This window comes from Agrobacterium larrymoorei, from assembly GCF_037722385.1.
GTDB lineage: Bacteria > Pseudomonadota > Alphaproteobacteria > Rhizobiales > Rhizobiaceae > Agrobacterium > Agrobacterium larrymoorei_C.
This window is the reverse complement of the sequence record NZ_JBBKAQ010000001.1, coordinates 690,928-748,598: the sequence shown is the minus strand read 5'-3', so window position 1 is coordinate 748,598 and position 57,671 is coordinate 690,928. Positions and strand designations below refer to the sequence as shown.

Annotated in this window: 51 protein-coding genes and 3 pseudogenes (2 of these 54 only partly in view); 24 read left to right on the top strand and 30 right to left on the bottom strand. The window is 54.9% G+C overall.

Translation table 11 applies throughout. The features are described 5' to 3' along the window. The 12 genes from WKI41_RS03310 to WKI41_RS03255 all read right to left on the bottom strand — a co-directional run. Positions 1–1,760, bottom strand: the 5' portion of a protein-coding gene (locus WKI41_RS03310) for an ABC transporter transmembrane domain-containing protein (RefSeq protein WP_144622093.1). 19 nt of this gene lie to the left of the window's left edge; only the first 1,760 of its 1,779 coding nucleotides appear in the window; its start codon is at positions 1,758–1,760; its stop codon lies off the left edge, out of view. A gap of 282 nt (positions 1,761–2,042) precedes the next feature. Then, positions 2,043–2,819, bottom strand: a complete 777-nt coding sequence (locus tag WKI41_RS03305; RefSeq protein WP_340192070.1) for an efflux RND transporter periplasmic adaptor subunit — start codon at positions 2,817–2,819, stop codon at positions 2,043–2,045. A gap of 148 nt (positions 2,820–2,967) precedes the next feature. After that, a complete protein-coding gene (locus WKI41_RS03300; RefSeq protein WP_340192069.1) occupies positions 2,968–3,681 on the bottom strand; it encodes an ABC transporter ATP-binding protein in 714 nt (237 codons plus the stop codon). A gap of 3 nt (positions 3,682–3,684) precedes the next feature. Then, on the bottom strand, positions 3,685–4,821 hold the full coding sequence (locus WKI41_RS03295) for an ABC transporter permease (RefSeq protein WP_340192068.1): 1,137 nt from the start codon (positions 4,819–4,821) through the stop codon (positions 3,685–3,687). Beyond that, the gene (locus WKI41_RS03290; protein WP_340192067.1) at positions 4,818–6,227 is read right to left on the bottom strand and encodes a TolC family protein; all 1,410 of its coding nucleotides are present in this window, start codon (positions 6,225–6,227) and stop codon (positions 4,818–4,820) included. The genes WKI41_RS03295 and WKI41_RS03290 overlap by 4 nt, the downstream gene beginning before the upstream one ends. Positions 6,228–6,417: 190 nt before the next feature. Beyond that, positions 6,418–6,816, bottom strand: a complete 399-nt coding sequence (locus WKI41_RS03285) for an EamA family transporter (protein ID WP_340192066.1) — start codon at positions 6,814–6,816, stop codon at positions 6,418–6,420. After that, on the bottom strand, positions 6,813–7,976 hold the full coding sequence (locus WKI41_RS03280) for a GNAT family N-acetyltransferase (protein ID WP_340192065.1): 1,164 nt from the start codon (positions 7,974–7,976) through the stop codon (positions 6,813–6,815). The genes WKI41_RS03285 and WKI41_RS03280 overlap by 4 nt, the downstream gene beginning before the upstream one ends. Beyond that, the gene (locus WKI41_RS03275) at positions 7,954–8,769 is read right to left on the bottom strand and encodes an alpha/beta hydrolase (RefSeq protein ID WP_340192064.1); all 816 of its coding nucleotides are present in this window, start codon (positions 8,767–8,769) and stop codon (positions 7,954–7,956) included. The genes WKI41_RS03280 and WKI41_RS03275 overlap by 23 nt, the downstream gene beginning before the upstream one ends. An 86-nt stretch (positions 8,770–8,855) precedes the next feature. Next, positions 8,856–9,206, bottom strand: a complete 351-nt coding sequence (locus WKI41_RS03270) for a permease (protein WP_340192063.1) — start codon at positions 9,204–9,206, stop codon at positions 8,856–8,858. Beyond that, positions 9,203–10,153: an arginase family protein gene (locus tag WKI41_RS03265; RefSeq protein WP_340192062.1), complete on the bottom strand. Its 951-nt coding sequence runs from the start codon at positions 10,151–10,153 to the stop codon at positions 9,203–9,205. The genes WKI41_RS03270 and WKI41_RS03265 overlap by 4 nt, the downstream gene beginning before the upstream one ends. A 4-nt stretch (positions 10,154–10,157) precedes the next feature. Then, complete coding sequence (locus tag WKI41_RS03260) at positions 10,158–11,570, bottom strand: aspartate aminotransferase family protein (protein ID WP_340192061.1); 1,413 nt, start codon at positions 11,568–11,570, stop codon at positions 10,158–10,160. Positions 11,571–11,584: 14 nt separating this feature from the next. Continuing rightward, entirely contained in the window at positions 11,585–12,481 is an 897-nt protein-coding gene (locus tag WKI41_RS03255; RefSeq protein WP_340192060.1) for an MtnX-like HAD-IB family phosphatase, read from the bottom strand. 165 nt (positions 12,482–12,646) lie between these two features. Between WKI41_RS03255 and WKI41_RS03250 the strand changes: the two genes are divergently transcribed. The 3 genes from WKI41_RS03250 to WKI41_RS03240 all read left to right on the top strand — a co-directional run bounded on the left by WKI41_RS03250 (position 12,647) and on the right by WKI41_RS03240 (position 15,078). Next, the gene (locus WKI41_RS03250; protein ID WP_113325919.1) at positions 12,647–13,336 is read left to right on the top strand and encodes a response regulator; all 690 of its coding nucleotides are present in this window, start codon (positions 12,647–12,649) and stop codon (positions 13,334–13,336) included. After that, on the top strand, positions 13,326–14,402 hold the full coding sequence (locus tag WKI41_RS03245) for an ATP-binding protein (RefSeq protein ID WP_340192059.1): 1,077 nt from the start codon (positions 13,326–13,328) through the stop codon (positions 14,400–14,402). Before WKI41_RS03250 ends, WKI41_RS03245 begins: the two co-directional genes overlap by 11 nt. A gap of 223 nt (positions 14,403–14,625) precedes the next feature. Next, complete coding sequence (locus tag WKI41_RS03240; RefSeq protein ID WP_116494846.1) at positions 14,626–15,078, top strand: SH3 domain-containing protein; 453 nt, start codon at positions 14,626–14,628, stop codon at positions 15,076–15,078. Between the two features lie 1,034 nt (positions 15,079–16,112). On the opposite strand, the gene WKI41_RS03235 is transcribed toward WKI41_RS03240, so the two are convergent. Both WKI41_RS03235 and WKI41_RS03230 read right to left on the bottom strand, forming a co-directional pair. Next, positions 16,113–16,685 (bottom strand): cytochrome b, encoded by a 573-nt coding sequence (locus WKI41_RS03235; protein ID WP_340192058.1) that lies wholly within the window; start codon positions 16,683–16,685, stop codon positions 16,113–16,115. Between the two features lie 105 nt (positions 16,686–16,790). Then, positions 16,791–18,329 carry an MFS transporter gene (locus WKI41_RS03230; RefSeq protein ID WP_340192057.1) on the bottom strand — a complete coding sequence of 513 codons (1,539 nt, stop codon included), beginning with the start codon at positions 18,327–18,329 and terminating at the stop codon, positions 16,791–16,793. A gap of 356 nt (positions 18,330–18,685) precedes the next feature. On the opposite strand from WKI41_RS03230, the gene WKI41_RS03225 reads away from it, so the two are divergent. Both WKI41_RS03225 and WKI41_RS03220 read left to right on the top strand, forming a co-directional pair. Further along, entirely contained in the window at positions 18,686–19,846 is a 1,161-nt protein-coding gene (locus tag WKI41_RS03225; RefSeq protein WP_340192056.1) for an efflux RND transporter periplasmic adaptor subunit, read from the top strand. A gap of 14 nt (positions 19,847–19,860) precedes the next feature. Then, complete coding sequence (locus WKI41_RS03220) at positions 19,861–22,950, top strand: multidrug efflux RND transporter permease subunit (protein WP_340192055.1); 3,090 nt, start codon at positions 19,861–19,863, stop codon at positions 22,948–22,950. Between the two features lie 187 nt (positions 22,951–23,137). Here the strand turns inward: WKI41_RS03220 and WKI41_RS03215 are convergent, their stop codons facing one another. Next, positions 23,138–23,284, bottom strand: a complete 147-nt coding sequence (locus WKI41_RS03215; protein WP_340192309.1) for an RES domain-containing protein — start codon at positions 23,282–23,284, stop codon at positions 23,138–23,140. A 303-nt stretch (positions 23,285–23,587) separates the two neighbouring features. Beyond that, positions 23,588–24,331, bottom strand: a complete 744-nt coding sequence (locus WKI41_RS03210; protein ID WP_340192054.1) for an alpha/beta hydrolase family protein — start codon at positions 24,329–24,331, stop codon at positions 23,588–23,590. Between the two features lie 1,036 nt (positions 24,332–25,367). On the opposite strand from WKI41_RS03210, the gene WKI41_RS21715 reads away from it, so the two are divergent. Continuing rightward, a complete protein-coding gene (locus tag WKI41_RS21715; RefSeq protein WP_425340986.1) occupies positions 25,368–25,877 on the top strand; it encodes a hypothetical protein in 510 nt (169 codons plus the stop codon). Here WKI41_RS21715 and WKI41_RS03200 read toward each other — a convergent pair. From WKI41_RS03200 to WKI41_RS03190, 3 genes are all read right to left on the bottom strand, one after another. Beyond that, positions 25,874–26,503, bottom strand: coding sequence for a response regulator (locus WKI41_RS03200; protein ID WP_340192052.1), 630 nt, complete (start codon positions 26,501–26,503; stop codon positions 25,874–25,876). The genes WKI41_RS21715 and WKI41_RS03200 overlap by 4 nt on opposite strands. Beyond that, on the bottom strand, positions 26,500–27,822 hold the full coding sequence (locus WKI41_RS03195) for a sensor histidine kinase (RefSeq protein ID WP_340192308.1): 1,323 nt from the start codon (positions 27,820–27,822) through the stop codon (positions 26,500–26,502). The genes WKI41_RS03200 and WKI41_RS03195 overlap by 4 nt, the downstream gene beginning before the upstream one ends. A 227-nt stretch (positions 27,823–28,049) precedes the next feature. After that, positions 28,050–28,445: a DUF1236 domain-containing protein gene (locus WKI41_RS03190; protein WP_340192051.1), complete on the bottom strand. Its 396-nt coding sequence runs from the start codon at positions 28,443–28,445 to the stop codon at positions 28,050–28,052. Between the two features lie 233 nt (positions 28,446–28,678). On the opposite strand from WKI41_RS03190, the gene WKI41_RS03185 reads away from it, so the two are divergent. From WKI41_RS03185 to WKI41_RS03175, 3 genes are all read left to right on the top strand, one after another. Continuing rightward, a complete protein-coding gene (locus WKI41_RS03185; RefSeq protein ID WP_340192050.1) occupies positions 28,679–28,984 on the top strand; it encodes a DUF1236 domain-containing protein in 306 nt (101 codons plus the stop codon). Between the two features lie 126 nt (positions 28,985–29,110). Beyond that, the gene (locus WKI41_RS03180; protein ID WP_340192049.1) at positions 29,111–29,734 is read left to right on the top strand and encodes a BA14K family protein; all 624 of its coding nucleotides are present in this window, start codon (positions 29,111–29,113) and stop codon (positions 29,732–29,734) included. Between the two features lie 121 nt (positions 29,735–29,855). Next, positions 29,856–30,053 carry a hypothetical protein gene (locus WKI41_RS03175; protein WP_425340971.1) on the top strand — a complete coding sequence of 66 codons (198 nt, stop codon included), beginning with the start codon at positions 29,856–29,858 and terminating at the stop codon, positions 30,051–30,053. 388 nt (positions 30,054–30,441) lie between these two features. Here the strand turns inward: WKI41_RS03175 and WKI41_RS03170 are convergent, their stop codons facing one another. Then, positions 30,442–30,837 (bottom strand): hypothetical protein, encoded by a 396-nt coding sequence (locus tag WKI41_RS03170; protein WP_340192048.1) that lies wholly within the window; start codon positions 30,835–30,837, stop codon positions 30,442–30,444. A 218-nt stretch (positions 30,838–31,055) separates the two neighbouring features. Between WKI41_RS03170 and WKI41_RS03165 the strand changes: the two genes are divergently transcribed. Both WKI41_RS03165 and WKI41_RS03160 read left to right on the top strand, forming a co-directional pair. After that, positions 31,056–33,071, top strand: a complete 2,016-nt coding sequence (locus tag WKI41_RS03165) for an ATP-binding protein (RefSeq protein ID WP_340192047.1) — start codon at positions 31,056–31,058, stop codon at positions 33,069–33,071. A 57-nt stretch (positions 33,072–33,128) separates the two neighbouring features. Next, positions 33,129–33,290 (top strand): annotated as a pseudogene (locus tag WKI41_RS03160) (transposase domain-containing protein); the annotation flags it as partial. A 115-nt stretch (positions 33,291–33,405) separates the two neighbouring features. Here the strand turns inward: WKI41_RS03160 and WKI41_RS21710 are convergent. Together WKI41_RS21710 and WKI41_RS03155 are read right to left on the bottom strand one after the other, a co-directional pair. Continuing rightward, positions 33,406–33,774 (bottom strand): hypothetical protein, encoded by a 369-nt coding sequence (locus tag WKI41_RS21710; RefSeq protein WP_425340985.1) that lies wholly within the window; start codon positions 33,772–33,774, stop codon positions 33,406–33,408. Between the two features lie 4 nt (positions 33,775–33,778). Further along, positions 33,779–34,051, bottom strand: coding sequence for an LPXTG cell wall anchor domain-containing protein (locus tag WKI41_RS03155; RefSeq protein ID WP_340192046.1), 273 nt, complete (start codon positions 34,049–34,051; stop codon positions 33,779–33,781). A 1,364-nt stretch (positions 34,052–35,415) separates the two neighbouring features. Here WKI41_RS03155 and WKI41_RS03150 point away from each other — a divergent pair. Together WKI41_RS03150 and WKI41_RS03145 are read left to right on the top strand one after the other, a co-directional pair. Continuing rightward, complete coding sequence (locus WKI41_RS03150; protein ID WP_340192045.1) at positions 35,416–37,020, top strand: peptidase domain-containing ABC transporter; 1,605 nt, start codon at positions 35,416–35,418, stop codon at positions 37,018–37,020. A 3-nt stretch (positions 37,021–37,023) separates the two neighbouring features. After that, the gene (locus WKI41_RS03145) at positions 37,024–38,316 is read left to right on the top strand and encodes an HlyD family type I secretion periplasmic adaptor subunit (protein ID WP_340192044.1); all 1,293 of its coding nucleotides are present in this window, start codon (positions 37,024–37,026) and stop codon (positions 38,314–38,316) included. 10 nt (positions 38,317–38,326) lie between these two features. Here the strand turns inward: WKI41_RS03145 and WKI41_RS03140 are convergent, their stop codons facing one another. Next, positions 38,327–38,764 (bottom strand): toxin-activating lysine-acyltransferase, encoded by a 438-nt coding sequence (locus tag WKI41_RS03140; protein WP_116494802.1) that lies wholly within the window; start codon positions 38,762–38,764, stop codon positions 38,327–38,329. Positions 38,765–39,211: 447 nt separating this feature from the next. On the opposite strand from WKI41_RS03140, the gene WKI41_RS03135 reads away from it, so the two are divergent. Both WKI41_RS03135 and WKI41_RS03130 read left to right on the top strand, forming a co-directional pair. After that, positions 39,212–39,487, top strand: a complete 276-nt coding sequence (locus WKI41_RS03135; RefSeq protein ID WP_340192043.1) for a hypothetical protein — start codon at positions 39,212–39,214, stop codon at positions 39,485–39,487. A gap of 279 nt (positions 39,488–39,766) precedes the next feature. After that, complete coding sequence (locus WKI41_RS03130) at positions 39,767–40,429, top strand: CPBP family intramembrane glutamic endopeptidase (protein ID WP_340192042.1); 663 nt, start codon at positions 39,767–39,769, stop codon at positions 40,427–40,429. A gap of 269 nt (positions 40,430–40,698) precedes the next feature. Here the strand turns inward: WKI41_RS03130 and WKI41_RS03125 are convergent, their stop codons facing one another. Then, complete coding sequence (locus WKI41_RS03125) at positions 40,699–41,664, bottom strand: magnesium and cobalt transport protein CorA (RefSeq protein ID WP_340192041.1); 966 nt, start codon at positions 41,662–41,664, stop codon at positions 40,699–40,701. 380 nt (positions 41,665–42,044) lie between these two features. Further along, positions 42,045–42,614: pseudogene (locus WKI41_RS03120) on the bottom strand (hypothetical protein); the annotation flags it as partial. On the opposite strand from WKI41_RS03120, the gene WKI41_RS03115 reads away from it, so the two are divergent. Beyond that, entirely contained in the window at positions 42,563–43,057 is a 495-nt protein-coding gene (locus tag WKI41_RS03115) for an SH3 domain-containing protein (RefSeq protein WP_340192040.1), read from the top strand. The pseudogene WKI41_RS03120 and the gene WKI41_RS03115 overlap by 52 nt on opposite strands. Positions 43,058–43,176: 119 nt before the next feature. Here WKI41_RS03115 and traA read toward each other — a convergent pair whose 3' ends face one another. Then, positions 43,177–46,389 (bottom strand): Ti-type conjugative transfer relaxase TraA, encoded by a 3,213-nt coding sequence (gene traA / locus WKI41_RS03110; protein WP_340192039.1) that lies wholly within the window; start codon positions 46,387–46,389, stop codon positions 43,177–43,179. Positions 46,390–46,626: 237 nt separating this feature from the next. Between traA and WKI41_RS03105 the strand changes: the two genes are divergently transcribed. Both WKI41_RS03105 and WKI41_RS03100 read left to right on the top strand, forming a co-directional pair. Then, the gene (locus WKI41_RS03105) at positions 46,627–47,034 is read left to right on the top strand and encodes a mobilization protein (protein WP_340192038.1); all 408 of its coding nucleotides are present in this window, start codon (positions 46,627–46,629) and stop codon (positions 47,032–47,034) included. Next, positions 47,031–48,683, top strand: a complete 1,653-nt coding sequence (locus WKI41_RS03100; RefSeq protein WP_340192037.1) for a type IV secretory system conjugative DNA transfer family protein — start codon at positions 47,031–47,033, stop codon at positions 48,681–48,683. The genes WKI41_RS03105 and WKI41_RS03100 overlap by 4 nt, the downstream gene beginning before the upstream one ends. A gap of 303 nt (positions 48,684–48,986) precedes the next feature. Here the strand turns inward: WKI41_RS03100 and WKI41_RS03095 are convergent, their stop codons facing one another. Then, positions 48,987–49,166 carry a DUF3606 domain-containing protein gene (locus tag WKI41_RS03095; RefSeq protein ID WP_340192036.1) on the bottom strand — a complete coding sequence of 60 codons (180 nt, stop codon included), beginning with the start codon at positions 49,164–49,166 and terminating at the stop codon, positions 48,987–48,989. Between the two features lie 337 nt (positions 49,167–49,503). Between WKI41_RS03095 and WKI41_RS03090 the strand changes: the two genes are divergently transcribed. Continuing rightward, a complete protein-coding gene (locus WKI41_RS03090) occupies positions 49,504–50,442 on the top strand; it encodes a nucleotidyltransferase and HEPN domain-containing protein (RefSeq protein WP_340192035.1) in 939 nt (312 codons plus the stop codon). A 161-nt stretch (positions 50,443–50,603) separates the two neighbouring features. Here the strand turns inward: WKI41_RS03090 and WKI41_RS03085 are convergent. Next, positions 50,604–50,845 (bottom strand): annotated as a pseudogene (locus WKI41_RS03085) (cupin domain-containing protein); the annotation flags it as partial. A 228-nt stretch (positions 50,846–51,073) separates the two neighbouring features. On the opposite strand from WKI41_RS03085, the gene WKI41_RS03080 reads away from it, so the two are divergent. After that, entirely contained in the window at positions 51,074–51,409 is a 336-nt protein-coding gene (locus tag WKI41_RS03080) for a helix-turn-helix domain-containing protein (protein WP_340192034.1), read from the top strand. Continuing rightward, positions 51,402–52,649, top strand: a complete 1,248-nt coding sequence (locus WKI41_RS03075) for a type II toxin-antitoxin system HipA family toxin (protein WP_340192033.1) — start codon at positions 51,402–51,404, stop codon at positions 52,647–52,649. The genes WKI41_RS03080 and WKI41_RS03075 overlap by 8 nt, the downstream gene beginning before the upstream one ends. Before the next feature lie 933 nt (positions 52,650–53,582). Here the strand turns inward: WKI41_RS03075 and WKI41_RS03070 are convergent. Beyond that, positions 53,583–53,951, bottom strand: coding sequence for a transcriptional regulator (locus WKI41_RS03070; protein ID WP_340192032.1), 369 nt, complete (start codon positions 53,949–53,951; stop codon positions 53,583–53,585). Between the two features lie 19 nt (positions 53,952–53,970). After that, a complete protein-coding gene (locus WKI41_RS03065) occupies positions 53,971–54,159 on the bottom strand; it encodes a toxin-antitoxin system TumE family protein (protein ID WP_340192031.1) in 189 nt (62 codons plus the stop codon). Between the two features lie 1,274 nt (positions 54,160–55,433). Here WKI41_RS03065 and WKI41_RS03055 point away from each other — a divergent pair. The 3 genes from WKI41_RS03055 to WKI41_RS03045 all read left to right on the top strand — a co-directional run. Further along, entirely contained in the window at positions 55,434–55,802 is a 369-nt protein-coding gene (locus WKI41_RS03055; RefSeq protein ID WP_340192029.1) for a transcriptional regulator, read from the top strand. 314 nt (positions 55,803–56,116) lie between these two features. Then, complete coding sequence (locus WKI41_RS03050) at positions 56,117–56,902, top strand: SDR family NAD(P)-dependent oxidoreductase (RefSeq protein WP_340192028.1); 786 nt, start codon at positions 56,117–56,119, stop codon at positions 56,900–56,902. Between the two features lie 258 nt (positions 56,903–57,160). Next, a protein-coding gene (locus tag WKI41_RS03045; protein ID WP_340192027.1) for an alpha/beta hydrolase crosses the window boundary here: on the top strand, positions 57,161–57,671 show its 5' portion. 44 nt of this gene lie beyond the right edge of the window; 511 of the gene's 555 nt are visible here — the first part of the coding sequence; its start codon is at positions 57,161–57,163; the stop codon falls past the right edge of the window.

Here is a 57,671-nt window from a genome sequence, read left to right as displayed (position 1 = left end):
TTGCGGTAGCGGCCACCCGCTTTTAGCAGCTGATCGTGGGTGCCAGTTTCTACAATGCGACCTTCTTCAAGCACGACGATCTGGTCGGCGTGACGGACGGTCGACAGACGATGAGCGATCGAAACTACGGTCCGATCCCGGCTGGCCGCCAGTGCGGCGGACAATGCGTTTTCGGTTTCCGGATCAAGCGCGCTGGTCGCCTCGTCAAGTAGAAGCACCCTTGGGTTGCGAAGGATGGTGCGGGCGAGCGACAGCCTCTGCCGCTCACCGCCGGAAAACTGGTAACCGCGTTCACCTACCTCAGTGAGTATGCCCTTCGGAAGCTGTGAGACTTTTTCGCTCAACTGCGCCAACGCCAAGGCCTGTTCTATTTCATTAAAGGATGCATCGGCCTTGGCGAAGCGAAGGTTCTCTTCAATGCTGGCATTAAGCAGAAATGGATCCTGCGTAACAACACCTAGTATATGCGAGAGTGATTCAAAGCTGAAGTCCTTGAGATCGATGTCATCGAGCGTCACTCGACCGCTGTCCGGATCGTACAGGCGTGCGAGAAGATAGCCCAATGTGCTTTTTCCTGATCCAGTCGAACCAACGATGGCTGTATGCTTACCGGCGTCGATGCGTAAATTTATGCGATCAAGCGTTGGTCGGCCTGTCGCAGGGTAGGAGAAGGAGACGTTATCGAAGACGATCTCACCGCGAATACTGGTGAGATCGACAATGGCTGGCTTCGCAGGTTCGACCAGTGTGGGTTTTGTATCGAGATAACCAAAGACGCGGGTTAACAGCGCTCTAGCCTTACGCAACTCGACACGCGCTTCGAACAATTCGAGCATTGGCCACAGCAACTGCTCCTGCAGCGCAATCAGTGCGACCAACGTTCCGATCGAAACGCCGAAACCTTGAGCGAGCATCAGTCCGCCTATCAGAAAGGTCACGGCGGGCAGAATGTCGAGCGCGAACATGATGATGGCGACTTCCCACTGGCCGGCGGTATGGGATTTGAGCTCCAGACGCGCGACATCGGATGAGGTTTCGCGAAAAAGTCGAACGAGATGCCGCGCCCGACCCATTGTGCGAGCAAGGATAAAGCCTCCGGCGGAAAGGGACTCCGTGACCGTCGCAGACATATCGGCAATTCGCTCTTGCTGCTCGAAAGTCAGTCGTTCGCGCAGCGCTGCCACGCGATTGTTCAGCCATAACAGCACAGGCATGAATGCAAGCGAGGCAAGTGCAAGACGCCAGTCAAGCAGGACCATGGCGACGATAGTTGTGAGCACGACGCTCACATTCCGAGCGACATCAGTCGCTGTCGTCGTAAACAGGGATTGCAAGCCCGCAATATCGCTCGACATGCGCGACTGCACTTCTCCCGTCCGTGCTGTCGCAAAGAAGGCGAGCGATAGTGACTGAAGATGTTCATAAAGAGTGACACGGAGCTCATGCATGAGCTGCTGGCCGATGTGCGTCGATACATAAGCCTGAAGGACACCGGTGATGGCGGCGAGAACCGCAACGCCTATCAGGCCTACGCAGAGCCAGATGAGGAGTGTGGCATCGCGAGCAGGGAGCGCATTGTCGATGATGGCGCGCATCATGAAGGGAGTTGTTGCGCCTGCGATACCTGCAATTGCAATTAGCCCCAGAACAATCAGGAGGGCCCCACGGTGCGGGCGAAACAGCGCAATCACCCGCCTCCATGGGGTGTGCAACTGCGCCGACGTTTCATAGTCTGCAAAATCGTGGTCTGGCTCGCGCATGATCTTGTCCCATAGTAAAAGGATCGCCGGCACGGGGGCGCCCGTTGCCTGCGTAAAGCGTTGAATAGTTGTACGTGAGCGTGTCACGCATAACGGCAGGCGACGAACGTCAACATGCCCCAGCCGCTGCCGCCCCAGACATCACAGCTATGTTGAGGTATCGTGCAGAAAGCGTGCAGACCCAGCCGGAATGCGTGTGAGGTCTCACTGCTTGTCGTTAGTTGGGGGCGCAGCCAGGCGGGAAATAAGCGTACCGACCGCTCAACTTTCGAGGAATACAAGTCACTTATAAACGCGTATAATCACCCTTTGACCAACCCGGAAAGGAGCATCGCGACTTACCAATATGGTAGAGCTTGCGGTACGGATGTCGTTGCGTTCCCCAGGCATTCCGTTCGACTGCATCAACACCGGAGAGATACGGCTGATACGGCCTTCATATGATTGACCTGATCTGTCTTCGGCAAGGACTTCAACCGGCAGTCCCGGTTTTACGCTGTCGAGAAACTGTTCGGGAATCTCCGCCCTTATGATCTTTTGACCTTCCGGCAAGATTGTAAACATCTCTGTCGCCCCGTTTGCAGCGGCAAACTCGCCAACTTTAACGCCTTGCCGAATAATGAAGCCGTCGACGGGAGCCCTAATTGTCCTGATCTCGACTTCGCGGATCGCCATATCGCGCCGCATTTGCGAAGCCGCGAGAATGGACGCCGCGACTTTGAGTTCAGAGCCGAGGCTGTCTCGCGCCGATATCGCATCATCGAGAGCTTGGTCTGAGACAGCATTGCCGGCAGCAGCGCGTTTAACCCGATCCGCCTGGCGTGACAGGTTCTTCATCTTCATTTGCAGCAGCTTGTACTGCTCCTGCGCCTGCACCGCCTCTTCCGCGGCGATCTTGGCTGATAGTGACTCCTGTTCGGAGTCCAGTGTCGCCAGGATGTCACCCGCCTTGACCTGATCGCCTTCGTGCACCAAGAGGGACGCAACCGACCCATCTCTGGGGGAAGTGACCCTTAATAGGCCTCCGGGAATATCCACCACACCCCGTGCGGCAGCCATGATGGGTGGTCCCACAAGCTCTGGCCTGTCAGCATCTTCCTCAGCGCTCGGAGAGAGCGCGGTGAAATAGAGAAGCGCACCACCAATCAAGCCAGCGGAAATTGTTGTCACGGTGGGACGTTTAACGCGGGGTAGAAACTTCATATCCTCAAGATCCTGTGGTGCTTTTGCCGGAGACCGGACGTACATCTCTTAGCAATCGTCCGTCCTCCATCTGGAGAACCCGATCAGCCTGTTTTACCAGACGCATATCGTGAGAAACGCACAGCACGGCCGAGCCAGACTCTTTCGCGATATCCTGAAGTATCGCGACTATATTGCGACCATTTTCACTATCCAGAGCGCTTGTCGGTTCATCGGCGAACAAGATTGCGGGCCTTTTGACGATAGCTCTGGCAATCGCTACGCGCTGCTTTTCGCCGCCGGACATCTCCGCTGGTCGAAGATGGCTTTTCTTCGATAGCCCCACGCTGGCTAACGCCTCAACCGCGCGCTCGCGAGCCACCGGTGAAGGCACCGACATATAGTCCAAGGGGACTTGCACCTGCTCGACAGCGCTCAGCCCTGGAAAAAGGTTGAAGCCCTGAAAGACAAATCCGCAATTCTTCAAGCGAAACTCGTCTCGTTCTTTGTCGCTCAATGAGGAAAGCGTGAGGGTGCCAGAGCTTACCGAGCCGGCATCCGCTTTCGTCATTCCGCTGAGGATCGAAAGAAGAGTACTCTTGCCGCAGCCAGAGGGGCCGATCATCAGCGTAAACTCGCTGGCGAAAATATCCACCGAGACATCTGACAGCGCCTGCATGCGGATATTGTGGATGGTGAAAGACTTGCAAAGATGGCGTGCGCTAAGGACAGGCAGCATGGCTCACCTCAAAAGCACGGCGGGATCTGTATCCCGAAGGCGGTGTATCGCCAGTAGACAGGCGACTGCTGCAACAAGAAGCACAACCGTCGAGGCTGCGGCTACAATGCTGAATCGCAATTCGAACGGGACACGGTAGATCGCTGCCGCCAAGGCGATTGCGGCGCTCAGATTAAGGCTGATGATGAAGCCGAAGAACGCGACCCACCCGGCCTGCTCGACGACGATGATCCTCAACCGGTCGAAAGGTACCCCGAGCGCTCTCAGCGTCGCGTATTGCGGAACAGTTCCTGCTACCGCTCCCATCAAGGTCTGGCTTGTAATAACAGCACCGATCATCACGGCGATCAATGTTGCAAAGATGAAGGCGATGCCCGCGCCTGAATCAAGCAGCATATACATCGTTGTCATTGAGGCGAGCTCTTGCGCGGACCATACCTCGAAGCGACGGATATCGGTTGCACTGTTCAAACGTGCCTGAACGGCAGGGCCGTTCGCGCCTGTTTTGAGGTCGTAGAGGAAGTAAGTTGCGCCGCCGTCACTAGGGAGGCTATGATCAAGATTGCGCGCCGTTTCCTGAGACGTAACAACGTTGACACCTCCGAGGCCTCGCAGCCCATCGATATAACCGACGATGCGGACTGCACGCCCGTTAACTTCCGCGACGCCGCCCTTTTTTGTCGACAGTTTTGATGCGTCTGCAATGTCGACGAGAACGGTACCTGGTTCGTTCAATTCGTTGCGAAGCGTCTGCGGAATAATGCGCGCGAGCGCTTCGCTATTATTTGCCGTTTCGATACCGAGGACAGTGACGCTCACACCGCCACCGCCGTTGATCCCTCTCCAGTCACCGGACCCAAAAAGGACCGGCTCGACATGCGAAATTGCAGGCTGGGCGTAGAGACTTGTCGCGACGCTTGCAGGGATCGCTCGTCCAAGGTCAACGCTCTGCGTACCGGGAAAGCCTACCCAGTACGCCGCCGTGGATTGCGTGACGTAAAGGCCATTGGCGCCGACGATGCCCAGCAACAACGCACCCTGAACCGTCATCAGAACCCCTGAAAATGCAATCGCGATCGTCGCGGGCAGAAACCGGCGCCACTCGTGAAGCAACGTCTTACGAGCGATGGATATCGTCATGACCGGCTCTTTCGTTGCGGATCAGAGTTGTTCGTCGCGCCCTGGGCGGCTGAGGTCAGATGTCCTCCCGTGGCTCGCGCAAGTGCGACCAACGCTTCAGCCTCATCTTTGATCGCCTCGATCAGGAGGCGTCTGGTCTCCGCGGCGTGGATTTGGCGCGCCGCAAGAACTGATTGATCCGACAAACCCTTGCGAGCCAGAAGCTCAGCGGCGGCAACAGACTTCTTGGCAGTGGCGTACGCAGCGTTCGCACGAAGCGTTTCCTGTCGCGCAACGGAAAGGGCGCGCAAGGCGGATGAGGCTTCGCCGTGAGCGACCAGAATTGCCTGGTGGTATGCTGAAATCGCTTCTCGCATTTGCGCTCTTCTTGCCTCGACGATGTCGTGCCTCTTGCCGTAGTCGAAAATGGGTATCTGCAACGAGGGTCCGCCAATGACGCCAAAAAGAGACCCGGAAACCGGTGATCCAAACCCAATCATCCCAGAGAGGTGAAGCTTTGGATAAAGATCGGCAGTCGCTAGCCCCACGTCAGCTCCTGCCTTCAATACGTTCCATTCGGCTCGTCGAACGTCAGGTCGTTGTCGAAGCACTTCAGCGGGAACTCGTGCGACGAAAGTTCTGGTGGGAAGGGGTTGAGACGCTTTTGCAGCGAGAGCGCCATCGCCATCTGGCAAACCCTGAAGGATAGCAATCCGCTGTATTTCCCCGGCTATTGCGTTGTCGAGGACATGTTTCTGTTGTTCGATCGCTCTGCTTTCGTCAGTAGCGACCTGCGTCTCGAGACTGGTTCCTAGCCCACTCTTTGAGCGGACGGCCGCGACATTTTTAGATTTCGCGTAGGCCGAGGAGAGACCATCGAGATTGCCGCGTTGCTGTTGCAGTGCCCGCAATCGAACATAGCTGATTGCGGCCTCCGCCGTGACAGACAGCTTTGCGGCCTCGACATCTTCCGCGGCCATGTTGCCTTCCAAGGAAGCAGCTTTCTGGGTCAATTCGTTCTGACCAAAAAGAGCAATTTCCCATCCAGTCTCTAAATTGATCTGGGCGGGGCGGCGGGAGATGTCGTCAATCTTGATCTTGCCGGTCGATCCGGTTGCAGACCCTGAGAGCGCGAGATTGGGTAGGTAAGCGGAAGATGCGCTGCGCTCCATTGCCGAGGCAGCGACTCTGCGCTCACGTGCTTGGGCGAGAGTTAAATTCGATTGCTGAACGCGCGACACGATCGCGTCGAGTTGCTTGTCGTTCAGTGCTTTCCACCATTCCGGTTTCCTTGGTTCCGCAATCCACACTGCAGGGCTTTGGGGTTGCGCCGGCAATGCCGTCGGAGCGATGTCTGACAGGTTCAGCGATCCTTGATGACAGGACGAAAGAAGCAGAGCGACGAGGATCCAGTGCTGCGATTTCATCATAAAACCGCAGGCCGTGGGCGCTTGCTTGAAGGGTGCGAACTGCATCCTACTCATCTCTGAACCATGAGGCATACGAAACCCAATACAATTGCCGTCACCCCTATTTTTGGCGAAGTCGTTCTTCCGATTGATGCGTTGGAAAGCATTCCGGCTTTCAAAATCATCGCCGGCATAAGATTTCGCGCAGTCACTGTGCAGATTTGGTCGAGGGCGCCGATGCGCCACGTTCCGCCGGCGCCGTCGATACGCACCAGGCTCCAAGGATAATCAAGCCACTACCGCTCAATTGGAGGGTGGAGATCGGCTCGGCGTAGAACAACCATGCGCTTGCAAGCACAAAAACATAGCTGATGGCGGAGAGAGTAAATGCCTTCGACAAGTCGGTCGTTGCAAGCACGCGCATCCACAAAATAAAACAGGCAATCTCGGCGGTGATGGCGAGGATGAACCAGGGTGAAGAGCCGAGCGACATGATCCAGTGGATACCAAAGTCGTCTGACAGACCATCAGCGCTCTGCTTGAGAAAAATTTGCTGCAACGTGTTCAACAGCGGGATTGATAGCCACAGCGTATGAAAATCCTTCATTGCTTTTCCAGTCCGCTGTCGCCGAAGAACGGCGCACTCCAGCTCAATAGCGTATGCAGAGCTCGATTTTGGTGCTTGAAGAACATCGAGTTCATGGTGAGTTTGCTGCCAAGCCGCAGCTTGTTCTGGTAGTATGCCTGACCGCTTTGATATATTTTCAGTCCGTGCGTAAGGCAGAAGCGCAGGTTCTCGAACCAGCTGAGATAATAGAGGTTGTAATGCCTGCCTCGCTCGGCATCCATGCAGAAGAACTTGTCGATCAGCCGATTACCGTCGTGTAGAAGCAGGTTGAAGGCGAGGATGTCGTCCCCAACACGATAGACTGTGCAGAACGCATTTTCCGGCAAGCGCGACAGGACACCAGCGAAGTATGCGGAGGTCAGTTCTTCGAACTGCCACTCGCTTCGGTTGCGGGTATCGTGATAAAGCTCGAGAAAGCGAGGCAGCATGTCGCCCAGATCCGTGACCTTTTCGACAGACACCTCGGTTGCCGAACGGCATTTGCGGCGCATGTCTTTGCGCGTCGAGTTGGACAGCCTCGACAGGTAGGTCTCGATATCAGGAAAATCGATGGCCAGCCACGCTGTCGGCAAACTCGACATGGCAACGAAACCTTGCGACTGAATTGTTTCAAACATCTCGGGCTCAAGAGGCATTGGCACGTCTTTGAGTGCAAACAATCCGTACCCGGATTTCTGCGCCCACCGTTCCGAGCAACGGAGTAACAGCGATATGAGATCAGCCTCGCTATAACCAGGTACAGCGGGATGGATGCCGATGATAGCGCATTCCGTGCAGGGAGAGCCGATACAGGCAAGTTTGAGAGACAAGAATGGCGCAAACTTCGTCCGGATGCTTTCAATCAACGAAGTAAGCCTGCCTCGTTCCAGCGTTGTCTCCAGATGGTAATCACATAGGAAAACCGGCGCGGCGGCGACGATCACTCCACAGTAGGTAACCGTCGCATACCTCCATTCAAAACCGGCAAGTCCCGATTGCTCAACCGCCAGCAAATAATCGTATCGCTCTATGTCAGACTGAAAGCAGGCATCCCACGCGCCTCTGTTTATGGTAGCAAGCGTCTTATGCATCTCGAATTTGAGATTTTGCGCATTGAACCTCGGGCCCTGGTCGATATCAAATCGCGTTTCTAGAAGCATGGTTCATCTCGAAAAATCTGGTGGAAAGATCGACTACTTTGCGATGCTCTTTGTCCACGTGGATCATGTGATAGCTGTCGTTCAACCAATGCAGCGCTTTCGGTCCGCCTAGTCGTGCGGCGATGTAACGAGCGTGGTCTGGACCGCTAAGATCATCCTCCGTCGAATGGATGATGAGCGAAGGCGTAACAATGTTGGACAATTGCTTTTTGAGGTGATGGCCGAGCCGATCCATTTCCACCAAGCCGCGGCCCGGAAAATGGCTAAGAATGCCTTCACTCTCCATTCCGGAAATCATGCGCCGCATTCGTTCATCTTTGATGCCAAGCGAAGGCGTTTCGCTGAATTTAAGGCGATCAACGAAGGGTATCAGCCTGATCCACCTGATATGCGGCGACAGGATCGCGTAGTAGCGCGGGACGTTCCACCCGTCGTAATGAAAGCAGGGCGAGTAAAGCGCGACCGACGTAATCGGCGACGATTTCATATGCGACGCGAGTAGTGTCAGCTTACCGCCAACACAGATGCCGGCACCGAAGACCGTATCGCTTCGGGTCGAAAGCCAGTCGGCTGCAACTGCAACGCTTTCCAGCCAGTCTTCGAAGCGTGAACCACGCAGCGCCTTCTCGCCGCGTCCGTGTCCAGCGAGCAAGGGGGCAAGCACGGAGTAGCCCATGCGATTGAATTGCCTTGCGACCAGTCTCATCTCGGCAGGGGCGCCGCTCATCCCATGGACAAGAAGAATTGCCTTGCCGTTCTTGCCCTCTTCAAAAAACGAAAGCTTGTCGTTCAAAGGGTTAAAAGTCTGAGCTTTTCCTTCGCTGGTTAAGCGTGCGATCGGTCGGGACAACTGTGTTTGTGGGGCAGTGAATGAAAATGTCATAGGCCTGATACTCCCACGCAAATGACGCCGCCGGAGACGAGGGCAACGCCTATAGAATGCCGCAGGCCAATCTTTTCCTTGAAGAGATAGGCGCTGACGACGCTGACAACCGCGTAACTTGAGGCCATCAGCGGGAAAGCAATGGAGAGCGGGACGTGGGCAAGGACATATGTCCACGCCACCAGTTCCATGCCCCAGAATACGATCCCGGTTAACGTCCAAGGGTGCAGGTACGGATTGTGATCGCCTCTGGCGGAAGCAAGTTTGAAGCAGACTTCCCGGCCAGCCTCTGTCATCACACAAAACAGGATCAGAGCGAGCATCGTGTTATTGAGCCCGTCCATCATTTCATCATCTCCGAAAGAGACCTTAGAAGTGTGAGATTGGTGACAGTGTTGCGGTCCCGCGTCATTGCTGCGTCGGGAGCGCACAGTGGCTGGTCAATCAAGATCTCACCGTGTTTCAACAACCGCGTGACGAGGGAACCGGAGTAGATCGGTGTCGAGTAATCACCGATTACATCCGCTCCGATGATGCGGTGCCGTTCGGCGATGTCGTTCAAGAGCCTGAGGAGAGTTGAGAGACGCAGCTTGCCTTGATCCCAATTCGTGATTGCGTCATCCAGGGCGAGAGAGTCTTTGTCTATTGTGATGTAAACGTTGGAGGTGAAAATCCTGGAGAGCAGGTATTCGTTGAACGCCGTTGAGCCCATCTTCTTCATTGTAGACCAGACGAGGCGATTGCCCGACTGGGTATAGCTTGCGCAATCGCCATAGCTGCGTTTCACGCGGCTCGGTGGATGATCAAAGGGATAGAGTTCGACCTTCCCGTTGACCAAATTATTGAGATTTGCGCCCTTGCGCTCGGGCGATTGCAAATCGTCGCTGCAGACACCGAGCGTGATGACCTTTTGAACACTCGCTTCTTTCGCGAGCTCGTTGATCCAGGAGCCGCAATGAACACCATTGTGAAAGTTCACCCAATCCGGATGGTTGTCGATATGGATGACGGTCAAAGGTCCGTCGAAAGTTTCTGCTGCCTCGGCGATCAATAACGCCGAGACGTGGTGAAAGTCGCCCGATCCAAGAAAACACAGTCTAGGGCACGAACGCAGGCGGGCGGAGCGTACGATGCTGGGTTTCAGAAGATCGAGCGACTCTCTCCTGCTCCAAAGCCGAACGGCGCTTCCACAACGTCGCTCGTCAACCTCGTGCGCGCCCACCGAAAGTGCGGCATCCACGAAGGTCGGTTGCAGATGTAAGGCGTCGTCGAGATGAAGCAGAAGAGTTCCCACGGGATTACCTCCGTTCAGCGCGCGTCAAAAGCTGATCGAGCAGCTCAATCGCAAGATTGATCTCTTCGAAGGAGATGTTGAGACTCGGAGCAAACGTAATGACGTTCTTGTGGTAACCGCCGACATCGAGCACCAGCCCATATTTGCGTCCGTTAACGATCATATCGCCCTTCATGCCCTCATCGGACATCCAGTCGAGTGTCGCCTTGTCGGGGGTAAAGCTGTCGTCGCGGCAAATCTCCATCCGCAATGCAAGACCGAGGCCATCCACTTCGCCGACGATGGCATGCTTTTTTTGCAGCTGACGTAAGCCATCCAGGAAGGCCGCGCCTTTCAACTTGACGCTCGCGGCGAAATTCTCTTCTTCAGCCATCTTCAGAGTTTCGAGGGCGACAGCCGTCCCCATTGGATTGCTGGCGAAGGTCGAGTGCGTGGAGCCGGGAGGGAAGATCGTCGGGTTGATCATCTCTTCGCGTGCCCAAATGCCAGAAAGCGGGTTGAGACCGTTGGTTATCGCCTTGCCGAATACCAGAACATCGGGGGACACCCCAAAATGCTCGATCGACCAGAGCTTGCCCGTCCGGTATACGCCCATCTGAATTTCATCGACGACGAGAAGAATGCCGTGCTCATCCAGCACCTTCTTCAGCTCTACGAAGAAGTTCATCGGCGGGATGACGTACCCACCGGTTCCCTGAATGGGTTCGATGTAGAACGCCGCGTATTCTGACTTACCGGCCTTGGGATCCCACACGCCATTGTACTCGCTCTCGAACAGACGAGCAAACTTCTGGACGCAATAGTGACCATATTCTTCTTTCGACATGCCCTTGGGGCCGCGGAAGTGATAAGGAAACTCGATGAACTGTGCGCGCTCACCGAAATGTCCGTAACGGCGGCGGTAACGATAAGACGAAGTGATGGACGTAGCGCCGAGCGTACGGCCGTGATAGCCGCCCTCAAAGGCGAACATTAGGCTTTTCCCTCCGGAGTAGTTGCGAACGAGCTTCAGCGAATCTTCGACAGCTTGCGCACCGCCGACGTTGAAGTGCACACGACCCTTCTGGCCAAATTTTCTTTCTGCATCCTGGGCAATCATCGTCGCCAGCTCGACCTTTTCACGGTGGAGATACTGCGACGCGACTTGAGGGAGCGTATCCAACTGCCGGTGGGCTGCTGCGTTGAGGCGCGGGTTACGGTAGCCGAAATTGACTGCTGAGTACCACATTTGGAGATCAAGGAATGCGGTGCCAGCTTCATCATACATGAAAGACCCATCACAACCCGAGAAAAACTTGGGGTGATCGGTGTAATGAACGGTGTCGCCGTGAGAGCAATAGGTTTGCTCTAGCACGCGAAGATCGTTTTCGGATCCGATATTTGCTTGGCCGTGAGCCGGCTTGGCGAGAGAATGCATACTTATTTTCCTGATTAGGCAGTTTGAGAGAGGAGGAGGCCTGCGTCATGAAAAGTGACGAGGTTTTGGAGTTGAGCGGCTGCTAGGTTCTGAACATCTTTGAATGTCGTGTAGGGAACGAACGGGATGAAATTTCTCGTGCAATGCACAGCCAGCGAGTGCTTGGCGAAAAGAAGGTCCACTTTCGAGGACACGCAAAAGTCGCTGCGCCCGTCGCCCACGTAGATCTGCCTGGCATCGGATTGCACAACGGCGCATTTGCACACGCCCGAGCCGGCCCCGCAGGTGGATCTGGAGAATGGTGCATCCAAACTGAAGTTGAAGCGGCCTCCGGTGTCTTCGACACGAAGCCGATTAGCGATAATGTCGAGGTGATCGAGACCGTGATTGGCCAGTATGCGGCGGATAAAGCGATCAACTCCATCGCTGACCACGGTAACCGGGATCATGTTGGTCGCGCACCAATTAACGAATTCTGGGAAACCGGGGTCGATCTTTACGCTATCTAGAAATGCGTCAATTTCGTTCATCGATGCGCGTATGAGTGCCACTTGTGCGCTCATACATTGACGGGCGTTGATATGCCCTTCTTCCCATGCTCGCTCGATATGACGCCATTCGGCACTCGCAAACCGCTCAAGGACAGCGTCTGTCACGTCGATCTCAGCAATGGTGCCATCGAAGTCGCAGTAGGCGTGCATTAGCATACCGCCTTGAGGCACAGCGGGCTTTGCTCTCTGTTGAAGTTGGGATTTTTCATCTGCGAAAGGCTCTCCGTGAACGCCAGCTCGACCGGCAAAGCGGTACATGACGCCGGTGCGTGGCTGGCAGAGAAGCAACTGCGCTCGGTTTGTTGAGAAAGCGTCGAGAAAATATTCGCGTTGAGTGGAGCGTGGGCCGACAGCCAACATCAGCGGTTGACGTTCTTCGGTAAGTCAGTCCAACTGACGGTCGAACGACGAAGCTCGCAAGTCATTGCGCAGCTCTCATCGCGGGAGGCGCATCGTAGAGCGGTGGGATATCTGCGAGGTGCCCAAGATCCCGGCTTTTAGACCTTTTGTATCGAGAGATCAGTTATGAACAATGCCCTCATCCTCGTCATAGAAGACGATCCGGAAATATCAGACATCATCGAAACCTATTTTGCGCGTGAGGGATTCAGAGTGATTACTGCCGGTGACGGTGCTGTTGGTTTGAGCCATCACCAGCGTTTGCGGCCTGATCTGGTCGTGCTTGACATAAAATTACCGCGTCAAGATGGGTATGAGGTGCTCGCTGCCATACGCCGGGGTTCTGATACGCCTGTCATCATGGTGACGGCACTTGCAGATGATCTGGACAAGCTGCAAGCTCTGCGCATTGGCGCAGATGACTATGTCGTAAAGCCCTTCAATCCCCTTGAGGTTGTCGCACGCGCCAAAGCAGTGCTACGTCGCGTGGCGGGTCGCAGTCCAGATCACGTCTTACGCGTCGGACCTCTCAGCGTAGATCCTCAAGCGCACCGTGCGGTTGTCAATTCCGGCTCGGAACCAATCACCCTTGATCTTACACGTACCGAGTTTCGGATTCTCGCTCATATGGCAGCTTCGCCGAACCGGGTGTTCGAGCGGTCCGAACTCGTCGACGCGTGTCTTCCAGAGGGTGAGGCGCTGGATCGGACCGTTGACAGTCATGTCAGCAATCTTAGACGCAAGCTGACCGCTGCTGGGGCAGGGGGCGTCCTGACGGGTGTTCGAGGCGTCGGATATCGAATTGATGACATCTAAACGCGTTAATCTGAATGCAGGCTTGATACGGGCAATGGTGTTGCTCACGCTGCTGGCATTCGTCGTCGTTTATGCCGGTCTGGTGGCCTATTTTTTCTTCATTTACGACTGGCTATATCCTGAAGCGGATTACGAGAGCGCATGGCAGCTCGGCGACACCATAACGTTGGGATTGTTGCTTGCAGTCGGGATATTGACCGCATCCTTCGTGGGTTGGCGCCTCGCGCGCTATGTTACCGAGCCGCTGAAATCGGTCGCAAGCGCAGCAAGAACGATCGCTCACGGCGATTTTTCCGCACGTGCGGTGCTTCCTCGCCGCAGCTTTGGTGAAGCTGGCGAACTCGTCGCCGACTTCAATCTAATGGCGGAGCGGCTGGAACGAGCTGAGACAGAGTTGAAATACTCCAATTCGGCCATCGCTCACGAATTGCGGACGCCGTTGACGATTTTGAGAGGTAGATTGCAGGGACTGCTGGACGGCGCGTTCGAGCCGAGCCCAGAGCTGTATTCCCGTCTTATCGCTCATGTCGAAGACCTTGGCGGCATTGTCGAAGAGTTGCGCACCCTGGCTCTCAGCAATGCGGGACAACTCGACTTGCAATATTCTCAGATCGATCTCGCCGCCGAGGTTGATGCTGCTGCAACATCGATGGATGATCAGCTCTCCGGCGCAGGCAGCCTCGTGGTCCGACGGTTGGATCAGGCTGTGACCGTTGCGGACAAGTCCAAGCTGCGGCAGGCAATCGTCGCGATTCTTGACAATTGCCGCCGTTATGCTCCGAACTCCACGATCTACCTTGAGACTTGGCAAGACAAGGATCATGTCTATTTCCGATGCACGGATACGGGACCAGGTGTAGAAGACGAGAACCGCAGCCGCGCCTTCGAGAGATTTTGGAGAGCCGACATGTCTCGGAACCGCGTGTCTGGGGGATCAGGCCTTGGCCTGTCTATCGTGAAGGCGATCATGCAGGCTCATCAAGGGGACGCGATCATCCTTCCCAAAAAAGACAAGGGTTTCAGCATCGAACTGCAACTCCCGTGCCGGGATCACGCCCACGGGTAGAGTTTTCCGCACGGCGTTCTCATGTTGTCTGCACGACAACTCATTACTCTCTTTCGCTGGGGCTTTATGATAGAATACTTCGCCTACAAATAAACCGCCGCCATCGTTTATCTACGTTTTCTCCACGAAATCTGGATTTGGACTTGCTTAGTCATACTCAAGAGCATTTTCCGCTCTCAGCGGCCGGGCTTCCTACCGGTTGAGTTAATTAAACGAGGTTTCGATGCGAAACGCGCTCATTCTCGCTGCGGCCATTGCTGGCGCAGCAACCTTTACCAATAACGCTGCGCACGCTGGCTCTTATGCCGCTGCCGAAATCAACATGCGAGCGGGTCCAAGCACGCGCTATCCTTCAATCGGTATTCTTCCCCAAGGTATACCTCTGAACGTGTTGGGCTGCACAAACGGTTACCGTTGGTGCGATGTCGAAGTCTCCGGCCGCCGGGGCTGGGTATCGGGCGCTTATGTTGAAATAGAGCACGACTCCCAAAGGCTTCGCGCGCCAGCCTATGTCCGTGTTGTGCGTGAGCCCGCGGTGCCGACGGTTTCCTTCAGTATCAATAGCTATTGGTCCGATCACTATGAGGATCGGGACTTCTATCACGAGATCGATGCGTGGGACGATGTCAACTGGGAAGCCGACGAGCCTCCACCCGGCTGGGATCCGAGCTGGTGATACGGCACCCGTTTCGTCGCAGTGCTGTGCGAAACCCGCTTACGACTCTTCGCGGCAAACGCTACATGAACGAGAAAACACTGCTTCTTGCCTGTATTGCCTTCTCTATACTCGAACTGGCTCTTGCGTGGCATACGACCGGTCCGCAAATAAACGATCGCTTACGAGCGACTGTAGAGCAAGTCGCGACCGAATAAGGGCACGCGAGGCCAGATGCCGTCGAGGTTATCGAAGAGAGGGCGGATGAGTCTACTTTCGCTCGCCCGTAACGAATGCCAAGAACTGCTCGACGCGTTGAATAAAGGTCCGCGGCAGGAAATCACGATTGCCCACATCGATGACAGGAGAAGCCATATGCTGGACCCTCCATGCTAGCCAATCTGCGTCTGTATGCCGCTTAAGGTGAGCATCTGCCATAGTTCAAGAAGGCATTTTAGCGCGCCCTATCCGGCGCGCTCGCCAATGAACTGGAAACTGCCAGAGAAAGGATCCCTAGGAAGAGGACATAGAGCGTTCGTTTCAGACCGAAGGTTCGCTTGTCTTTCGCGTTCTCGTCGATAAGGAGTGGGTCGGAGGTGCCATCGTGACAATAGACGATGTTTTACATGAGAATGAGCATGCCTTTTTTAGTCGATTCCGGCGAGCATGCCCGAGGCATCGTAAATGAACGACACACAAACCGTCTGTTGAAAAGCGTTACATTCATTTTTACGTCAACGAACGCAGGTTTAAATCGTCGGAGACTACAATAGGCGGCATCTGGGCCCGCATGGTCATGACGAAAACGGTACCGATATTGATGAGAGAGGCATGTTCAGGTTCGAGGAGATGACCCGCTTGACCACCTGAACGATCTGGAGCTTTCCCAAGCCCCGACCGCAGCACAGGATCGTTGGGGGGAGGAATCCGCACCGCCGGACCCACCCTTTGCCCGTTTGATATCGTGAAACTGCCTGTGCTTCAGACTTGGAAGCGACCTCGTACCTCACGTCTGCATCAGAGCGTATAACGGGTGGAGCAATCCACCTGATGGGTCAGATCATGCGGGCAAGCACATCTTTCGGGCCGCCTTTGTCCATGAGCCTGTGCTTGAGGGCGCCCAAAACGTGCAGCCCGATCAACACCAGAATCGTGTAGGCGCCGTACCGATGCAATGTTTGAAAGACCACGAAAGCACTATCGTTCTTGGGAAGCAGTTCCGGAAGATGCGGTATCATGAAGAAGGGCACACCGTCGCTCTGGGAGAAGCTGCTGGAGAGCGAATAGCCTAGCATTGGAACGAGAAGAGTAAGAAGGATGAGAAGCTTGTGAACCGCGTACGAAAGAATTCTCTCCCATGAAGTCAGCGCTGATGGCGCAGACGGCATCATCTTAGCGTAACGCCAGCGAAGTGTCAGGTGAACGATCGCAAGCAACCACACGAGAAGGCCAAACTGCTTGTGATTGGGGTAGAGGATCGAGGCGGTCGCCATGTCGCTCTCGGTCAGGCGCGTCATATACCAGCCAGATACGATCAGCCCCATGATAAGCACGGCCCTTGCCCAGTGTAGGCAGCGGATGGGCAGAGGGTATTTGATACTGTCATTTTCAGCTTCAACGGACGACATCGCGATATCCTTATTTTGTCTGCATGGTCCGAAGACCCAAATCGATTTCAGAAAAGCTTGATGCGGAGTTCAAGAGGTCGGATGGCCGAAGGACGCGACTGCGCTCTAATGACCAGCCTCGACATTTTTGAGGGCAAAGAAAACGGCGCCTGCTAAGACGCCAATGAGCGTACCCGCTGCCGTCAGCAGCACCGCATGCGCGGTAGAAAAGGCATTTTTGCCCGCTGCTACGAGTGCTATTGCGAGTTCGTCCGGCAGCGTCTCGGCCAAGACGAAGGTATCGCCTATGGAGCGGCGTGCGGCATCGACGATCTCCGCGGGGATGCCAGCAGGCACCGCCATCGCGCCCATGTAGATTGCAGAAAGAGCAACGCCGAAGAAGGTAATGCCGAGGCCAGCGCCAAGCTCGTACCCTGTCGCCTCCAGAGACCCTGCCGCGCCCGCCTTGTCGGCTTCGACCGCGCCCATGATCGCGATCGATGATGCAGTCAGGCCGATGCTGAGCGATAAGCCAAGCATGGTGAGGCAGGCCGTAACGACAAGGCCTTGATGGTGGAAATTGGACTTTGCCAACGTAACGAGGCAGGCCGCTGCGACGGCAAGCGAGGTGGTGGCGACGACGCGAAGACCAAGCTTGGCTGACAAGAAGCCCGCGAGCGGCCCCCCGGTGGCCGCGGCCACCATGATGGGCAGCATGAACAGGCCAGCCTGGAGCGGTGATTTGCCGAGCACAAATTGCAGCTCCTGAGCGATGGTAAGCTCGACGCCAGCCAGCGCGCCAGCCGTGACGATCGCCATGCCGACACCGGTGACGATCGCCGGGCGTGAAAAGAGTGTCACATCAAGTATTGGATTTGCGGCAGAACGCTGGATGCGCACGAAGATCACAAGGGCAGCGAAGCCGATCAGGGCGGCTATAGCCACGACCACCAGCGATTGCTTCCCCGCAAAGCCGCTTTTGATGGCAAACACCAAGCCGATGATCCCCACGATCAGCAACAGCGCCTGGCTTATCTGCCACCCGCCTGATGATACCAATTCCCTTTTCGGCAAGATGAGGGCGATGATCGGCATGATGACCAGGACCACTGGAACATTGATGAGAAAGACCGACCCCCACCAGAAATGCTCCAGCAGTGCGCCGCCAACCAGCGGGCCGATAGCGGCGCCAGCAGCACCGACAGTGCCCCATAGGCCAAGCGCAATGGCACGCTCACCGGCGTCCTCAAAGGTTCGACGAATGATCCCCAGCACGCAGGGCATGATCATTGCAGCGCCGCAGGCAAGCAGGACGCGTCCACCTATCAGCATCCATGGGCCGGTCGAAAATGCTGCCACAAATGACGCCATGCCAAAGACAACCAGCCCGGTGAGCAGAATCTTTCTGTGGCCGATCCTGTCGGCCAGCGTTCCCATAGGAACGAGCAGCCCCGCCATGAGCAGCGAGTAGATATCGATGATCCACAGGACCTGCGTGGTGGATGCCTGCAGCGCGAGCGTCAAGGACGGCACGGCGATGTGCAGGATTGTCATATCGAGCACGACAGGTAGAAACGCCAACATAACCGCGATGAGAATGCTCCATCGCCGCGCATGAACAGGGCTGGAGTGCGTTAGGTTCTTCCGGTCCGCTGGGGGCGTCATTATTTTCACCATCAGATTCAATCGAGCGCCGCGACCTGCTGCTATGCGTTCAAGGACGTCTCAAGCGCTAACGCTAGCGGCGGGGTTTGATGGTCTCGTGGAGAAATTGTGGAGACTTCATGGAGACGAAGAAAGCCGAGTAGCTGTGCTGAGCACTGGTTTGTGCGCTCGCCAAAGCGATGTGCAATTTAACACGGAGTTTCGAGACGCTGATCTTCGATCCGCCCCGCCTGGCAAGTTGGTCGAGTCTTCGGGCCTCCACGAAATCTCGACAAAGCCTGCACATCTCACCGATTTTGAAATTCTAGACGGTCGCCAGTCAAAAAGGTTGTCATAGAATTGGATGGTGGACACTCATGCTGTGCGGATCACTCTTCTGGAGAATAGGCGTCCTATGCCTGCCGATCATTCTCCTGTCATGCAGCGACAAGAGCAAGAATGAGGACAATGCCGAGGTAGCAGCGCCTGCCCGGGTCAGTGTCATGAAAGTCCAGCCGGAAACGGTGACGGTCTACGATGAACTGCCGGGCCGTGTATCTGCCTATCGTACGGCGGAAATCCGCGCGCAGGTTAGCGGCATCATTCAGAAAAAGCTCTACACCGAGGGCGTGTTCGTTGAGGCTAATACCCCACTCTTCCAGATCGACCCTGCGCCATTCTCCGCTGACGTGGATGCAGCAACAGCGGTGCTTGCGCGTGCGGAGGCTGAGTTATTGAACGCGCAGATCAAGTATGATCGGGCAAAATCGCTGTCGGCCCGAGAGATCACCAGCGCAGAGTCCTTCAACAACGCCACTGCGGCGCTTGCTCAGGCCAAGGCGAATGTGGCGGAAGCCAAAGCCATTCTCGCCCGTCGTAAGCTCGAACTCTCCTACGCAACCATCCGTAGCCCCATCAGCGGGGTCATTGGTCAATCCTTTATGAGCGAGGGCGGACTTGCGTCGTCCTCTGCCACGTCACCACTTGCCGTGATCCAGCAGATCGACAAGGTTTATGTCGATGTCCGTCAGTCGGCTATGAGCCTGGAGGTGCTGCGCGACACCGCTGCCGAGGCGGGTTCGCAGAATCCAGACGAACTACCGGTCAAGATCATGACCATTGCCGGCAAACCCTACAGCCACGATGGGAAAATTCAGTTCTCCGACATTTCTGTAGATAGCACCACAGGCAGCCTCGGCATTCGTATTCTTGTCAGTAATCCGGATGAACAGATGCTTCCGGGCATGTACATCCGAGCGTTGGTCCCGCGCGCCGTTTACAGCGAGGCGATCCGCGTTCCTCAGGAGGCGGTGATCCGCGACCTGGCTGGCCGGTCGCAGATAATCGTCCTTGGCGCGGATGGGACTGGCGCGCGTCGAACGGTTGAGCTTGGACCGATCGTCGACGGCCAATACCTCGTCGTAGGTGGCCTCGCCGCAGGAGAGACTGTGGTCGTTCTAGGACAGGATCGTGTCCAGAGCGGACAGAGGCTTGAAACCTCCCCCTATTCATCTGCCGCACCAGAGAAAAAACGCTAAGGAGCGGACGCACCATGCCCCAGTTTTTCATCAACAGGCCGGTTTTCGCCTGGGTTATCGCTATTTTAATCGTCATCGCAGGGGTTGTTTCAATACCCCAACTTCCGGTTTCGAGGTTTCCTGTCATCGCTCCGCCGAGCGTGTCGATCTACGCCACCTATTCCGGGGCGACGCCGCAAACCATCAACGACAGCGTCACAAGCTTGATCGAGCGCGAGCTTTCAAGCGCGAAGAACATTCTTTATTTCGATTCCTCGGCGGACTCCTCAGGCTCCACGACCATCACCGTCACGTTCAAGCCGGGCACCAACCCGGAACTTGCGCAGGTGGACGTTCAGAACCGCCTGAAAGCAGTGGAGTCGCGCCTGCCGGAGCAGGTTCGTCGCGCGGGCTTGACGGTGGAATCCGCTTCATCGGGCTTCTTGATGATCGTATCGCTGAAATCGAAGGATGGTTCACTCGACGCGCTCGCGCTTGACGACTATCTCGTGCGCAACATCGCCCCGGAATTGAAGCGTGTCTCGGGCGTCGGTCGCGTGCAGTCCTTCGGCTCCGAAGCCGCGATGCGGATCTGGATCGATCCGATCCGCCTCGTTGCCCACTCAATCTCAATGGCCGAGGCTACGCAGGCCATCCAGCAGCAGAATATTCAGGTTGCTCCGGGACGTATCGGTGAAGCGCCGACTGTACCGGGTCAGAAAGTTACTGTCCCGCTGAATGTCAGCGGGCAATTACAAACCCCTGAGCAATTCTCGCAGATCATCCTCCGCTCCAATCCTGACGGTTCCAAACTGACGCTCGGCGATGTTGCAACGATCGAGGTTGGATCGCAGAGTTCAAGTTTCTCCATTCTCGATGGTGGCAAGCCCGCGACGGCCGCTGCCATTCAGATGATGCCTGGCGCCAATGCGGTGACCACCTCGACCGGTGTGCGCGAGCGTCTTGCCGAGCTGTCCACCACGATGCCTCAGGGACTGGAATACGCAATTTCTTACGACACAGCGCCGTTCGTAAAGGTTTCCATCCAGAAGGTGGTTCAGACACTGGCGGAAGCCATGATCCTGGTGTTCCTGATCATGCTGTTGTTCCTGCAAAATCTTCGTTACACGCTTATACCCGCCATCGTCGCGCCAATTGCTCTGCTTGGAACATTCGCTGTCATGCTGGTGATCGGCTATTCGATCAATGCGCTGACAATGTTCGGCATGGTTCTCGCCATCGGCATTATCGTCGATGACGCCATTGTCGTCGTTGAAAACGTAGAGCGTCTGATGGCGAAGGAGGGGCTTTCGCCGCTCGAGGCCACTCGCAAGGCGATGAGCGAAATATCCGGCGCGGTTATCGGCATCACGCTCGTTCTGACGGCGGTCTTCCTGCCGATGGGCCTTGCTTCCGGTTCTGTCGGCGCAATTTATCGGCAGTTTACGGTGTCGATGGCGGTTTCGATCCTGTTCTCGGCCTTTCTCGCCCTCAGCCTAACACCAGCACTCTGCGCCACCATCCTGAAGCCGGTTAGCGCAGACCAACACCAGCGGAAAGGCATTTTCGGCTGGTTCAATCGAAGTTTCGAGCGTTTGACCGCAGGCTATGCCTCCTGGGTCGAGGGTATCGTGCGCAGGACCGGGCGGGCGATGGTTGTCTACATCGCGATCATCGCAGCGGTTGTATACGGATATGGTACGATCTCCACGGCGTTCGTGCCGGAAGAGGATCAAGGCTCCTTCATGACGTCCTTTACCCTTCCGGCAGAGGCGACGGCGGAACGAACCCGTGCCGTCGTCGATCTATTCGAGGAGTACGTCAAGACCAGACAGGACATTGCCAACAATCTGACGATCATGGGGTTTGGCTTTTCGGGCTCCGGGCCAAACACTGCGATGTCCTTTACCACGCTGAAGGACTGGGGAGAACGAAAGACGAGCATCGACGCCGAACTGGCAGCTGCGGCCGCAGCAATGGCCGCTGCCCGTGAAGGCGAGGTATCGAGCCTCAAGCCCCCGGCGATCGACGAGCTTGGCACGACGTCCGGCTTTGCCTTGCGGCTTCAGGACCGCGCCAATCGAGGCGAGAATGCGCTTGCCGAGGCTGCGGCAAAGCTGACAGAGCTTGCGGCACAGAGCAAGCTTGTCACCGGTGTCCGTGTCGATGGATTGCCCAGTGGTCCGAGTGTTACACTTGACGTAGACCGGGCCAAGGCGAGCGCTCTTGGCGTCTCTTTCCTGACGCTCAGTGACACTCTTGCCGGGGCGATCGGCTCAACCTACGTGAACGACTTCCCACGCGACGGACGCCTGCAGCAGGTCGTCGTCCAGGCTAAGGCCGCAAGCCGCATGCAGGTGGATGACGTACTGAACCTTCATGTGCGCAGCGATGCCGGCAAGATGGTGCGGCTTTCGGAAATCGTTACGCCACGTTGGTCTACCATGCCTTTGCAATTCACCCGGTATAACGGATATCCTTCCACAAGCATTTCCGGGTCCGCGGCTGCGGGTGTGTCCAGCGGTAAAGCGATGGCGGAGATGGAGCGGCTTGCGGCCGAGTTGCCGAAGGGTTTTGCTGTGGAGTGGACCGGCCAGTCCCTTCAGGAAAGGCAATCGGGGGCGCAGGCACCGATGCTGATGGCATTCTCATTCCTGATCGTCTTCCTGGTTCTGGCGGCGCTTTACGAAAGCTGGACGGTGCCATTATCCGTGATGCTGGTCGTCCCGCTTGGCATCATCGGTGCTGTGATCGCCGTGCATGTGCGCGGGCTGGAAAACGACGTCTTCTTTAAGGTCGGCCTGATCACACTCATCGGCCTATCGGCCAAGAACGCCGTTTTGATCGTGGAGTTCGCGCGTAAACGTCAGCAGGAAGGGGAACAGCTCATAGCAGCTGTCATCACCGCCTCTCGTCTGCGTCTGCGTCCGATCGTCATGACCTCGCTGGCCTTTACCCTCGGCATCTTACCGCTGGTTATCACCAAGGGTGCAAGTTCCGAAACGCAGAACGCGATCGGCACAGGCCTTTTCGGCGGCATGATCTCGGCAACCATTCTCGCCGTATTATTTGTTCCGGTGTTCTACGTTGTCGTGATTTCCTTCAGGCAACGCCAGAAGCGGTAGGGGAGACGAGCAGAGGAGCCAACACTGGCCGCCCAGCACGGCCAGTGTTGGCTCTCACCTGTGTCCTATTATTCGCTGGCTATCAGGCGGCCTTACGATTTCTCGCGGAGCGCAACAGCATGCCACAAGTGTTTCCCTTCGAAGCTGTAGAGCTGATCTTTACCCGGCGGGATGAGCGATACTCCGGTCAGCCTCTGGCACGGATCAGCGGTGAGGTGGCGTAAGCGGTAACAGTTTCGAAGCGATCGATGGCTACTAGCTCTCGGGCCAGGTGGAATGAGACCTCTGCTAAGGCAGTTTCGATTACTAACGCACAGTACCAAGCACCGCGCATTGGGTGAAGCGAAGGTAGGGTTGGCGGCGAGTACTCGTCTCTGATTGTGGCGAGTTTCCGAGCCGCGCCGTGCACGCTCGTCGCTGTACTAAGTATCGAGGTTGAAACCGAAAAACTGGAATCGACGTCAAGTTTCGTCTCCAATCATCCTCAGGCATGCCCAAAGCGTAGCCTCTGGCGATTTCTACCTCTGTTACTTTTCGACGAAGGTTCCAAGGCTGCTCGCCTGACCCGCCAACGCCGTACGTGTCAAAAACCAAGCGTTATTGTCATAGCAAAGCTGAGTACTCAACCATGCCAGTGTCAGGCGCTTGGTTGCCTCGAGTGAATCGGGTGCCTCGATTTCGGTTCCTTCGCGTCGAGACCGGCAATGCCGCCTAGTCCGTGGTCCACTCCATGAATCGTAAGCAGCGAATGCGCGCCCAGCCCATCATGATAGGCGTCGGCATGGCATTCTGGGCCAAGGGAAGTGAAGCGAAGATCGTCTTCTGCTCCGCATACAACCAGGGTTGGCGTCACCATATGAGGGAAGTCGACCTCGAAAAATGGAAAGCGTTCAGCGTTCTCTTTCGTCAGGTCTTTCCCTGCTCTTCCAGGCGCGATAAGAAGCATCCCGGCCTTTATGCGCGAATCTTTAAATGTTTCTCCATGAAGTTGGGCGCCCAACAGCAGGCTCACCGTATGGCCGCCGAGAGAGTGTCCCACCACAGCGATTTCGTTATGGTCGAGACGACCAGAGACTGCCGGAGCGTGCTTCTCGATCTCGGACAACCGGTCGATGATCGTCCGAATCTCCGCCACATGCTCGCGCCAGAAGAACGGCGCTCCCTCAGCATCTCCCCGATGCCCGCCGACGCGCGAACTCGCGTTAGTAGGTTGAATTGCCGCAAAGCCGCGCTCTGCCCAGAACTGCGCCATATGAGCGTCGCCGTCCCAAGCGGCAACGTAGAAGGATGGGCCATAACCATGTGACAGAATGACGATGGGAAGGCGGTCGCCGGCTGCTGGTGCAGTCAGACGCAGTTCCAGAGACTGCCGCCCAACCATGGCAGGTGGCTCATGTCTCAGAAAAGGTCGCAGACGACGTTCCCATATGCATCGATTTCGTCCTGAAATTTCCGTTGCAGGTTCACTACGAGAAAGCTTCTTGCCGTCAGCCGGACGGGAGGGACATGATGTGAAAGGCTGGCGGTTCTTAAGCTCGGTGGAGGCGGATAGTTTTGGTGACGAAATTCTCGTCCTGTTGTCGCTTTGGTTTTAAATTCACCGCATCAAAAGCTTGGCTCGCTTCAATTGTAACCGCCTGAGAGGTAACCTCCAGGCGCGCTAACAGCGTCCGTCAAATGTGCATCGCAGTTATCAAAAGCGCACTTGGCTGCGCCGGCTCGACACCCATTGGGCCCTAAGTCCTACGGATGAACCAAGTCTGCGAAATGAGTGTTCAAGACCTGTAATCTGAAACGATGATTTCGATCAAAGGCTGTTCAAGGTCCCACTGAAGCAATCAAGTTAGGCTTCTTCGCGCTCATTTTGTCCAGCTTGGCGGTGTTCCCCGCGCTCTGATCGAGGTCTTAGATGCTACATCTTTTCCGGACGTGAGGAGCCTGAAATGGACGACAGTCAACTAACTGAACCATATACTGTCGAGCAGCTTCAACACCGATATTCCTTGAGTATCTCAAGGGCAGTCGATTTGTTGGATCGTTGCGGTGGTGACAGGGCTTTGATCGATAAGATGATGAAACGATACAACGGGCATCAGGGCGAAGTTGATAGAAAACCGTCGCGCACAGCGGCTGTTGTCTCTGGCGCCTAAAAGATGTCGTTTCTCCTTTCGACATTCTGGGCAGCGGGAGCTGAACAGTTGTATAGGAGAGCATCCCGCTCCCGGCGTTCAAGAATGGCCGGTAGTACAGCCCAAATCAAGCGACACCCACGTAAGATGTTTTCATTCAAATGAGATTCTGGCAGGTTGTACGGCAGTTACCAGTTTAATCTACTGCCGTTGAACTACAGAGCCGCGAGGGAAATCTCAGTGCGTACGAGACGCCACGTACTAAAGTTCTTCATCACATTTGCAGGAATAGGCAGAGCTGCGTCATGGTCGCTCCCCGTTCAAACCTTCCATGCCGCATATAGTGGCGTCGCTTTTGCTCAAGGTAATGGCAACGGAAACGGCGGTGGGAATGGTGGCAATGGAAACGGAGGTGGCAATGGGAACGGAGGTGGCGGTGGAAACGGAGGTGGCGGTGGCAGCGGCAATGGCGGCGGGAATGGGAATGGGAATGGTGGCGGAACCGGGAACGGCGGCGGGAGCAGCAATAGCGGTAGTGGGGGCGGCAATGGCAGAGGCGAAAGCAATAAAAGCGGCGATGGGAGAGCATCAGATGCTGATTCACCCGCGAATTCTAGCAGCAGTCTGAGGGAGGGCCAGCAGTCAGGCCGGGCTCTTGAGGTGCGCCACGCGAACGGAATCACCGAAACTCTAAGAGGAGGGCGCTATTCGATGCGCGACAACAAGGGTCGTGTGATCGTGGACCGTCCTGCGACCGCGAAGGATCGTTCTCGGTTTGGGCCCGCTCGCTCTAACTAGGTTCTCTCTCTCCAGAGCAGTGCGGCCTCCGTGCGATTACTGACCTGCAGCTTTGCGAAAATCCTTGTAACGTGATGCTTCACTGTCTTTTCATGTAGGCCGAGATTGCGAGCGACGAGCTTGTTGCTCATCCCGTGTGCAATGAGATCCATCACCTGCCGCTCTCTGTTGCTCAGTTCTTGACGCTGCTCGATGAGTTCCGCTGCAGCCTTCCGTTCAGCTAGCAGTTTGGCCCCTAATTCGGTTGGAACGTAACGTCCGCCACCTGCGATTGTCCGCAAAACCTGGACCAACTCACGTGAGCCTACGCCCTTCAGAGCATATCCCGCCGCTCCCGATTGGATTGCTACTTGAAGATCATCCACGCACTCAGATGCCGTGAGAACGAGGATGCGCGTGGATGGGGCCATGCTTAGAATCGACTTAATGGCGGCAAGCCCGTTGCCGGGCATCGAGATATCCAGGAGGATGACATCCGGGGTCAAGTGTGTCGCAAGGGCTATCGCCTCTTCGGCGTTGCCTCCTTCGCCTACGATATCGAAACCGCATTCTTTCAAGCTCTGGGATACACCGGAACGAAACATTGGGTGATCATCAACGATGACGACTTTTATGTTCTGTGTCATTGATCGCTCATATCGATTGTGTCCAATCTCATCGTGAGGTGCGTTCCGGTTGACGATGTCTGAACTCGGAATCGGCCTCCTAGACTTTCAATTCGCTCTTTGAGGCCTGACAGTCCGATGCAATCTGGTCCAATTTCTTCGAAGGAAAAACCACTGCCGTTGTCTGAGACCATTGCGACGATCTCTGTGCCATCCTGTCTGAGTGATACGCTCTGCCTCGCCGAGGCGGCATGGCGCCAACCATTATTCAGACCTTCCTGCACGAACCGGTAAACGCAGATCTTGGTAGGAACTCCGACCTCTACCTCCACATCTTCAATAGCAGTCGCGACACGCCTCCCAGTCCGAGATTGGTGATGCTCGATCGCTCGACCCACCACATCTTCAATGGTCAGATTTTCTATATCCGGCAGAACAAGTCCGCGGCAAATGTTGCGGATATCTCTAATAGCTTCATCCAGGCTGGACTTGATTGTCGCTATCTCCGCCTCTCGTTCGCTTCTCGTTGTGTGGTCGCTCAAGAGCTTTTCACTGTCGACCCGGAGAGCTGCGAAGGCGATGAGTTGTGCAGGCCCGTCGTGTAAATCGGCACCAATCTTGCGAAGCAGCCGCTCGTTCAACGCGACGGTTCGTTGTGATCCTTTCTGTACACGATGTGCTAGATCCTCGATCTCGCTGAATTGGTGCCTTATCATCCTGCTGCCTTTGAGGACGATTGTGGAGAGAACCGCGAAAAAAGCAGAGGCGACGGCAATGACGACGATCCAGCTTTTTAAGCGCGCTCGCGCGAGACTCCTCTCAAGATCGACCGCCCTTTCATAAAACTCTGCAACGGCGACCACTTCTCCAGACCATGGCTGCAAAACTGGATTATAAATCTCTAGAAGCGGCTCGCTCAGCGCTCGCTCAGCGTCGCTTTCGGGATCGCCAGCCTCTTCGTAATTAGCAACGAGCTGCCCAGTAAATGCTTTTCTCCGATTTTCGCCAGGGGGCACAACCTTATTCATCAGACGTTTGTCATTGGAGTAGATGATGGTGCCGTCTTTCGTCCATAGCCGAAACGATATGAGACGACTTCCCAACGCACCTTGTCCAAGTGTCTCATCCAATGTTCGTTCGATGGAATCGTCTAATTTTGTTGAGCGGGTGAGATCCGGCAGGATCGGTGCGATGATACTATCGACGTATAAAGCCGTAGTTGAGCCTGCATTTCTCGTCACGGACTCCACGATCTGATTGGTGACAAAAAAGCCGATCAAAACGGTCGCGAACAACGAAACGAGACCCCCAGCTAGAAAAAACTGCTGGGCTAGGGACATCGAACCTAGTGTCTCAGAGGGAACAAGAGCAATTTTACGACCAAAGATTTCCACTCGTTCACTCGTTATTGCTTCACAGTTAGATTAAGTCCAACCTATGTTAGATCAAAGTAATTTACTATTTGGATGAAGGGAAGCGCGTGCTGAGCACACGGGCGAGAATGTTTCATAGGAACAGTTGACAGATGAAATAGCCTGCCGGGTATGTTTCCCGGCAGGCAGTGCCATCAGTTTATAACCTGCACGACTTTGCGCGTAGCTGGTTCAACGATCACTCGCTGCTTATTGACGATGGCATATGAGTATTTAGGCTCGTCTGGAACCTGGTGAATAACGACGGTAGACGGCAAGGGCTCACCAACGACTACCTTTTCCTTCACGACAACCGTCTCTGTGGGCACCGGAGCCTCACGGACATATGTAACGACGCGTGGTGGCGGCGGATCGATAGCTGTCCCGGCAACTGCGCCCACGACGCCACCAACTGCGGCGCCAACCGGACCGCCAACGATTGCTCCGGTGACTGCACCTCCGGCTGCACCGGTGACGGTCGATTCCTGAGCCTGTGCTGCGCCTGCGACCAAGACTGCGAACGCAAGGAAAGAAAGCTGTTTCATCTGCATGGGTGTTCTCCTTTGACAGAAATTTCCACGGCTCAAGAATATTTTCGGACTGCATACGTTCCGGACATGGGACTTTGTGCCCTAGTAAGCGCGCCACTGTTTTCTAGTGCTACGACCTAAGTCCTATAGCCGCTGGACCTACGGCCTACTCGTGGAACGCTCTCTCTCTAACTCGCTTGAAGTCTCACCTGCGATCAGCAGGCAGAGAGCAACACTTACCAAGGTGGAGAGACATGAAAACGAGATTTCTCACAATGACAGCCGCAATGATCATCATGGGCACATCAGGTGCTCTGCACGCGCAGACCGTGGTAATCAGCCCGGAGCAGGAAGTTATCATCGAAAAATATCTGACGGCCCATACCGTTACATCTGTTGATGTGCCAAGCGTCGATGTGGTGGTTGGTACCGCCGTTCCAGAGACAGTGGAATTACACAGGATCGATGCGCCGGACGTTACCTACAGCTATGTGGTCGTGAACGGAAAGACCGCGATCGTCGATCCTGGCACCCGTAAGATTGTTCGGATCATGAACTAAGCCAGTGCCGCCCGAAGCGTTGGTCGCCTCGCGCGACCGACAGTTTGATCAGACACTACTGGCGCGACTGATTAAGGACCGTTTTCCTTATAGTGCCCGGATATCGATGTTCTTGGTGGTTGTCCCATGCAAAACGTTATCGTTGGCTCATTTTTGCTGTTGTGCTCATTGCCCATTATCGGAGGCGGAATGAGATTTGCCTCCGATTTGGCTAAAGAGCGCGAAGCTCCCGTTGTACTTAATATGGCTCAGGAGCCATTGTGGACAACGGAGGTGAAACGCATTGACCCAAACAAGCAAGCTTATGAGCGCTTGCCAGCGGATTCGAATGCATCGCCAGAACTAATAGCTTTGACCAGCACTGTGCAAATTACGGGTACCAGCAAAAGTCGCGTTCAGGTGATCGTAAAAGCGCGGGAATTCAACAGCGACGATGACCGGGCAGATGAATGGTGCTCAAGGCGATACCGGTCCTACGTCAAGGCGGACAAAAGCTATCAACCCTTCGGCGGTGGGCCGAGAATGCGTTGCACTGCGCCAGCAGGCGTCGCCGGGCTCGAAACCATAAAGCAAGCCGCATCATCAACCGACAGCCACGTATCTTGGTGTATAAGCCGCTATCGCTCCTACCGTGCCGAGGACAATTCTTACCAGCCCTTCTCAGGTCCACGAAGACAATGTCAGCCTGGTTTCGATACCGCGGACCGGCGCTACTCGAGCACGATGCTTGCGCAACAGGTTTCGAATTAGCATCAGCCATGGTCGCATTTCTATAACACGTTATCAGCGCGACAAAAAACATGCATCTGAGATCAAATCAAAGCCATATCCAAGCTATTGTTGTCTGAAGTCTAGGAAGGGAGGTAATCTTGTGGGCATGAAGTTCCAGAAAAGAAAAAATCAATTCGATAGCTTTTGGTCGGTTCTAGATCGTGCGGATGGCACGATTGCTATGGTGAACGGTCATCCTGCGAGTGCTCTTCTTGAGGATGAAGCAGATGAGTTTATCTTTTTGCTGGAAGTGGGTATCCTTCAGCGACCTCAGGTCGATAGTGAGCTTGGCAATTAAGTTCGCCACAAGGCGACCGAACGGGATCGAGATCCGCGCGGACGAATGCCAGTCGGTTAGAGTTACGATGTCCGAGTATCTTTGCGCAGTATGGCTGCCCCCACGGATTAGGGATAATGTCCTTCAGCCGTCTCTCTTCCGGGGCCTGTAGGTCAGGTACCAATCATCACTTGATCTCAGATGCCGAGGCGGCGCTTTAGCTGATGTGCGCCTTGCTATCAGCAAGACAGGTCAGACGGGAAAACATTTCCGGCGGTAAAATCGCGAAGTTACTTGTCTCGTATTTGTGCGCCGATCGCCAGTCTGAAGCTGAAGATTCAAAATTACAGGTAGGCTCCATTGGCAGCTCACGTGAGTGCGTTAGGGTTACGCGCAACATGATAATATATTAGCTACCGAGAGTATATCTTTGATAATTCGTATTGCGGCGCCATAAATTCCCAATATGCTTATAAATTACTTCGCAAGAGAATAATATATCGCCCGGTGCAGCATACCACCGCTCGGCGATGTCAAGCGCGACCGGATAGGTCTCGGTATCGACTTTGCCATCACCACCACCTTCAGGTCCAGTCTGCGGCCTGAGGTTCGGCGCGAGTTCGCGTTCGCACAACTTTCTGCAGAAGTTCTCAAAGTCCTTGTGCTGGTTTCGATCCGTTAGGGTATCAAGGTGGTTACGGAGCTCGCTTTCGCTCAAGCGGTAGGCATCGACCCGTTCGCTGTCCGAGTATCGCTCCGGTCGTCTGACGCGCATAAGTTTTGAAGGGGAGGGTAATCTGTCCATGAACTCTTCTTTATGGCGGAGCTAGCTGCAGTAGACCACCGCGCTGTAGTTTGATCGACCGGTAAATAACATCTTATGTCGATAGTTGACCTTTTGGTATGTCAAAAGCTGTAACTCAGTCGATACGCGGCGCCTTCCATAAGTACCCATGCGTCGCTCTCCACCTTCATGTAGCTTGTTTCTCGCTTGTCGCTGTCCAGAGCGCGACCGGAGCCCGCATGCCTGGTTCCGAAGTGTCGACATCCTCCCCTCTTCGGTCAAAAATTAATCATGCCAGCAGTTTAGGCCAAGCTTTTCTATCTGAACGGAATATTAGCTTGCCTCATCCAGTTGCTATATCGAACGGTGGGTGCGAATACTTAATGAGTGCAATAGAACTTGGATTTGCAACTGGTATGGACGCACCCGATATTACTCCAATAAAAATCGACGACACCGATTTTCTGGTTGCGACTACGATCGAGCGGTGCCCGAAAATCATGATGATCCGCGAGTTGACTAAAAACGCCCTGGAGGCTGCGTCGCGTGCTCCGGAAGATAGCCGTCAGGTCATTTTCAGGGTCGTGGACTTTAACGGAACGCCCAAGTTGTCAATCTGGAATACCGGGCCCGGCATGGATGCGTCTCAACTCTACCGCATGTGCGACCTTGCGTCGTCCATCGGCAAAGCCAAAGGCCTCGACGCAAATTTCGGCATGGGAGCAAAGGTCGCTTCGCTCCCGTCGAACAAGCTCGGCATGGTGTACAGGTCCTGCACAGCGGGGCGTGTACACGAAGTCATACTCTGCCAGCGTGATGGGCGCTACGGTCGGTTACGGCGCATCCATGAGGATGGCACATTCACAGAGGTAGTGGACGTCACCGCGCTTGCGCTGGAAGAAGGATATAACCTCGACGCGGATTGGACGGAGGTTCGCCTTCTTGGCAATCAGGAGGAGCAACACACCGCTCGAGATCCTTATAACTCCGACCCGGCCGTGGACGCGCAATGGCTTGCGACATACCTTTACCATCGCTTCTACAGAATCCCCGCGCGGGTAAAGGTAACGCTGCAATCCGGCACGCACAAGCTCGGTGCGGGTTCGCGCGCTTTCGAAACGTTGCCCGCCCGGGCCGCTTCAGGTGCCTTCGAGCGCACGGAAACGGTCGAAGCAGCTGACGGCGTCAAGATCCAATACTTCTACGATCCGCCATACGAGAGGTCGCCGAGCCACAATCGCTCGATCAGCGGCGCCATCCAATCTGCGCTGAGCCTCACCGGAGTTGTCTACAAGGACGAGCTGTATGATGTGAAAACCGGGAGAGCCTGGGCGATCAACGCGCCAATGTTCGGCATTCCCTTCGGCTCGAAACACATCTCGGTCCACATCGAATTGCCCGAGAACAGCAATGTCCTACCGGAAGGCTATCGCCAATTCTTGCGCTACCGGACGGGCGAGCAGGATGTCGTCCAGGCGGCTCATTTCGCAGACCTCGTCGCGCAACATAGGCCGCAGTGGTTGATCGACATAATTCGGAGCCTCGCGCCGGAAAGCACATCGAACGACGACATTCGGAGCGAGCTTCAGAAGCTGCTTGACGAACTCCGTGTGAGACGTGTGGCTCCGCGCCTGGGTCTGACGGGTTCCGAGCTGGTCGACCCCAACCAAGGGATAGGGAATCAACCTGTGAAATCCTTGGACGGTTCGAGCGGAACGTCTGAGAAGCCGAAGACGAAACACATCGACCTAAGCCTCGCTCCACAGGGCGCGAAGCCTGCGGACCTATGGAAAGATCGCGAGCGCGCGCCGGAGATCATCCTTCTAAGGACACCCGAAGAGGTCGAAGAGAAGCAGCTTCGCGGTCGGGCCGCTCGATACTACAACAATGGTCAGCTATTCCTAAACATGCTCTATCCGTCCATCAAGGAGATGCGCGATATCCTTGAGCTTTCCTACGCCTCTGTCGCCGATGTAGAGGGCATGCGCGAAGCGGCATTAGCCCAAGCTGAGAAAAGCATGATGCTGCGTGTTGGCAGAGCGGTCGTATTCGCTCTGGCGAAACAGCTCAATAAGGAGTGGGACACCGACGCGGTAAACCACGCGCTGGCTCCAGAAAGTCTGAGCCTTGCAGCAGACGATTTCTACGATTCGCTCCAGCCTGCCCGTCGGGTATTGGGCCGCACGTTCCGACCCAACAGGTCCGGGGAAACAGGCGAAGTCGAAAGCGAGGAAATGCTGGAAGGCTCTTATTGATGCGTCATGGCGTAGATGATTTGCGGTGAATCTTGGAAGAAACATTCGGACTGCTCTGATCCGCATGCATGGCTTGGCGACGTTTTTTCCCGCATTGCGGACACGCCGACTACCAGGCTGGAGCAACTGCTTCCATGGAATTGGATATCGCAGACCGTCGACGCTCAAGCGCGTGACCGGCGGCCCTCACCGGCGGCTTACGTGGCGGGCCATGCGTAACTCAAGCTTTAGGCGCAATGCTATCTAGGATGACATCGTCACCGATGCAAAGGGGTCCAGTACGCGATCATTCCCGGCGACCCAAACAATTACAACGGCATCACGAATGTTGTTTTCATCGCCCGGGAACGGATTGGGTAGGCCGAGCAGGAGGCGACTGCGCAGTAGGCTCCGGCCATGTGAGAGAAAGGTACATTACCAGCGCGAGAAATGACACTATGCTGAACAATACGATTGACGGGTACTGATATGCTACTTGGATTTTTATCCGCTTCGTGATCCTGTCAAACCACTTAAGCTTGAACTCGGTTGAGTAGTCGAGTTGGTAACGCCAGAAGTCAACGTCATCGTGATTCAGGGAATACTTTTGAAGTATCTGGTTATACCGCTTGGATATTTCTAAAAACTGGTCGCGTTGTAGATCTTCATCTCTGAACTGAAGCTCTCTTTTCAGCTCCTGTAGGTCAAGGGCGCTACGGTTCATGATCTCAATGAACGGCGTGATTGCTTGCATACTGTAATACAGAGGAAGCCAGAAGAAGTACGGATAGAGCGATCGTTGTTAGCTCCAGCCAGTTCTGGCCTGTTTTGGGAAGCTCAACGAATTTCGGCAGAACAGTCGAGGCGATGACGAGCGCTGACGTGAAAGCTGTAAGGGCCGTCAGTCGTTTGTCGACATGCGCAAGCCTCTTGGAAGCATTGAATCGCGATCCTGCTGTCGTTTTAAGCGAACGAAGCAAATCTTTAGTGGCGGTTTCCATTGTATCTTCCTATTTTCTCGTCGCGGGAATACGCGCCGTGGATGAAGGATTTGCAAATAATCCGCCTGAAATCTTTCCTATAGGAATGACATCCACATGGCGGGCGAAATTGACCCGCGCCAAAGTCGTGAAGGACGAGATTCTGGTTCCGTTTGAGCTGTATGGGACGATGGTGATCTGAAGGCCGAGTTTGACTACGGTTGTGTGTTTCCGCCGGACAGTGCGACAGGGCGATTGAAAATAGTGATCTGATCGATCAACTGTGGTCGAACTCCTAGAAGGGACTGAGGCCTGGCTAGGTTCGAACCTTGCGAGGCATTTTGACGTAACGGGGAATTTCGGTACACTCGGATCGGGGCCCTTCCTGGTTCCATAGTTGGGCTGTACGCCGGACCAAAGATTCGAATCCGCAAAGTAAGCGCAGATTCAGTTGCTTAGAGGGTCTAGCAGATCGCAGGTTCATATCCCTTCAAGAGCGCTATAAGTGCTCGAAAGCTCCTCGCGGGACTTCTGGCTAGTAATCGCGGAAGGCTAAAGCGGAGCGCTAACCATACAAGCGGCGGCGTCCAAGGGTTTGCCCCCTCGTCCCGCCGCGATTTGCCTACCAGGTACGGCGACGCAAGTCACTACGGATAGTGTCAATGGTGCACCGCCCGAAGTGATTGTGACGCTTTTCATTTCTGGAGCCGTTCTACAATGCCATAAAGCCCGGCACGAGTTTGATGCAGAGTGCGAGATTGAACAGAGAAGGTGCGCGACGGCCCGATCAAGAAATATCCGCGTGAGAAGCGCCTTGATGATGCGGAAAAGACCGCGGGCAATTAAAGCGAGCGTCGAAAGCACTGCAGGAAGACACAACAAGGGTTCAGTTGTCCGGTCACGCGGAATCCCTTTTTGGAGGGCACGGTATCAGGGCTGGCGAATCCGCCTCGAGTGCGAGGCACACACGAAGAGCGGTTGGTACAACGAGCGCCATATCGGGTCGGTTGCTGTCGCATCACCAAGCTAAAGTCCTCCAGCACACCCTGTTCGGTGGAGCAAGCTTGTAGAGTATCTCAAGCGCGTAATGTTCCTTCCCGCATTTATGCAGATCAGCGTTATCGCTTCGTAAGAATGCTCTTGCATCGCTTTGATGCTCAGCCCTCTTCCGCAATTCCTTGATCAGCTCGGGGCGGCGCTGTCCGAGATGAGTGGGAGCCATTCTTGCAAATTGCCGTCAGAAATGTACTTGTTATGGTTGCAGGTATTTCGGCGAAATGGATTTTGATCGAAGGTGAAGTTTGACCAGATTTTCGTCCCGGCCAGTCCCTTTGTCCTGGTTCACGACATCGATCAGGAGGTACACGTCTCTCATTGCAGAAACCATGGTTATCGCGGTCGTTATTCGCCTGTTAGGGCTGATTGAGCCATTTGTTTTCCAGACTCTGATCGACCGTGTCCTGCCTTTCCAGCGTGAAGCGTCACTAACGGTCATACTCTTCGTCCTGCTAGTCACGATGCTGTTCGTGGCGGCGTTGACTGCTTTGATATCCTATCTCGGCAACCACATGTCGAACCGGCTCATTGCCGACCTTGCTGGGCGGATATTTCGCCATGTTCTTTCCCTTCCACTACCGAACCTTCAGCGTTGGCCGGTCGGGGAAACGTTGGCGCGCATCGGAGAGACGGATACTGCTCGGGGCTTCCTTACAGGGACTATGTCCACCGCGGTTTTAGATCTAGTTTTCTCGATCATCTATATCTGCGCGCTACTGGCCATCAGCCCGTCGCTGACTATCGTTGTGTTGCTAAGTGTTCCATTGCAGATGATCGTTTTCGCGATCATTGGCCCCTTCTTGAGGCAGAGAATGCAGAAGGCATTTCTTGCCAATTCCCACCACCAGTCGCGCCTGGTCGAAGCGTTCAGCAACATTACTGCTATCAAAGCTCTCGCCAGTGAAGAACGGTATGTTTCGCGCTTCGAGAATACGTTGGGCCACGCGCTTGACGCATCTTTCAGCGTCGCCAAGCTCGATATCGTGAACGGTTTCTTTGGACAGATTTTCGGCAAAGCACCGTCGATCATTATCATATTTCTCGGCTCTCAACTCGTTTTTCAGAATGAAATTACCCTGGGCGAGCTGATCGCGTTTCATCTGCTTGCTAATCACGTGTTCGGCCCAATTGCCTCATTGGCCTCAATCTGGGAAAAATGGCAAGGAATGCGCGTAGCGCGCATCCGATTAGGGGATTTCCTTAATGCCGCCACCGAACAGGATGTCGTGAAACCCGATATTGCTGCAACCTCTCCACTGACGATCAAAATGGAAGGAGTATCGTTCAGCTACATTCCGGATCATCCCGTGCTTGAAAACTTCAACGCCGAGTTTGGAATTAGGAGGCCAACGATTATTGTTGGCGATTCCGGTTGCGGCAAGTCAACGCTCGGCAAGCTTATTGCCGGTCTCTACACGCCCAAGTCTGGTCGGGTAATCGCGAACAGCGAAGACATCCAAAATTTCGATCCGGGATCCGTTCGCCGGCGGATTGCCTATTTACCGCAGGAGGCCGTTCTATTTTCCGGAACTGTTCGTGATAATCTACTGCTTGCAAAGCCCGATGCAACTGAAGAAGAAGTTATGAAGGCGCTACAGGATAGTGCTTCGGACCAGGTGGTTGCTAGGCTGCCCGGTGGGCTGGATGCGTATGTCGGTGAAGACGGAGGATTTCTTTCCGGTGGCCAACGTCAAAGGATCGCCTTGGCTCGTGCTCTGTTGAGCAATCCGTCGGCCATGGTTCTGGATGAGCCAACAAGCGCTTTGGATTTGCAGACTGCTAGTTTTATTTCGCAGACCTTACAGCGGCTTTCAAAAGAAAAAACGCTCATCATAATCACTCATATTCCAGACCTGCTGGGACCTGATGTCAACAAAATTATCCTTGCTCCTCAGAGTAAGCCAACCTCCATCCCCATTGAGGCTGGAGCCTAAACCATGGAGCCGACAAGCAAACCACCATCTCCAACGATACGCATAACGGCGTGGCTTTTTGTAGTAATGTTCCTAATCATAGCGACAGGGAGTTTCGTAGCGACCATCGAAATAGTCGCTAGAGGAACTGGACGCGTTATCCCATCGGGACGCGTTCAGAATATCCAGCCGTTGACGGATGGAAAGATCGGCAAAATTCTTGTTGCGGAAGCTCAGACAGTGAAGGCCGGTGATATCCTAATAAGACAGGATACCGCTGCAGCTGAAAGCACCATTAAGAAGATCGAAGCAGACATCGAACGCTACGAACGTGACGCACAGGTTGCGCGCGCGATCGTCGCCCCCCTCTCAGGCTCGGCTATGTCCGCCGAGAAGCTTCCTGACGAGGGTCGAGAAGTGAACGTTGTTGCGCCGGAAGCTGAACTCCTTGTCCAGACGGTGCTGTCAGCCCTACGTGACCAGGTTCTTCAAATCGATGCGCAGATCGATCGAATTCACAAAACCCAAAAGGCCCAAGAAGCCAGATTAACGCAAGCGCAAGCCGATCTAGAAATTGTCCAGGCAACCTTTCAAGCGAGCGATAGTCTGCGTAAACAGGGCTCGATTAGCGAGTTCGACTATAGAACGCGACAGCGGGAGCTGAAAGCCTCGGAAGGCGACGTAACCGTAGCAGAAGGCCGTCTTGGCGAGCTGGATGGAGAAGAGGCTGTTTTGGTTCGCCAGAAAGCAAGCCTGTTTTCGACAACGCAATCCACTTACCGCAAACAGCTTAACGATGCCGAAATTGGACTTCAGACCTCCAATGCCGAACTCAAAGCGGCGGAGATTCAGCTCGAAGGTCTTACCATCAAATCTCCAACGAATGGCAAGGTCGAAAAACTTACCGTTCATACGGTAGGTGGTTTTGTGGAAGCAGGTGAAAACCTGATGTCCATTGTTCCTTCCGATGGAAAAATAGAAATCGAAGCTTTCTTCGAGAACCGTGACGTCGGTTTTATCTCGCCAGGGCAGAAAGCCTTTATTAAATTCGACGCTTTTCCTCCCGAGCGATTCGGCATGGTTTTCGGCAAGGTTGCGAATGTCGGTGCCGACGCGCGCGAAGGTGCAGCAGGCAAGTGGGTCTACGCGGTCAGAATTGAGTTGGACCAAAGCAAGATCTTCTCATCTGGCCGAGAACTGGCCTTCATGCCCGGTATGACGGCAACAATCGATGTCATCACTGGTGAGCGCCGCCTAATTAGCTACTTCTTCGAGCCGATTGTGAAGGTTTTGCAAGACAGTTTCGGTGAGCGATGATCACCGAAGGTTACCTAACATTAAACCATCGTTGAAACCTTTTGATGGATCCGTCGGTATTCCGACGGATTGAGTACGCATTCTGACCTGAAAAATAGTTCTTTCGCATATCCCTGATGACCATAACAGAATCGCCAAAGGGAGCGACGACGTCAATAAACCAGAGATTCTTGCCCGACGCCCACTTGGACTCGTGCGGCGTTATACCGTCCTCCAGAAGCTTGGAATGTGTTGCGTCATCGACGATTGCCCATGTAACAAATGCTATCGGCCGTTCGGGACCGGCGAAATATATTTTGCACTGGCCAGTGCTCAGTGCAGGAAGAAAATTTGTTTCCACGTCAGAAATCAGCCAGTTTCGATGGACCGGAGAATTCATCGCTAGAAAAATAATGCTCCCTAGGGACTCGAGGGCTGTTAAAACTTTAACTTGCTTAGTGTTCTCCATTAGAAGGCTCCCTGTTAATACCAACCGACTGATTGCACAATTTTGCCACGATTATTTGGCGAAAAACCGGCACATTGTCGCGCATTGGTTGATCTAATGTGCCTCGGTTTAAGAAAAAACGGATAAATTCAACGACAGGTCACACGGCGGAAGTTTGAAACAACTGTTTCTAAAACTTAACTGTAATAACAAGCCTTCGGGATTTTAAGCCATTGTTTGGAATGGCAAAAACTAAGATTCAACAACCTGCGAGTAATTTTCCACCGTCTGCAGCTTACTCTCCCCAATCACCTTAGGGGAGTGTTAATCACGCACAACTAATTTCAATCTTTAGTTGCTCTAGAATACGACCAATGATCTTTGGGGTTGATTTTGATGTCGAGCGCCCGGATATTTGTTCTTGCAAAAGTCAGACTTAACTCTAACCCTAACAACGGGAGAAGTTTTATGGGTGGTTCATCTGATAACAGCTCGAGCGGCAACCAAAACAGCGGTTGGGGCGGTCGAACAGGCGCTGCGGTCGGCAGCGTCGTAGGAGGTAGCGCTGGTTCGGCTGTAGGCGGTCCTTTCGGCGGCCGCGTTGGCGCGGCAGGCGGTGGCCTTGCTGGATACGCTATCGGAGACTCGATTGAAAGCGGGATTAGAAGCGGCTCATCGCCGGACTACGGTGGCTATAACGCAATGGGCGATTATAGCGGTGGACCGGGTACGTTCGGCAGATAGCTTTATCTAAACCCTAGACATGGGTTGCAGTCAGTGCAGCCCATGATCTCTAGATCAGGAGCTGAGATTGAAGCATTTGCATCTGATGATTCCGCTTCTTATAATCAATCCGCTACTTATATTTTTATTCCCCTTCGGTATTCATTCCATCGAGAAGGGCTTTATCGTTTTTGCCTTTCTTTCACCTCTCATTTCGTTCCTCTTTTGGGATTTCGTTATTAAACCTCTGCTGCAGAAGAAATAGACGCAGCTCCGCCAGCAACTTCTTCGGGATAGAATATGCAGCGATTCTGGAATCGAGCGACCGCCGGAGCTAAGACGATCCCTAAAATGGTCTTTTTAGACTGCAGAGTTGATCTTTTCTTTATTTTCGTCGCGATGGGGGTGGCTTTTCTGGCAACGCACGTGTCGGGATTTATTATGTCCGCAATTGGCGTAGAGCAGGACAGTCGTATCGATATCGCATATCTCGTCCCTATCTTGACCCTGAGCAGCGTGCTTGGTGTTTTCGCAATCCGTTCTCGCTTGGCTTTGAGACAAAGCCCGATTGCACGGTCGACAATGGTTGCTGTGGCGATAGGCTTGAGTCTTCTGGCTTCACGATCGGCCTGGAATGGATTCAATCCAACTACTTTTAATCCGACTGTCGCAGGCATATTGTTGTTGATAACAGTGTGCTTCATAGCGCCGTTGTTGGAAGAGTTATTCTTTCGCGGGTATCTTTGGAATAAGCTTTCAGCGCGGGGATATGGTGCAGGGCTGATCGTAATTGCGACGTCGCTCCTATATGTACTTCCGCACGTCCCAAATTCATTCGCCGCTTTCGCAGATTACGCGACTATCGGGCTTTCCTTGGGTGCTGTACGCTACTTTAGTGGCCGCCTATTGCTACCTGTTCTGTTTCACACTGCGATGAACTCAATGCTGATCTTCAATCTCTGAGGAAAATCGCTATTAGGTCGTAAGAGACTCAATTTAAGGAATTAAATCAGTGTCCGTCACCCCGGTGACCGGCGGCGTTACAGACACCAGAATGTGACGCGCCAGCTTTTTTGAAAATCTCCGCGTTGCGAGATGGCGGCTGCGGAACAAGCAAAGAAGCCGTCGCGGGAGACGATCAATTGGAGAAGATCAACATCCTACAGGTATATCGGAGCTGAATTATTAGTCGCAGTGCGGAAGATTGGAGGGGTGATATTTCCCGTTGGCGACTAGACCCAACCCGCACGCTTGAACCGGTAGTAAAGGATAGCGCATAGGACCAGAATGGTGGCTATCACAACGTAGTAGCCGTATTCTGTTTTTAGCTCAGGCATGTTTTCGAAGTTCATGCCGTATATCCCGGCGATAGCCGTTGGCACGGCGAGGATCGCCGCCCATGCGGCAAGCTGCCGAGTGATCGCGCCTTGCCGCTGTTGCTCGAGAAGATTTGCGGCTTCGAAGACGGATGTCACGATGTCGCGTAGCCCGATCACCATGTTTTCCACGCGGCGGACATGATCATGAACATCCCTGAAAAACGGTCTGGCGTTGTCGTCAACGCAGGGCAGTTCGAGATGGGCGAGTTTGCTGGCAACTTCCGCCATTGGCCCAATTACCCTCTGAAACTTGATGACCTGCCTGCGCATCCGGAAGATCCTGCGGATTTGTTCCGGTTCGAGGAAAGAAATGAGGACGTGCTTTTCGATCTTCAGCACCCGGTCTTCGATCGTTTCGACGAGTGGCAGATAGCCATCGACGATGAAATCAAGAATGCCGTGGAGAACATAGTCGGGACCGTGCGAGAGGAGCTGCGGTGCCTGCTCGAGTTGCTCGCGTAATTTCTGGTGGGATCGTGCCGATCCGTGACGCACTGTGATGACGTGTTGCTGGCCGACAAAGATACAGGTCTCACCGTAGATGATCTTGTCATTCTCGAGATGAGCGGTCTTGGCGACGACGAACAGCTGATCCCCATAAATGTCGACTTTGGGCACCTGCCGTCCGTTGAGTGCATCTTCGACCGCAAGGGAATGAAGCCCGAACATCGCCTTGAGGCGCGCCATTTCTTCAACCGTCGGATCGGTCAGTCCGATCCAGACAAAGTCGCCCACAGTGATCTCGAAAGGTTGCGATGAGAGTGCGACCTCATTGGCGCGCTTACCGTTGCGGTAGAGATAGGATGCGACGACTGTCATCTGGGTCCGTTGAAGCTGCTGGGATAATGGGCGGGATAGGTAAAGAGATCGAGGCCTTGATACACGCAAACTCGGCGGGGAGGTAGGCTTTAAGATCTACGGACGAGCGTGCACTCTACACTAGTAAGGATCGTCAGACGCGAGACGATCAGCGTCGCATTCGACGTTTTCGCTGCTCGACGGTGTGCGGCCCGTTTCTTAAATCGCCCATTTGCATTCCCTAACAGCCACAGATGCATATGGTGGGAATAGGCCTGCATGCATGGCAAGCGCTGTCATAAAGGGGTAATAGCGACACAAAAAAGGCCGGCTCGAACCGCACCGGCCTTTCGATTCTCTGCAGCACAAAGGTCCTCTTCAAAGAACCTCGCTGCGTTTATTTACTTGCTATACGCCAAACCACCCCACACGCGACCTTCGTCGCGGTGACGTCCGCCGTGCACGCCGCCAATATAGGCTGCAACTGCGGCCACGAGTGACGAAGCTGCCAACAGGAATGCTGTGAGAATGCCTGTGATGCGAGCCTTCTCCGCGGCGTCTGCCGCTGCTGTCTTAGCGTCCTTGGCCGCCTTCTCAGCCTGCACTCTCAGTTCGTCGAGTTTCTTCTGTGCTTCGTCAACCTTCTGCTGTGCTGCCGTTCGCACAGCCTGCACACGCTCGACCGTCTGATTCACCCGACTCTGTGCGTCTGCCTGCGGAATACCCGTGCGAGCAACGATCTAGTTGGCCAGCCACGCCTTGTCGCCATCTGATATTTCGCCCGTGGAAAGCAGATTGCTCAGGATGCCACCTGCCTGACGCTGGAAGTTAGCGACGTCCGGATCTGCACCAGGAGCGGGCGTGTCAGTGCGCAGCATTGTATCGGTGAAATAGTCGATCGGGTTCGTCTTAAGGCCCTGTGGCAAAGACTGCTCAATGCTTGGAGCGGCAGCTTGCTGAGCGCGCTGAGCCCAGGTTCGTGCGGGGAAAGAGCGTAGCCTTAAGACAGGCGCCGAATGCAAGAGCCAGTGTCCTTGATCGGCTGAATCTAGGCAAACAGGTGATGGTTCTGGCGCGTGAAGGGCAGTGGTCGCGCGTGAGCGACGACCTTACCCGGCGCGAAGGCTCGGTTGCGACCAGATTTCTGAGCGATGACGAGCCCGTTGCGAAGCGAGAAGCGCCGGAGGTCAAACAGACCGTCGAGGTCAAGCCGAAGATTTCTCCCTCGATCATCATCCAGAGGATCATCGCAGAGTCGATCGCCGGCTATCCCGGAACGTGTGCGTGTCCTTACAGCACGGACCGGCGAGGCCGCAAATGCGGCAGCAGAAGCGCCTATTCGAAACCGGGAGGTTATTCGCCGATCTGCTTTGCTGGCGACGTGTCGAGATCGATGATCGAAGCCTACAACTGATCCGCATTGGCACCTGGATTCTTCCGCTTTCGTCGGCAAACAGTGGCCAGACCCTCAAAATCGAACAAATATCAAGTTGCCAAGGATGGTGTCGCGCCTTCTGAACGTTTCCAGATAGCTCACAGCCCCAGGCCTAACCCCTTCTTTAACGACTGCTCGAGTCTATACGTCCTCGTCTGTTCTGCGACGTGCGTCCTCTCGACCAGCCTAGCCACGGCCTTGATGCGATCGACCTGCTGAAGCTGATCCCTGCCTAGCCGTAGATCCATCTTTTCCAGCTCCGACCTGTTACGCGCCCCAAACCGTTTCTCCAGCGCACTAGCGATCGTGGCTGCTTCGGCCAGTGCCTGCTGACCGTCTGGTGTCTTCGTCATCCGCTCAAGGAACTGCGGCTTCTGCTCATGTTCGAGTTGATCGAAAGCCTTGAGGATTGCCTCGCTCTTGGGCGTCAAACCTGGCACTTCGACGATGTCACGCTTCTCGCGCTGCCACTCTTCCGACCGACGCGCGTCGTCCAATCGCCGCTCCCAGGTCTTTGCAGCATACCCGACGTGGTTGGAGAGGCCCTGCGCTCTGCTCAGCGCCTGCTTGCGCCCTGCATTGTCGCCGAACAGGCCGGTCTTGCCACGCAGAACCCCAAACTGTTCCGGCCGTTCGCGAACCGCTCTGACCAACTCGGCTTTGTCGATCTTTTCATCGAGGATGAGGCCCTTGAAGGTGAGCGTTGCGGAGAAGGAATCCTGGTAAACCGGGCCTGCCATCGACTGCAGATGCACGATCTCACGCTCCAGATGCGGCATGGCGTTGTTCCGCGCAATCTCTTCGACGGTGCTGTCGTGATGCCTTATTGCAGCAACAAGCGGGGCAGGGATGTCTTGCTGCTGTGAGCGCGGTTGTTCGAGTGGTTGCTGTGGCGCGAGGCCGCGTTCCTGTTGATGCGTTTTCGCCTCGACCCTGGCGACCTCCAGCTCCTCCGTTCCGCTTGCTCTCGCCTGCAAGCCGCGCCTTTCGGCAAACACCTGCTCATAATCGAGCGTGGTTTCCTTGACGCCCGAACGCCCGATGCTGGCGACCATCTCCTTCATGTCATGCAAATCATCACGACCGGAATAGAGGGTAACCGCATCCCGGTGGCGCGTCATGGCGACATAGGTCAAATGCCGATCCATGGTAGAGGATGCCATGACGAAAGTGCGGTCGACGGTGGCGCCTTGGGCCTTGTGGATGGTGGTGGCGTAACCATGATCAAAGGATTGGTAATCTTTGACCGGGAGAGCGAGAAAGCGGGCGTTGTTTTGCCCGCCCGAAGATCCGTCGAGCCGCAAATGTAGTGCGTTCGGCTCGACGGCTTCCACCGTCCCCAACATGCCGTTCTTCACATCGAGATCACGGTTGTTTTCCAGAAGGACGATGCGATCGCCAGGGGCAAAAGCGCGCTCGCCATTGACCGTCTGATAGACGATTTCGCGGTTTATCTGGCCTTCACCGTATCCTTGTTCACTGCGAGCTTGACCATCACTTTTTGCCAGCAATCCTTCCGCCTGAAGTCGCTCCCGGATACCGTCATTGATGGCCCGAACATCGACCCGCCGATGCGCCAGTGCGATGCGTGACCCTTCCGGGTTCTGAGCCCGATCGGCAAGATAATCCCGGATCAGCTCAGCACAGGCCTGCTCTCGATCCTTGGCAAAGCGGATGCTGTTGCGCTCCGCATAACGCTGCAATCCTTCCGCAGTGCGATGCGTGGCAAAAGCGACAGACGCTTCTCTCTGCCAGTCATGTTTCTGCCGGCGGATGTCTGTGAGTTCGACCGAGCCGATGCGCTCTACAATGGCGCGGAACGGCGAACCTGCACCGATCGCCTGAAGCTGCTCATGGTCGCCAACGAGAACAAGCTTCGCACCGCGCTTCTCTGCCTCTGCAACGAAGCGCGCCAGCTGGCGGCTTGCCACCATGCCAGCCTCGTCGATGACGAGAATATCGTTGCTGCCAAGCTCGTATCTGCCGCGGCTCCAGCCATACTCCCAGGATGCAAGCGTGCGCGCTGCAATCCCGGATGATGTGGTCAAACCTTCGGCTGCCTTTCCGGCAAGGGCAGCCCCATGAACGCGGTACCCTTGCGCTTCCCAGGCCTCGCGCGCAGCCGACAGCATCGTCGATTTACCAGCCCCGGCAAAGCCGATGACAGCTGCAATCTGTGAAGGTGAGGTGATGTGACGAACAGCGGTTCTTTGCTCGTCAGTAAGACCTGAACCAACCAGCATCGCATCTTGCCGGCGAAGCGCCTGATCGACCACGCTTGTCCCCACGCGATGGCTGTTTCGCCCTGCCATGCGCAGGCTGCTTGCTGCCATCGCATGCTCGACATTGATCATCTCGCGCGTCGAGTATTTCGCCAGTTTGCTGTTCTGCGCAGGCAGAAGCTCGATGAGCTGCGGTGAGGCCATGACAGCAGCAAAGGCACGCTGGAAACCATCATTGTCGTTGATGTAGCGATGAATGGTGCGGGCGATGTCATGACGATCGAAGACGCTTTTCTCGTCGGTCAGAATCCGCAAAACCTCTTCCGGCTTTCTGCGAATGAGATCAGCGTTCTTCTTTGCTGCCTTGTCTTCCAGACGCGCACGAGAAACATCCAGCCCACGCCGTTCCATCTGGCTGGCATGCACACCCATATGCTCGGTTGGTGAGAGCTCCAGACCGCGATCGAGATGCGATCGATGATCGACGCGGATATCGAGACCGGCCTCCAGAAGATGACGGTTGGCATGATCGGCAAAGGCTTTGCGGATATCGCGCATCTGCATGTGCGAGGTGGGCAGATTGTTTGCCAGCAACCACCTGTTCTCGCGCTCGATCATCGTCTTCTCGCCAAGACGGTCTGGTGCTACCTCCCGGGTCGTCATCATCACATGGGCGTGGACATTGCGGATGTCGCTCTTGCCCTGGGGAACATGAATGGCGAAGTCGACGGCAGCACCGTAGCGGTCGGCAAGATCCTGGGCAAAGGCACGGGCGAGAGACAGGCGGGCGTCTGCACTCAGCTCATGCGGAAGAGCAATTTCGAACTCACGGGCAACGCGGGAATCCCGACGACGCTCCGCCCTCTCTGCCGCATTCCAGAGTGCTGAACGATCCAGCGCCCAGTCTGCCTCGACATCGGAAGGAAGAACGATTTCGGAGTGAACGACACCCTTCTTGGCGGTAAAATCATGGGTGAGGCCATCGCGTTCGTTCGTGAGCAGGCTTGCTGTCCGATAGGCGATGGCCGCGACGGCACTTCTGCCGCCCGATCGGCTGACCGGCTTTGCGCTGCAATGATAGATCGCCATCATTCCCCCGCGATAGACAGATCCGACAGGCAGACAGTCTCCAACTGCGCCTTGTTCTCAGGCCAAAGGCGCAAACCACGCGCCAAAAAGCGCTCAACTCGTAAGTGCGCCCTTGTGCCTCAACCGGGGGTAGCTCTGGGGAGGTCAGTATTCAACTAGCACAAATGCCAGTGGCCAATTCGAGAGGGGTTTCCTTGAATGCCGGGCTTTGACCCACAATCAGGAGGGAGAGCAAGCATGCGCAAACCCATCGAACAGCGGATCAGGGAGCTGGAAGAACAGAAGAAAGCGCTGCAATCGCGGCTGGAGAAGCAGCAGCGGGCAGAGACGGCACGGCGCAGGATGCTGCTTGGATCGTTCGTTCTGGAGCGGCTGGAGCGGGACGGTGATCCCACACATCAACACGGAGAGCTAACCGGGAAACAACTGCGTCAATGGCTGGCACGCGAGTTCCCGGCCTATCTCAGCCGCGATGCAGACCGGCTGCTGTTCGTCGATCTGCTCTGGCCGCAGAATGAGACCGATACGTCGAACCGGGCGGCGCCAAGCACTGGACTGGATAGCGCCATCGATGAGGCTGCACTGACGCTTCGAGATGACACACAACGCTTCACGAGCGAGGACGGAGGCACCGTGCAGTCATGACGGTCTGGGGCTTTGTGAAGGCGGTTGTGACAGCACCATTTCTGGGAGCCATCTGTGCAGCGATCGGCTGGGTAAATGCGGGCACCATTATCTTCCTCGACTTCGTGGTGCATTGGGCATTCGGGCTGGAGCAGGGGCTGATCAGTCAGGTCCTGCTGGTCGTGGCAAAACACCTGCCGCTTGTCTTCGGAGTGTTCGGATTCATGGGGGCCTTCGTCTCCGAGGTGCCGGTTCAATCTGTGTTCGGTACGGCACGCTGGGCCAGTGCAAAGGACATCGCATCGATGGCGGGGAAGCATCGTGCCGGTCTCATCATTGGGCGCGATCCGCAGAAGAAGGCTTTGCTGCGCTATGACGGTCCATCGCATCTGATGACGATGGCGCCGACGCGCACCGGCAAAGGTGTCGGCACGATCATTCCAAACCTGCTAACGGCGGAACGCTCGATCATCTGCATCGATCCGAAAGGCGAGAATGCCAGGATCACGGCGCGAGCAAGGGAAGGCTTTGGCGCACTGCATGTGCTTGACCCGTTCGGGGTGACGGAACGGCAATCCTCCTGCTTCAATCCGTTCGCGCATCTCGATGCCAATGATCTCGATATCGCCGAGCATGCCGGCACGCTTGCCGATGCTCTGGTCTATGACGAACCAGGCAGTTCAGGTGACGCACACTGGAACGAGGAAGCCAGGGCACTGATTGCCGGATTGATCATGATGGTGGTTGCGAGCGAGCCACCGCCTCTTCGTCATCCGGCAACGCTGCGCGACTATCTGACAAGACCGCCAAAGGCGTTTGCCGACCTTCTGACGCGGATGCAGGAGAGCAGATGCTGCGATGGTTTGATAGCGCGCGCCGCCAACCGGCATTTGGGCAAATCCGATCGCGAGGCATCGGGCGTCTTGTCATCGGCGCAGCGTCATACTCACTTCCTCGACAGTCCACGAATGAAGCGGGTGATGGAGCGATCTGATTTCCAGTTCATCGATCTGAAGCAGAGGACGCAGAGCGTGTTCCTGGTGCTTCCACCGGACAGGCTTGGCAGCTATGCACGATGGCTTCGATTGATGATCAGTCAGAGCCTGACGGAGATGGCCAGCGCGCGCAGAGGCGCTTCACCACTCGAAAGCGTTACCCCGCCAGAAGGGGCCGCTACAACATTCGGCAAGCGAAAGACAGTCGTTCCCGCAAACAAGTCTGTTCTGTTCCTGCTCGATGAGTTTGCAAGCCTTGGACGGCTTCAGGCTGTCGAGCGGGCCATGGGGTTGATGGCAGGGTATGGCGTACAGCTCTGGCCGATCCTTCAGGACATTCATCAGCTGCGTGCGCTCTACGGCAAAGGTGCCAATACCTTTCTTGCCAATGCCGCCGTGCTGCAGGTGTTTGGGGTCAGTGACATCGAGACGGCCGAGCTTGTTGCGCGTTCGATCGGCAAGCGCGATGCGCATTACATGACGGCGTCCTATGGGGAGGGCAAGCAGACCAACTCGGAGCATATCGCTGCCCGCAACCTCATCAATGCCGATGAGATCATGCGACTGCCTGACGACAGGATGATCCTTCTTCGGCAGGGGCACTATCCGGCGAAGCTTCGTAAGATCCGGTACTACGAGGACAAGGAGTTCAAAGGATTGTTCGAGCGGATTTGAGAGCGATGCAAGCGACAGGCAAAGCGCTGACCTAGCCATCGACATCGCACGTCAACGCGGTTCAGCAAGCAACGAGAACGGGCACTCACTGCGACGGAAGATGGAAGGCGATGATCGAGCCTGTCCTGACGGGAACGCGCTCACACATAGCGCCGAAGTGAGCGGCAGGACAGGCGCGCATCTTGCTCTGAAGGTAGAGAGGGAAACACCGATCACGCCATCGACGGGCAAGACGTCCGACGACAAACGAAAGCCGCCTGGATGACACCAAGGCGGCGTTCGTTGATCATGGACAAGTGGCAATCAGCCTTTGCGATCGAGCTCGTCTTCGACCAAGTCGCGGCTGTTGCCGACCGACTTGATCGCACTCCTCACATCGTCCTTCGAAACCTGTTCCTTGTTGGCCTCGTAGCGGACTTCATGATCCTGTCCACCTGCCACGCGTGCGCGATCCTGGTTACGGCCTCGTGTTGTCTCCGACATCGTTCTTCTCCTCATGTTGAGGGAGACTAACCCGCTTGGATTCTGCTGGTTCCAGACAGCGAGCGGCGAAGCAATTGCCTTCCTATCAGTTCGTTCGGTTGAACGGTAAGGCGCATTACGCGGGGTCTCTCTTCCAAGAGGTGTGCAACACAAAGAGAGATCACCCGTGCGATGTGCCACATGAGGATCGAGCTAGGTGCCAAGCCGTATCCTGACCTCCAAAAGTCGACTAGCACTTTTGCCATTTGATGAATGTTGCGAAGCGTATAAGGTCCATGGATACCACCAGCGCGATAAGATCGCAGCGACAATCGGAAGCCAGTCAGACCCCGTTCCCATGATGAAATCCTCCCTCGATCATATCCCGCATAGAAAGCAGCGAGAGCTCGCCCGTGCGCTGGAGATCCTGCACGAGGAGTTCGAGGATGCGTTGAACGAAGGCACGGCCGACTTCAAGAAGCGCGGACGCATTCTCAAGATCATCCTGTTCGGTTCTTATGCCCGCGGCACGTTTGTCGATGAGCCGCATACGATGAAGGGCTATCGCTCGGATTTCGATCTGCTGGTGATCGTCAACAATCGCAAGCTGACGGACCATGCCGCCTATTGGTACAAGGCGGCAGACCGGATCATCCGCGACAGCTTCATCGAAACGCCGACGCAGTTCATCGTGCACTCGCTGAGGGAGGTGAACACGGAACTGAAGAAGGGCCACTACTTCTTCTCGGATATCCGCAAGGAAGGCATCGTTCTCTACGAACTGGATGACGAGCCGCTGGCAGAGCCAAAGTTACTGACGGCTGAGGAACGATTGAACGTGGCGCGAGAGCATTTTCTTGAAAGGCTTCCAAACGCAGAACGATCACTAAAAACCGCTGCGTTCCAGCTTTCGAACTCTACGATCGATGCGAAATGGCGGAAAGACGCTGCTTTCGCGCTACATCAAACTCTTGAGCAGGCCTACTCCTGCGTCTTGCTAGCTTTAACCAACTACGGTCCGCCTTCGCACAACGTGAAGTTCCTGCGGTCTCTTGCCGAGGAGCAGGACCTGCGTCTCGTGGAAGCGTTTCCACGGGATCACCACCGGCAGAGAGCCTGGTTTAACACGATTAACGAAGCCTATGTTAAGGCTCGATATTCAAAGCATTTCGAGATCAGCGAAGAGGCCCTCGTTTGGCTGGGTGAGCGGACTGCCCATCTCCTTGAACTGGTGAAGGTCGTCTGCGACGAGCATATCCAGAAGCTGGAGCAGGATGTCTCGCGGGGGCAGCCGTAGCGGCTATTTTCGATTGTTGCGCCGTCTGATTTGCCAAGGTGTTTTGCAACTTGGCTAGCAATCGCGGCTCACCTTATCGAGGCATCCGTGACGACCGCAGCTTAGTTGGCGCCCTAGACCGCTCCGCTGCTGGCTGTGGCTTGAGAACGGGTGAAGTTCTTTCAGATGCGCGGGTTGGGTTCTGGTTCGCGATCTGAATCGCCTAAATTCGGCTCGCCCTTCGATTCTATCAGTAGAACCTTGCCTCTTTGTTTGCTCGAAGGCGATGCACAACCCCTTTTGGGAAGACGAATAGTTCGCCGGCCTTAATTGTGCGGGGCGGTTCTCCCTCGATATCGATTTCCATCTGACCTTCGAGGACAAAATCATCAGTCGTGTCATTCTTATGGAAAGGGTATTCGCCGATATCATACAACAAGCGCGCGATCACTTGGCGGACAGTATGTCGGGGGTATGATGTTCTTGGTGCTCCCATTTTCCGAGTGAAGCTGAGTGCCCACCTCGTGGATTGGAGCATCAGAGGTGTTCTGTGAATCCCCCAGCCGCGATGACTTCTGACATCGTTGTTTTTGTGTCGCGTTAATGTAAACTTCGTGCTACACATCGCGGCGATTTGGAGCGCGAAGCTAACATGCCTACTCCTCATAACCCTCCCGCCGCTGTACGGCGAGCGTTGCGGAAGCTTGGAGCGGACATCCGTGATGCCCGCCTCAGGAGACGGTTGCCCATGGCGATTGTGGCCGAACGGGCCTTTACGTCCCGCTCCACGCTCCAGCGAGTTGAAGCCGGCGACACGAGCGTCAGTATCGGTATTTATGCCGGTGTCCTGCACGCCCTTGGCTTACTTGATGGCCTTAGTCAGATCGCCGACATCAGAAATGACAGCGTGGGGCAGTCACTAGCCAGTTCCGACTTGCCGAAGCACGCCCACCCTAAGCGCCCGATCGGATCGTCGCGCGATGGCTGATTTTGAAGTCCATCTTGATATCCATGGTCAAACACGGTCGGTTGGGCTGGCCAGAAGCAACCGCGTTCGGGGTTCTGAGACCGTGTTGTTCGAATATGACAGTGGGTGGCTTAAAGCCCCAGATCGCTTTTCGCTGGAACCAGCTCTCGCCCTCACTCGTGGTGCCTTCGCGCCGCCTTCTGGACTCACGACATTCGGTTCCATCGGCGATTCGGCCCCTGACACCTGGGGCCGCCGGCTTATGCAACGATCCGAGCGCCGTACGGCCCAGCGCGATGGCCGAGCTGTCCGCACGCTCGCAGAGAGTGATTATCTCCTTGGCGTTGCTGACGAGACCCGCCTTGGTGCGCTCCGTTTTCGCCGGGTTGGCGAAGACCAATTTCAGGCGCCAATACTAGCCGGTGTCCCCGCCCTTATCGAACTGGGCCTATTGCTACAGATAACCGAACGTATCCTGCGCGATGAAGAAACCGATGAGGATCTCCAACTCATCTTCGCGCCTGGTTCTTCGCTCGGTGGTGCCAGACCAAAGGCATCGGTCATCGACCAGCATGGCCACCTCTCCATCGCCAAATTTCCGAAGGAAACCGACGACTACAGCATCGAGACTTGGGAGGAGATTGCTCTGCGTCTGGCCGGAAACGCTGGTATCGCAACGCCGCAGCACGAACTCATTGATGTCGCGGGCAAGAAGGTGATGCTGTCACGCCGTTTCGACCGCAACGGTGGAGTCCGGATTCCGTTCTTGTCGGCGATGGCCATGACGGGCGCGAAGGATGGCGAGCGTGGCAGCTATCCCGAAATCGTCGATGCTCTTGCCGAGCATGGGGCGAAGGGGAAAGCAGACGCGCAGGCGCTCTATCGCCGTGTGGTGTTCAATGTACTCATCTCCAACGTAGACGATCATCTGCGCAATCATGGTTTTCTATGGCTCGGAAAAGCGGGGTGGTCGCTGTCCCCGGCCTATGACCTCAACCCTGTGCCAACCGACGTCAAGGAACGGGTGCTGACGACCAACATTGACCCCGACGAAGGTACCTGTTCGCTCGATCTACTGGAGGAGGCCTCAGGATACTTCGCGCTTACGCTAGGGCAGGCCCGCGCTATCATCAAGGAGGTAGCGACCGTAACGGCGACTTGGCGTGAAATAGCCAAAGCTGCGGGGGCCCGTGCCGCGGAGATCAACCGTATGTCGAGCGCCTTTGAGCACGATGACCTGAAGCGAGCGCTGGCCCTATGACCCGAACCTTCCTTCATAGTTTTGATCCGGCTTCGGCCAGCCCCATTAGCGGCGCAACGGTTTCACTCAACGTATCTGAAATCGAGGATGCCGGAATTCCAGAAGTTCTTCAAACTCCCTGCGCAGTATATGGTGCCTGGACAATAGTCGACGCTCTTCTGTCCCTGACCGGAACGGAAACATTTATCTTTCGCGAACCCCTCGGCTAAGCACGTGAGGTGAAAGTTGCACTGTCTGGACTACTTGGGCGCTTCGTCTCCCGCGCTTAGAGAATGGACGCCAGTTGCCATGACGACGAATTCCAAGCAATCACATTGGGCAGATCGCTTTCCGGCACCAGATTCGGCGCAATGGTCGCGGTGTTTTCTCACATGACAGTTATTGGCGCAGAGCCGACGTCTGCAATCGGCCCAAAGCGGACATATAAGTTGTTTCGAGAAGAAGTTGAGCTAAGCTCATCCAAGTCGACTTGCGTTTAGGTTTGGGGATCAAATGACAAAACATCTGCCAAGTGTTTTAGGAGGCATCTCCGCTGGCCTATCAGTGTGGCTTGCGGGTGCTTTCGACGCCACATTTTGGGTATCATGCATTGCTGCGGGATGTGGAGGGTTCGCGGGCACCTACTTCGGTCAGAAGCTTGGTGGCTAAGCAAATTCTTCAAAGGCGCGATGACCGCAGTTGGCGCAGAGCTGACGTCTGCGATTGGCTCTAAACCGCCGAGACCGGAGTTGGCGCAATCCCGCCGAACGGTTTTCCCCTTGGCACCTCAAAAACGCCGAACGAATTTTTCGTTACAGGCGTCTGTGTCTGGTCTCTGCACCAAATCGACGTCATCCGTGAGATTCTCATGCAGGACGCCGGGGACCGTGTGGGGTTCGAAGACTGCCAACCAGTCCCTAAGGGAAGGGCAGCAGTTTGCGTTGCTGTCGCTGATTAGGCCGCGGCCCTGAGATCGTAATTTGCATGGATCACGTCGTAGGGGACATGAACCTTTCCGTCTCCAGTTTGTTCGAATATACCCCACTCCAACAACGCGGACGTGTCTTCGTGTACGCGCTTGACGTCACGTTCGACGGCCCTGGCAAGTCCGCGTATACTCGATGGACCGATCTTCTGAAGATGCTCAATCAATTCCCATCTTTTGGGGCTAATGACGGAAAAAAGCTGCGCCGGCGACGAGAAGGTGAAGCCTGCGACAGGCTCAGAGGAATTACCTGAGCGCATTGCGTTCGTTGCCCTGACAAACGCCTCATCAAGGGCAGCTTCACTGTCTGCTCGGATTTGAATTAAGGGTTCTCTCATTGTTTCTGCCTCCTCTTGATTATTTCCTTCCGAAAATCGACAGGAGGGTATCGGTCGTCGTGAACGAGTAAGGATGCTCAGCTCCGTCAAGGTGACGATGATTGCCTTTACCGCGTTCGTTGTCGAAACCGACGATGCGGCGACCGTCCGTTCCGTAAAACAGTCGATACTTGAACAGGTGCGTGCTACCAGGAACTGGCTCCGGCACTTTTCAGACAACGATCTCGACGATCGCACCGTCTGGCAAAATAGTTTTGGAACGCTCGGTAAGGACCGCCGCAATCATGTTGTCATTTACGCCATCGGTTCGGTTTGTTGTCAACGGCGGCAAAGGTCCGAGAGAGGGCTTTATGGTATATTTTACCTATATATACTAAATTAATACACATATTCTATATTTTATACTATGTAAATGGAATAATTTACCCCGAAATGGGTTGGCTCGCGTGATTTACGAGCGACGCGAGTTCACCAGTGGTAGGGATTGGCACTTAAAGTGTAGATTGGCCGAGGCAAAAAATATAAATTAATTGAAGCTATCTTGGGGAGGGGATTTAGCGTGGATTAGTTAGGGTGCATTTGTTTGCGGGGACTGATAATTCTGACTGTTATAGATAGATGATTTTATAGGTTTTCTGATTGTGAGAAATCAAAATGATGGGCGAATCCTAGGGGTATATGGATGAGAAGGCAGATTGGAAGGGCGCTGAGAATTGGTGGCGATCAATCGTAATAACAATATCATGATATTGTTATTACGATTGATCGCCACCAATTATCACCGCCCTTTCCAATCTGCCTTCCCACCTGTGTGCCCTAGGATTCACTATCATTTTGATTTCGCGCAACCATAAAACCTATAAAATCATCTATTTATAACAGTCAGAATTATCAGTCCTCGCAAACAAATGCACCCCAACCAATCTACGCTAAATCCCTTCCCCCAAGATAGCTTTCACCAATTTATATTTTTCCATCTCAGAAAATCCACGCTTTAAGTGGCCAATCCCTGCCACTTGCGAACTCGCGTCGCTCGCAAATCACGCACGCCGACCCGCTTCAGAGTAAATTATTCCGTTTACATAGTATAAAATAGATAACGTATGTATTAACTTATTATATATAGGTATAATATACCATAAAGCTCTCTCTCGCCGCCGTTGACAACAAACCGAACCGATGGCGTAAATGACAACATGATTGTGGCGATCCTTATCGAGGGTTCCAAAACTGTTTTGCTAGACGGTGCGATCGTCGAGATCGTTGTCTAAAAAATGCCGGAGCCCGTTCCTGGTAGCACCCACCTGTTCAAGTATCGACTGTTTTGCGGAAAGGACGGTCGCCGCATTGTCGGTTCGATAACGAACATGGCAAAGGCGATCATCGTCACCTTAACGGAGCCGAACATCCTTACTTGTTCACGACGACCGATCCACTCCTATCCGATTTTCGGAAGGAAATAATCAAGAGGAGGCAGAAACCATGAGAGAAGCCTTAATTCAAATCCGAGCAGGCAGTGAAGCTGCCCTTGATGAGGCGTTTGTCAGAGCAACGAACGCAATGCGCTCAGGCAACTCCTCTGAGCCTGTCGCAGTCTTCACCTTCTCGTCGCCGGCGCAGCTTTTTTCCGTCATTAGCCCCAAAAGATGGGAATTGATTGAGCATCTTCAGAAAATCGGCCCATCGAGTATACGCGATCTTGCCAGAGCCGTCGAACGTGACGTCAAGCGCTTACACGAGGACACGTCCGCGTTGTTAAAATGGGGTATATTCGAGCAAACTGGAGACGGAAAAATTCACGTCACTTACGACGTGATCCATGCAAATTTCGATCTCAGGGCCGCGGCCTAATCAGCGACAGCAACGCAAACTGCTGCCCTTCCCTTAGGGACTGGTTGGCAGTCTCCGAACCCCACACGGTCCCCGGCGTCCTGCATGAGAATCTCACGGATGACGCCGATGTGGTGCAGAGACCAGACACAGACGCCTGTAACGAAAAATTCGTTCGGCGTTTTTGAGGTGCCAAGGAGAGAACTGTTCGGCGGGATTGCGCCAATTGCAGACATTGCGGATGCACCAAAACTTCTTATTCTGCGACGTCGCAAAAATCAGGAAAGCAAAGTTCGATTCAATTTGAGATCTTCGCGACACGAGGAGACTGATCTATGCCGCATGAACTGCCGCCAAAAAGATACCCAGAAATGAATCGCAAGATCGCTCTCGTCACAGGCGGCAGCACGGGAATTGGGCTGGCGACAGCACGAGCTTTCGCTCGCGAGGGCGCAACCGTCATCATTACCAGCCGCAATGAGAAACGTGCGAAGCAAGCCCTGACCACACTCGCGAACGAGGGAAGTGGAAGCTGGACTCAATGCGATGTGACGGACGGTCGCGACGTCGAAAGGCTTATATCTTCGATACTAAATGAACATGGAAAGATTGACTATGCCTTCAACAACGCTGGCAGCGGGGGAAAAATGTCTCCAATAACGAGCATGAGCGAGGACGCATGGGGCAAGACGATCAACGGTTATCTTACATCGGTCTTCCTCTGTATGCGCTACCAATTGCCCGCCATGGTCAAAGCCGGACGCGGTGTCATCGTAAATAACTCATCTGTCGACGGACTTAGAGGTTATCCCCTACCAGGAGGGGCCGCATATGCCGCCGCCAAGCACGGAGTACTGGGCCTGACGCGGAGTGCGGCGCTTGAACACGCCAAGGACGGCGTTCGGATTACCGCGATCTGCCCCGGTTGGATTGGCACGTCGCCAGTCGAGAATTTTATGAAAAAAAATGAGCAAGTCGGCGCTCAAATCCTAGGACAAGAGCCCATAGGCCGACTTGGAACACCCGACGAGGTCGCTAACGGGGTTCTCTGGCTTTGCTCAGAGGCCGCTTCCTTCATGCTCGGTAGTCCGCTCGTCATGGATGGCGGTTACATGGCGTAGGATTGCGAAATCTAAAATTCACTACGCTTAAGATCTTTGGAGTTTGCGACAGACAATCGGTACGAGGCCCAATGAAGTATCAGAAATTTTTCATACCATCCGGCGATGCCGGTGTTAGTTTGGAAGTCGTTGCAACCAAACCTCGACATGACGGCCCATATCCGACGATCATTTTCAACCATGGCTCTACCGGACGAGGCCAAAACAAGGCCCTCTATTCGAGGACGATATGTCCGGCTGTCGTAGGAGACTACTTCGTTGATCGGGGCTGGATGGCGTTGTTTCCACAACGCCGAGGGAGAAGGGCTTGCTGCCGATGGCTCGGGCTATTCCTGCAATCTTGAGGTTGCGATTGCCGGCTTCGAACGGGCTGTAGAGGATGTGGATGCCGTCGTACGTCATGTGCGAGAGCGGCCTGACGTGGATCAGGACCAACTTGCTGTCGGTGGTGTTTCTCGCGGCGGCATCTTGGCGATAGCATATGCGGGGATGCGGCCGAATACATTCCGAGGTGCCGTTAATTTCAATGGCGGCTGGCTGGGAAAAGGCTGCCCAAGCCATGAAACCGTCAATCCGCTGATCTTCGAACGTGGTGCACGTAGCGGGATTTCGACGCTTTGGCTGCACGGTAGTTACGACCAGTATTACCGGATCGGGCATTGCAAAGACAACTTCGAACGGTTTCTGTCATCCGGAGGTCTGGGGAAGTTTGTTGCTGCTCCTATGGGCCATGCGTTGATGTTCAAGCCTACGCTATGGAGAGATCACC

Bases quoted from the DNA above. Each gene is read 5' to 3' on its own strand.
- WKI41_RS03235 (WP_340192058.1), bottom strand. From the start codon at position 16,685: ATGTCGTCCGTTGAAGCTGAAAATGACAGTATCAAATACCCTCTGCCC.
- WKI41_RS03215 (WP_340192309.1), bottom strand. From the start codon at position 23,284: ATGCGCGGTGCTTGGTACTGTGCGTTAGTAATCGAAACTGCCTTAGCA.
- WKI41_RS03155 (WP_340192046.1), bottom strand. From the start codon at position 34,051: ATGGAAACCGCCACTAAAGATTTGCTTCGTTCGCTTAAAACGACAGCA.
- WKI41_RS03170 (WP_340192048.1), bottom strand. From the start codon at position 30,837: ATGGACAGATTACCCTCCCCTTCAAAACTTATGCGCGTCAGACGACCG.
- WKI41_RS03300 (WP_340192069.1), bottom strand. From the start codon at position 3,681: ATGCTGCCTGTCCTTAGCGCACGCCATCTTTGCAAGTCTTTCACCATC.
- WKI41_RS03080 (WP_340192034.1), top strand. From the start codon at position 51,074: ATGCCTACTCCTCATAACCCTCCCGCCGCTGTACGGCGAGCGTTGCGG.
- WKI41_RS03165 (WP_340192047.1), top strand. From the start codon at position 31,056: ATGCCTGGTTCCGAAGTGTCGACATCCTCCCCTCTTCGGTCAAAAATT.
- WKI41_RS03100 (WP_340192037.1), top strand. From the start codon at position 47,031: ATGACGGTCTGGGGCTTTGTGAAGGCGGTTGTGACAGCACCATTTCTG.
- WKI41_RS03150 (WP_340192045.1), top strand. From the start codon at position 35,416: ATGGTTATCGCGGTCGTTATTCGCCTGTTAGGGCTGATTGAGCCATTT.
- WKI41_RS03210 (WP_340192054.1), bottom strand. From the start codon at position 24,331: ATGGTTGGGCGGCAGTCTCTGGAACTGCGTCTGACTGCACCAGCAGCC.
- WKI41_RS03200 (WP_340192052.1), bottom strand. From the start codon at position 26,503: ATGACACAGAACATAAAAGTCGTCATCGTTGATGATCACCCAATGTTT.
- WKI41_RS03140 (WP_116494802.1), bottom strand. From the start codon at position 38,764: ATGGAGAACACTAAGCAAGTTAAAGTTTTAACAGCCCTCGAGTCCCTA.
- WKI41_RS21710 (WP_425340985.1), bottom strand. From the start codon at position 33,774: ATGAACCGTAGCGCCCTTGACCTACAGGAGCTGAAAAGAGAGCTTCAG.
- WKI41_RS03290 (WP_340192067.1), bottom strand. From the start codon at position 6,227: ATGAAATCGCAGCACTGGATCCTCGTCGCTCTGCTTCTTTCGTCCTGT.
- WKI41_RS03105 (WP_340192038.1), top strand. From the start codon at position 46,627: ATGCGCAAACCCATCGAACAGCGGATCAGGGAGCTGGAAGAACAGAAG.
- WKI41_RS03135 (WP_340192043.1), top strand. From the start codon at position 39,212: ATGGGTGGTTCATCTGATAACAGCTCGAGCGGCAACCAAAACAGCGGT.
- WKI41_RS03280 (WP_340192065.1), bottom strand. From the start codon at position 7,976: ATGCTTCTAGAAACGCGATTTGATATCGACCAGGGCCCGAGGTTCAAT.
- WKI41_RS03095 (WP_340192036.1), bottom strand. From the start codon at position 49,166: ATGTCGGAGACAACACGAGGCCGTAACCAGGATCGCGCACGCGTGGCA.
- WKI41_RS03125 (WP_340192041.1), bottom strand. From the start codon at position 41,664: ATGACAGTCGTCGCATCCTATCTCTACCGCAACGGTAAGCGCGCCAAT.
- WKI41_RS03090 (WP_340192035.1), top strand. From the start codon at position 49,504: ATGATGAAATCCTCCCTCGATCATATCCCGCATAGAAAGCAGCGAGAG.
- WKI41_RS03050 (WP_340192028.1), top strand. From the start codon at position 56,117: ATGCCGCATGAACTGCCGCCAAAAAGATACCCAGAAATGAATCGCAAG.
- WKI41_RS03295 (WP_340192068.1), bottom strand. From the start codon at position 4,821: ATGACGATATCCATCGCTCGTAAGACGTTGCTTCACGAGTGGCGCCGG.
- WKI41_RS03240 (WP_116494846.1), top strand. From the start codon at position 14,626: ATGCGAAACGCGCTCATTCTCGCTGCGGCCATTGCTGGCGCAGCAACC.
- WKI41_RS03270 (WP_340192063.1), bottom strand. From the start codon at position 9,206: ATGATGGACGGGCTCAATAACACGATGCTCGCTCTGATCCTGTTTTGT.
- WKI41_RS03285 (WP_340192066.1), bottom strand. From the start codon at position 6,816: ATGAAGGATTTTCATACGCTGTGGCTATCAATCCCGCTGTTGAACACG.
- WKI41_RS03230 (WP_340192057.1), bottom strand. From the start codon at position 18,329: ATGACGCCCCCAGCGGACCGGAAGAACCTAACGCACTCCAGCCCTGTT.
- WKI41_RS03245 (WP_340192059.1), top strand. From the start codon at position 13,326: ATGACATCTAAACGCGTTAATCTGAATGCAGGCTTGATACGGGCAATG.
- WKI41_RS03305 (WP_340192070.1), bottom strand. From the start codon at position 2,819: ATGGCTGCCGCACGGGGTGTGGTGGATATTCCCGGAGGCCTATTAAGG.
- WKI41_RS03130 (WP_340192042.1), top strand. From the start codon at position 39,767: ATGCAGCGATTCTGGAATCGAGCGACCGCCGGAGCTAAGACGATCCCT.
- WKI41_RS03180 (WP_340192049.1), top strand. From the start codon at position 29,111: ATGCAAAACGTTATCGTTGGCTCATTTTTGCTGTTGTGCTCATTGCCC.
- traA (WP_340192039.1), bottom strand. From the start codon at position 46,389: ATGGCGATCTATCATTGCAGCGCAAAGCCGGTCAGCCGATCGGGCGGC.
- WKI41_RS03185 (WP_340192050.1), top strand. From the start codon at position 28,679: ATGAAAACGAGATTTCTCACAATGACAGCCGCAATGATCATCATGGGC.
- WKI41_RS03075 (WP_340192033.1), top strand. From the start codon at position 51,402: ATGGCTGATTTTGAAGTCCATCTTGATATCCATGGTCAAACACGGTCG.
- WKI41_RS03070 (WP_340192032.1), bottom strand. From the start codon at position 53,951: ATGAGAGAACCCTTAATTCAAATCCGAGCAGACAGTGAAGCTGCCCTT.
- WKI41_RS03145 (WP_340192044.1), top strand. From the start codon at position 37,024: ATGGAGCCGACAAGCAAACCACCATCTCCAACGATACGCATAACGGCG.
- WKI41_RS03190 (WP_340192051.1), bottom strand. From the start codon at position 28,445: ATGCAGATGAAACAGCTTTCTTTCCTTGCGTTCGCAGTCTTGGTCGCA.
- WKI41_RS03055 (WP_340192029.1), top strand. From the start codon at position 55,434: ATGAGAGAAGCCTTAATTCAAATCCGAGCAGGCAGTGAAGCTGCCCTT.
- WKI41_RS03260 (WP_340192061.1), bottom strand. From the start codon at position 11,570: ATGCATTCTCTCGCCAAGCCGGCTCACGGCCAAGCAAATATCGGATCC.
- WKI41_RS03225 (WP_340192056.1), top strand. From the start codon at position 18,686: ATGCTGTGCGGATCACTCTTCTGGAGAATAGGCGTCCTATGCCTGCCG.
- WKI41_RS03220 (WP_340192055.1), top strand. From the start codon at position 19,861: ATGCCCCAGTTTTTCATCAACAGGCCGGTTTTCGCCTGGGTTATCGCT.
- WKI41_RS03195 (WP_340192308.1), bottom strand. From the start codon at position 27,822: ATGTCCCTAGCCCAGCAGTTTTTTCTAGCTGGGGGTCTCGTTTCGTTG.
- WKI41_RS03255 (WP_340192060.1), bottom strand. From the start codon at position 12,481: ATGTTGGCTGTCGGCCCACGCTCCACTCAACGCGAATATTTTCTCGAC.
- WKI41_RS03250 (WP_113325919.1), top strand. From the start codon at position 12,647: ATGAACAATGCCCTCATCCTCGTCATAGAAGACGATCCGGAAATATCA.